Genomic DNA, 54,361 nt, shown 5'->3' on the forward strand with positions numbered 1-54,361 from the left:
CGTCTGCCCGATCGCCTTGAAGTTCGGGCTGACCAGCGAGGCATTCTCCGAATGCCCCGCGAACAGCAGTGCGCCGGGCTTGAGCAGCGGCTCGAACCGGTCGAGGATGCGCTTCTGCGTGGGCTTGTCGAAGTAGATCATCACGTTGCGGCAGAAGATCGCGTCCACCGGCTCCTTCACGGGCCACACCGGGTCGAGCAGGTTGAGGCGCTCGAACCTGATCATGGCCGCGAGCTCGGGCCGCACGCGCACCTTGCCGGCGTTGGCGCCCGTGCCCTTGTTGAAGAAGCGCCGCAGCCGCTCGGCCGGCAGGCCCTTGACCTGCTCCAGCGTGAAGACGCCGGCCGAGGCCTTGGCCAGCACCGCCGTGTCGATGTCGGTCGCAATCACGCGGGCCGTGGAGGCGCGCTCGCCCAGGGCCTCGACCAGCGTGATGGCGATCGAGTACGGCTCTTCGCCGGTGGAAGCCGCGGCGCACCACACGGTGACCGGCTGCTTGCTGCGCTTCGCATGCTCGGCCAGCACCGGGAAATGGTGCGCCTCGCGGAAGAAGGAGGTCAGGTTGGTGGTCAGCGAATTGATGAAGGCCTGCCACTCCTCGCCGTCGTGGCTGGATTCCAGCATGTCGAGGTAGCGCGAGAACTCCGGCATGCGCAGCTCGCGCAGACGGCGCGACAGGCGGCTGTAGACCATCTGGCGCTTCTGCTCGCCCAGGGCGATGCCCGCGCGCCGATGGATCAGCGTGCGGATCTTCGCGAAGTCGTGGTCGGTGAAATGGAATTCGGAGTTCACGGTCGCAGCCGATGGCTGGCTTTCAATGTACATGGCGCTCGCCTTTTCCAATGCCTCGATCAAGTGCGCAAAAGCCTTGCATCTCGGGTTGCCTCAGGCCGGATCGGCGGGGCCGAGATCCTGCGCCCAGGCGAGGGCCGACAGGTGCGCGGCGTTGACCTGGTCGGCGCTCATGAAAAGCGCCTCCGCCAGGCTCGCGGCGCGCACGCCGTCTTCCTCGCAGCTCTCGGCCAGCGCGAGGAATGGCCCGTAGGCACCCTCGCGCGCGAGGATGGCCTGGTGCACGGCCTCGCTGAGCTGCACCTGGCCCAGGACCTCCCGCATGGGGACGCCGAGCAGCCGGTCGATCAGCGAGAACATGCCGACCACGAAGAGGTTGTCGGCATCCGAGGCGGGCAGCATCCCCTTGCCCATCAGCTCGACGAAGCGCCCGCGCATGACGGCCTTCTTCATCATGAAGGGGGGACTGGCCTTGGCATTGCTCATGGCCAGCAGCACCGAGAGCCAGCGGAACAGCGGCGCATAGCCGAGCATCGTCACCGCGTGGCGCATCGAATGGATCTCGACGCCGGCGCCGATGGCCGGCGAGTTGATGTAGCGCAGCAAGCGGTAGGTCAGCGCCGCGTCGCGCTTGAGCACGGCCTCGATCTCGCGCACGTCCTGGTTGCGCTGGATCATCTGCATCAGCTGCACGATCAGCATCGACGCGGGCTGCAGTTCGCCCTGCCGGGGCGCATCGTCCTCGCCGGGCCGCAGCCGGGGCCCGTCGACGAACACCTCCAGATGCTGCGCGGCGGCGGCATCGAAGTCCCCCCATTCATTCATGCGGGTGACGATCAGCTGCAGCGGTGGCCGGCCCGGCTGGGCCTCGGCGCGCAGCCGCTCCACCAGCGCGCGGTCGCCCGCGCCCACGTCGAAGTGGGTCACGAGGCCGCGCAGCGCCTCGTCCTGCGGCAGCGCATCGGCGCCGCAGAGCATGAAGTGGAAGCCCTGCTCGCGCAAGAAGAGCACGATGGGCCGCAGCTCCTCGTTCATGAGCAGGTCCAGCCCCACGCACAGCACGACGTTCTCGGCCGGCAGGAGCTGCAGCTCGCCGGCCACGACCGACTCGGCCGTGACGTCGACGAACAGCAGGGTGCGCCCCAGCGCCCAACCGGCCTTGGGGTCGTTGAGATGCTTGCCGGCGCAGCTCATGAGCGCCTTGAACTGCGCGACGGCATCCGCCGCGTTGTCCGGCGAGGCCGGGCGCCACGCGAGCCGGTAGCCCATGACGCGCTTGCCCGCGTCGAGCAGCTGGGCGTAGGTCACGTAGCCGCCGGCGTCCGGTTCATTGGCGGCGGGCGCCTGGACGGGCGTGTCGCTGCCGCCGAATTCCCGGCGACGGAAGAAGTCGAAGCGCATGCGTGGGTCTCCCGTGCTCTCAGGCCGTGATGGCATCGATCCTGGAGGCGCCCGCCAGCGCGGCGGCGCCGATCGCCTGGGCCCGCTGGATGCGCGGCATGGCGCCGACGTCGATGATGAAGGCCACGCTGCCGTCGCCCAGGATGGTGGCGGCCGAGATGCCGGGCACCTTGCGGTAGTTGGTCTCGAGGTTCTTCACCACCACCTGGTGCTGGCCCAGCAGCTCGTCCACCAGCAGCGCGAAGCGCGCGTCGTCGGCCTGCACGATCACCAGGATGCCCTGCGTCGGCTGGGTCTGCGCGCCGGCCACGTCGAACACGCGGTGCAGCTCGATCAGCGGCAGGTATTCGCCGCGCACCTTGATCACGTGGCCGTCGGCGGTGATCGAGTGCAGGTGCTCCGCCAGCGGCTGCAGCGACTCGATGACGTAGCTCAGCGGCAGGATGTAGGCCTCGTCGCCGACCTTGACCGACATGCCGTTGAGGATGGCGAGCGTCAGCGGCAGCACGATGCGGGTGGTGGTGCCGCGGCCTTCGCGCGAGCTGATCTCGACGTGGCCGCCCATCTCCTGGATGTTGCGCTTGACCACGTCCATGCCGACGCCGCGCCCGGAGATGTCGGTGACCTGCTCGGCGGTGGAGAAGCCGGGCGCGAAGATCAGCTGCCACACCTCGTCGTCGGGCATGCTGTCGCTCACGGCCAGGCCCTGCTGGCGGGCCTTGGCGAGGATCTTGCCGCGGTGCAGGCCGGCGCCGTCGTCGCTGACCTCGATCACGATGTTGCCGCCGTGGTGCTGCGCCGACAGCAGCAGCTGGCCGGTCGCGTCCTTGCCCTTGGCCAGGCGCTGCTCGGGGGTCTCGATGCCATGGTCAAGGCTGTTGCGCACCAGATGCGTGAGCGGGTCCACGATGCGCTCGATCAGGCCCTTGTCGAGCTCCGTCTCCTTGCCGTAGGTGTCGAGGCGCACCTGCTTGCCCAGCTTGGCGCTGACGTCGCGGATCACGCGCGGGAAGCGGCTGAAGACGTAGTCCATCGGCATCATGCGGATGGACATCACCGACTCCTGCAGGTCGCGCGCATTGCGCTCCAGGTGGCCGAGGCCGCTCAGGAAGCGCTCGTAGGCCACGGGGTCGAGCATGGTGGCGGCCTGGGTCAGCATCGACTGCGTGATCACCAGTTCGCCCACCAGGTTGATGAGCTGGTCGACCTTCTCCACGTCGACGCGAATCGAGCTCGACTCCTTGGCGCTCGCCGCCGCCGGCGCGCCCGTGCCGGGCGCCGGCTTGGGGGCTGCGGCCTGCACGATCTCCGCGGCAGCAGCGGCCGGGGCTTCGGCGACTCGGGCCTCGGCGTCGGGCGCGGCCGCTTCGCGCGTGATCTGCGTGATCTCGATCTGCGATTCGTCGATGACGAAGCAGCACACGGCAACGATGTCGTCGGGGCTGCAGGTGGTCTCGAGCATCACGGTGAGCTGGTCGCCGGCGCGCGTGCGCGACAGCAGCGTGCCGAGGTTGCCGAGTTCGTCGGCGAGCAGGTCGCACTCGCTGTCCGACAGGCGCGAGAAGCGCACGCGCAGTGCACCTGCCGGCATGGGCTCGGCGGGCGCGGGCTTGGCCGCCACCGGGGCCGCTGCAGGCGCAGGCGTGTGCGCCTGCGCGCCTTCGGCGGCGCCGTTCTCCAGCGCCAGTTGTTGCAGCACGGCGCAGATGTGCGCCACCCTCTCAGGCTCCGGTTCTTTGCCCGCCTGGTAGGCCGTCAGTTGTTCTTGCAAGGCGTCCTTCGTTTCCAAAAAGGCATCGATCATCGGAGCGCTCAGGCTCAGCTGGCCATGGCGCGCACGGTCCAAAAGGGTCTCCAGCAGGTGCGTGGTGTCGGTCAGGGCGGTGAAGCCGAAGGTGGCCGCGCCGCCCTTGATCGAGTGCGCGGCGCGGAAGATGGCGTTGAGCTGCTCGGCATCGGGCGAGGCGACGTCGAGCTCGAGCAGCAGCTGCTCCATCTCGGCCAGCAGCTCGACCGCTTCGACGAAGAATGCTTGTGTGAATTGACTGAGGTCCATGAGTGCTCCGTTTTCCGGCTTCTTCGGGCCGGGTTAGTTCGCCGGCGGCGGGGCCTTGTAGGCCGTCACCTTGACGTTGTCGACCGGCAGCGGCGCGGGCCGCGGCAGGCGGCCGGCGCGGGTCGCTCCGCCGGCTGCGTCGCCGCTGTTCTCGCGCTCGATCTGCTGCTGCGTGCGCTGGTTGAGCACGATGATGCTGATGCGGCGGTTGATCGGGTTGCGCGGCTCGGCCTTGTCCAGGTGCATGCTGTCGGCGAGCCCGACCACGCGCAGCACCTTGGCCTCGGCCATGCCGCCCATCACCAGCTCGCGCCGCGAGGCGTTGGCCCGGTCGGCCGACAGTTCCCAGTTGCCGTAGGAGCGGTCGCCGTTGGTGTAGACGATGGCGTCGGTGTGGCCCGACAGCGTGATCTTGTTGGGCAGCTCGTCGAGCACCGGCCCGATCTCGCGCAGGATGCCGCGCACGTGCGGCAGCAGCCGGGCGCTGGCCAGGTCGAACATCGGGCGGTTCTCGTTGTCCACGATCTGCAGGCGCAGGCCTTCGGTCGTGATGTCGATCAGGATCTGCGGGCGGAACTGCTTGAAGACCGGGTTGCTCTCGATCAGGTCGTCCAGCCGCTTCTTCATGCTGGCCAGGCGGTCCGCGTCGGCCGCGTCCTCCACGTCGGCCTGGGCCAGGCGGACCTCGCCGTCGACGCGCGTCGTCGGGTCCATGCCGCCGCCGGGAATGACGCTGGTGCTGGTACTGCTCTTCTCGCCGCCGTTGATCGCGACTTTCAGCGGCATCCGAAAATGCTCCGCGATGCCTTCGCGCTGCCTGGGCGAGGCATTGGACAGCAGCCACATCACGAGGAAGAAGGCCATCATGGCCGTCATGAAGTCGGCGTAGGCGATCTTCCAGCCGCCGCCGTGGTGCCCGCCGCCGCCGTCACCGGCGACGCGCTTGACGACGATGCGTCCCTTGTCTGCGCTCATGTCCCTGCCCCCGCCGTCTCATCGAGACTTGACTTCGCGCACATGGCTGTCGAGCTCCGTGAAGGTGGGCCGCTCGGTGGAGAACAGCACCTTGCGGCCGAACTCCACCGCCAGTTGCGGCGCATAGCCGTTGAGGCTGGCCAGCAGCGTGACCTTGGCGCACTGGTACATCTTCATGCCCTCGGCCACCTTCTGCTCGATCAGCGAGGCCAGCGGCGACACGAAGCCGTAGGCCAGCAGCACGCCGAGGAAGGTGCCGACCATGGCATGCGCGATCAGCGCGCCCATCTCCGCAGGCGGCAGGTCGGCCGAGCCCAGCGCATGCACCACGCCCATCACCGCGGCCACGATGCCCAGCGCGGGCAGCGCGTCGGCAATGCGCGAGAGGCTGTGGCTGGGCACCTCGGCCTCGTGCTTGATGGTCTCGATCTCATGGTCCATCAGCGCCTCGATCTCGAAGGCGTCGGTATTGCCGCTGATCACCAGGCGCAGGTAGTCGCAGAGAAACTCCATCATGTGGGGGTCGCTCAGGATGTCGGGATAGCGCGCAAAGATCTCGCTCGAGGCCGGGGCCTCGACGTCGCCCTCCAGCTTCATCATCCCTTCCTTGCGCGCCTTGGCCAGCAGCTCGTAGAGCAGGGCCAGCAGGTCCATGTAGAGCTGCCGGTTGTGCTTGGAGGAACGCAGCAGCAGCGGCAGCTCCTTGATGGTGGCCTTGATGGTCTTGCCGTTGTTGCCGGCAATGAAGGCGCCGAGCGCGGCGCCGCCGATCATCAGCAGCTCCACCGGCTGGAACAGCACGCCGAAGTGGCCGCCCATCAAGGCATAGCCGCCGAAGACGGCCCCTACCACGACCAGATAGCCAACCAGAACCAGCACGCGCTTCCCCTTTGCCTGTCAGGGCATCGAACTCAGTGCCTGCCTTCAGGGCAGGGCCGTCTGCAGGCCCTGTTCGATGGGCGCTACCTCCGTGTTATCGGCAGGAGAGGCGGGTTTCTGAAGGGCTGTTTCGCTCGAGGCGCCGGCGGCCGCGCGTTTCGCGCCGCGGACCTTGCCGGCGCGCGAAGGCGGGCGGCACAGCACGCACACATAGCCGTTCTTGCTGTCGTGGGCGTGCGCGACGAAGCGGCCGCCGCAGCGGCAACAGGTGCTCAGCTGCAGCATGTCGCTGTCGAAAAAACGCACCATCGTGTAGGCACGTGTGAAATCCAGCACGATTTCGCCGCCTTGCGATTCGATTTGCTCGGAATAAAGGCGATAACTCTTGATCAAGGCCTGCAATCCGCTCTCGTCCGCGTGCGTCAACATGAATTGATACATGTTGTAAAACATCGACGAATGGATATTGGCCAGCCACGTCATGTACCAATCCGTGGAAAAAGGCAGCAATCCCTTGGGCGGCGAGACGCCTTTGAGTTCCTTGTAGAGGCGAATCAGGCGCTCGCGGCTCAGGTCCACCTCGGCTTCCAGGAACTGCAGCCGGGCACCGAGCTCGATCAGCTCGATGGCCAGCTGAACCTCGCGCACTTCGCGCAGCACGCTCTTCTGCGTCCGGCCCGCGCCGGACGCACTTGCCGAACTCCCTTCGCCTGCGGCCCCGTTGCGAACGCCTCCCTGCGACCGGGTGCCGCTCATGCGGCGGCGCCGGCTTCGCGCATCTGCAGCCGGCGGGCTGACATCAGGATCGACATGTGCGCTTGCTGGAGCGTCGTGTCCTTTTCTTCGCCGACGACGGCCGACATCGAAGGATGGTCGTCGATGCGGAAGCTGCACAGAAGGAAGTTGGAAGCCGCCAGCTTGAGGATCTGGGAGAGCGACATGCCGGCCAGCATGTCGGCCAATTCGCGGCTCACGCCGAGCTTCAGCATCGCGGCCGCCCGGTCGTGCTTGACGAGCTTCTGAGCCAGCAGCATGTAGGCAAGATTGATGTCGCCGATTTCTCTCGAAATGTCGCCGGTTGCCCCATTCATCGTCTTATCCATTTCCACTTGCGCTCCGTTTTATCAATGCGTCGAGTGTATGCAGGCCGCTTATGATTTGTAACCTTTGTCGATTTCTGTCCGTCGAAGTGAGGAATAAATTACGGAAAATGTACGACCCGTCCTACAGGGGAACACGGGGCTCCGCAGAGGTAAGAAGAACTCATGTATCTTCATAAAGACGGCGTCGTTCCTATTCCATAGAAAAAAGTATTAGCTTTTCGGTTTCGGGAATTGGCCGATCGCAGCTGGAGCAACAAAAGTATTAATTGGCGATCACCTCGAATTGCGCGTGACGATGGCCGCCTCGTCCTGCTCCAGCCCATGGATCCAGGCCATCACCTCCGCCACCGCGAGGTAGAGCTCGGGCGGGATCTGCCGGTCCAGATCGACCTGCATCAACAGACGCACCAGGTCGGGCGAGGCATGGACGTACAGCCCGTTCTCGCGCGCCTCGCGCATGATCGATTCCGCCGCCACGCCGTAGCCCTTGGCCACGACGATCGGGGCACGGTGCTGGTCCGGGTAGGACAGCGCCACCGCGCTCGGGCGGTCTTCGCCAGCCTGGATCAACGAGCTTCTCCGGCGTCCGCCGCTTCGCCGGCCCGCTCGCCGACCTGCAGGGCTTGCAGCCGGAGACCGGCCGCCTCGAAGCGCTCCTCGAGCGCTGCCCCCTTGGAACGCATGCGCCCCGCGGTGGCGGCTTCGCTCGCCACCAAATGCGCCCGGACCTCGGTGCCGGCGATCGACAGGCGAAGTTCCACCGCCCCCAGGCGCGGCAGTTCCAGAGACAAGGTGGTGCTCCAGCGCCGCGGCGCCTGCTCCTGCGCGGCATCGCCCTGGCGGGCGCCCTCCTCCTGGATCGACCAGTCCATCGGGGCCAGGGGCCAGGCCTGGCCGGTCCAACGGAACATCGCAGTGGCCAGCAGGTCGAGCTGCTGGTGCACCACGGTGGCGGTCTGCGGATGGATCAGTTCGCCTTCGGCCGGCGCCAGATGCGCCTGCGGCTCCTGCGCCATCCGCGCCAGCGTGCGCGCACCCGCGGCGAACCGGACCAGATGCGATTCGTAGAAGAGCCCGCTGCGATCCACCGCTTGCGCCAGCGCGCCGGCCAGCGCGGCGCCCACGGGCGGCTTCTGCGCCGCGGGCCACATCGGCAGCGTTGCGCGCACCGGCCCCGCGTCCGGCAGTTCCGCCAGCAGCGCGCCGATCACCCGCGCCGCCGCGGACAGCCGGGCCGCGCCGGGCGCCGCGGACGCCGCCTCGCCCTGTGCCGGGGCAGCGGGCACGCCCGCCGGCAGCTGCCGCTCGAGCGCGAGGTGGGAAGGCAGGCGGACATCGTTGGCGACCGGAGCGACCTGGACCACGGGCCCGGGGGCCGCGTCGGTCGCGACCTGCCCCTGCTGCAACGCGACCAGCTCCAGCCGCGGCGCGAGCTTCGCGGCAAGCAGTGCGTTGTCCGGGACGCCGAGCTTGTTCATGCCGGGGTCATGTCGCGCAATGGCGCCTCATGGGGGTCCGTAGGCCTTGTCGAGCTCGTTGCGCTTCTGCAGATCGGCCATGGTGGCCACCAGGTGCGCGAGCTGCGGCTTGACCAGATCGCTCACCACCTGCTGGTCGGCGCGGATGCGCTGCAGCAAGCGCTGCGCCTCCGCGGTCTGCAACGGGTCCAGCGACTCCAGCGGCGTGGCGATCCGCAAGCGATCGATCACCGCCGCGCATTGCGCCTCGAGTTCGGGAAGCCGGTCCCACTCCTTCCTGCGCGCCAGCGCCGCCATCAGCGACACGATCGAGGCGAGTTGGGCATAGCAATGGACGACTTCGCTCCTGGCTGCCATCATTTTTCTTTCGTTCTCTTCGTTCAGTGCCCGGCGCCGGCGCCATCGATCTCGCGCCAGGCCGACGCCACGTTCTCCAGCAGGGCTTCGGCCTCGTCGAGCGCGCGCGGGTCGTCGTGCAGGTTGGCCTGCAGCAGGCGGCGGATCACGTAGTCGTACAGCGAGGAAAGCCGGCCCACCAGCTCGGCGCCCTCGGGGCCGGCCGCCTTTGCGTCCAGGCCTGCCTTCAGCCCGTTGTCCACGATCGCGATCGCCTTGGAGATCGCCTTTCCCTTGGCCGCGATGTCGCCGCCCGCCATGTGGTGGCGGGCCATGCCGATGGCCGTGGCGGCGCCGTCGAACAGCATGCAGATGAGCTGGTGCGGCGAGGCGCTCATTGCCTGCGTTTCCACGCCGAGCCGCGCATAGGCGCCGGCGCCGGACCGATGGGTGTGGGGGGTGTACATGGCTTGCTCGCTGCTTGGGGCCTGGGCTTACTTGCTGCCGTTCGACATGCTGGCGAACTGCTGCGTGAGATAGCTGCTGGTGCTGTTCATCCGGCTGACCAGCAGGTCCAGCTGGGTGAACTGCGCGCGGTAATGCTCCACCTTGGCGTCCACGCGCGCCTGCATCGCGTCGTACTGCTCGTCGAGGTCTTTCAACGACTTGTTCATGCCGTCGGTGGCGACCTTGAGGGCGCCGCCGGTGCCGGTGACCTTGTCCACCAGCGCGCTCAACTGCCTGCCGTAGCCCGCCGTGCTGCCGCCGGCGCTCGAGAACAGGCCGGCCACGCCGTCCAGGTTGGTGGCCAGCGCGCTCTTGAGCTTGTCGGCATCGACGCTCATCGTGCCGTCCTTCTGGAAGCCCACGCCGATCTCCGACAGCGTCTCCATCGCGCCGCCGCTCTGCGGCGAGGTCAGCACCTGGCGGATGCCGACCTGGATGTTGCGCAGGGTCGAGTCGCCCATCAGGGCCGCGCCTGTCTTGCTGTCGGCGTTGAAGGCGGTCAAGTTCCCCGCGGTGGTCTGCAGCGCGTTGTAGGCCTTGACGAAATCGTTGACCGCGCTCTCGACGCTGCCTGTGTCGCGCGCCACGTTCAGGCTGCTGGTGCCGAGCTTCAGCACGTTCAGCGTCACGCCCTGGATCGATTCCTTCACCGTGTTGCTCGCGCTCGTGACCGCGATGCCGTTGACGGCGAGCTCGGCGTTCTGCGCCGGGATCGTCTGCTGAAGGTTCTGCGTGCCGGCCGGGTCCTGGGCCAGCAGGTTCGACAGTGCCGCGTCGCCGGCGACGGCGATGCGCATGCTCGAGATCTTGCCGGTCTCGGTCGAGGTCAGCACCAGGCGGTTGGGCGTGCCGCTGCCGTCGTTCACGATGCTGGCGGTGACGCCCGCCTTGGCCTGGTTGACCGCATCGCGGATGCCCTCGAGCGTGTTGTTGCCCGCATCGATGGTGATGGTCTTGGCCGTGCGGCTCGCATCCGGAGTGAAGCTCGCGCCGCTGTACTTGCCCGTGACGGCGTCGTAGGTGCCCCCCGCGATGGTCCCGAAATCGATGGTGAGGGTGCCGCTGCCGATCGCCGTCTTGGCGCTGGCCTGGCCGGCCGCCACCACCGACTGCGCCTGCGCGAGCTGGGTGACGTTGATGCTGTACGTGCCGGGCGCGGCCGTCGCGCCGGCGCTGGCCGAGAGCACGTCGGCAGCGCCGGCGGCGGCCTTCACGCCCTGGAAGAACGCGGGTTCGCCCAGCTTCTTGGCCGCCGTCTGCAGGGTGTTGAGCGCGCTCTGCAACTGGCCGTAGGCCGACAGCTTGCTCGTGTAGCTCACCTGGCGCTGCTGCAGTTGCACCAGCGGCTGGCTTTCCGCGGTCTGGAGGTTGGAAAGCAGGGTGCTCAGGTCCAGGTTGGAGCCGATGCCCAGGCTGCTGATCGATGCCATGAATGCGTGTTCCTTCTTGCTTCGCTGTCCGCTGCGGCCTGGACGAGTCCCAGGCCGCAGGGGACAGCGCAGGCGCTGCCGGGCTCGCACCCGGGAGGCCTGCGTTGCGTTCTCTTCGATCAGCGCAGCAGCGACAGCACGCCTTGCGTGGTCTGGTTGGCCTGCGCCAGCACCGAGGTACCGGCCTGCTGCAGGATCTGAGCGCGGGTCATGTTCGACACTTCGGTCGCGTAGTCGGCGTCTTCGATGCGCGAGCGCGAGGAAGACAGGTTGGTCACCGTGGTGCCGAGGTTCGAGATCGTGGAGTCGAAGCGGTTCTGCACCGCACCCAGCGAGCTGCGCAGGTCGTCGACCATCTTGAGCGCGGCGTCCAGCTTCTTCATGGGGTCGACCGTCGAGGCACCGGCGAACTCGGCGGTGGCGGTCACGCCACCGGCGCTGCTGAGCTCGATCGGCGCGCCGGCCGGCGTGCCTTGCGTGACGGTCGTGCTGTCGGCGTCGACCAGGGAGTCGTTGTTGACCGTGAAGTTCTTGCCCTGCACGGTGACATAGGCCTGGGCCGCGCCGGCAGCGTCGGCACCGACCTTGACCAGCTGCGCCGTCAGCGTGACGGGCGAGCCGGTCACGATGCCGTTGGCCGCATCGGCGAAGTCGACGTCGACGGTGTTGATGTCCACCGCGCCGCTGGCGGAGTCCACCGACGCCGCGTAGAAGTCGTCGCCGAACTTCACCACGTACTGGTCGGTGGCGGCGCCGGCGGCGTCCTTCACGTTGTGCAGCGACAGGTCGCCGGCGCCCACGGTCTTGCCGGTGGCGGTCGACAGGGCCGTTGCGGCGGCGCTCAGGTCGGTGGCGTTGGGAGCACCCGTGCCCGGATCGACGGTCAGCTCGGCGGCGCCGACGCTCAGGGCCTTCTTCGAGATCGAGAAGCCGCTCAGGTCCAGCGAGTTGGAATCGATCTTCTTGAGGTCGATGTCGATGGTCTCGCCGTCGTTCGCGCCGACTTGCACGGACAGCTTGTTGTTGCCGGAGAGCACCTTCACTCCGTTGAAGTCGGTCTGCGCGGAAACGCGGTCGATCTCGGAGAGACGCTGGTTGATTTCGTCCTGGATCGACTTCAGGTCGCTGGCCGAGTTGCTGCCGTTGGCGGCCTGCACCGACAGTTCGCGCACGCGCTGCAGGTTGTTGTTGACTTCCTTCAGCGCGCCTTCCGTCGTCTGCGCCAGCGAGATGCCGTCGTTGGCGTTGCGCTGGGCTTGCGTCAGGCCCTTGATGTTGGCCGTGAAGCGGTTGGCGATGGCCTGGCCGGCGGCGTCGTCCTTGGCGCTGTTGATGCGCAGGCCGGACGACAGTCGCTGGATGGCCGTGTTCAACGACGACTGGGACGCGTTGAGGTTGTTCTGCGTGAGCAGGGAGAGACTGTTGGTGTTGATGACTTGCGCCATTTCAAACTCCTGTAGACAAAGGTTGTGGAATCCGGCCCTCCGGCCGCAACGCTGGACCCGCTCCCACCGTGAGACTCAAGCCATCGTTGTTGAAGTTATCGGCGGGGCTTTTCAAAGCTTTAGGGGCCTGCACGAAAAAGATGCGCACCCCGCCCGTTCCACCACCCACAGGACCCGTCAGGCCGGCAGGCTCATCACTTCCTGGTAGGCGGCGACCAGCCGGTTGCGCACCTGCAGCCCGGTCTGGAAGGCCACGTTGGCCTTCTGCAGGTCGACCATCACATCGTTGAGCGCCACGCCGGGGCGCCCGAGCTCGAAGGCCTCGGCCTGGCCGTAGGCCTTGGTCTGCGCGGTGTTGATCCCTTCGAGCGAGCGCCGGAGCTCGGCGGCGAAGCCCCCCTGTGCCGCCGGCTCTGCGGCGGCGGGGCGCGGCGCGATGCCGGATTGGAGCGCGGTCGCCCGCATCTGCTGCAGGACGGATTCGATGGCGGAAACGGACATGAAGACCCTTTTCTTGATTTCTGGAAGATGCCGGCGTTGCCCGGCACTGCTGCAGGAGCGCCATGGCCCTCCCGCGTGTTTTCAGCCTAACAGCAGCCCCCTGAAAGAGAAGCGCCCAACTGACGGCAAAAACCCCGGCTGTTCGACCAATCGAATTCGCGGGCGCTGCCGAGAATCGATCGCGAAACAAAAAGGCTGCTCGCGACTTCAACGGCATGACTCCTCCTCGACGACTTCACCCGCTCCCCATGACCGCCGCCCGCCCGGACCGGCCGGCCGTGACCGGAGCGCACGCATGAGCCCCGCCCGGCCGTTTGAAGGGGCTCGCCCCGCAATGCGCAGCACGGAGGCTCTCCGATGAGCTCGGCAGCGCCATCCGCGGGCGCCATGCCGGCGGCGGCACCCCAGCCGCTCCTGGAACGGCTGCGCGCCCAGCCCAAGCTGCCGCTGATCGTGGGCGCCGCCGCGCTGGTCGCGGTCGCGGCGGCCTTCATGCTGTGGAGCCGCGCACCCGACTACAAGGTGCTCTACACCAACGTCTCGGACCGCGACGGCGGCGCGATCATCGCCTCGCTGGCGCAGATGAACGTGCCCTACAGGTTCGCCGAGGGCGGCAGCGCGATCCTGATCGCCGCCGACAAGGTGCCCGAAGTGCGCCTCAAGCTCGCGGCCCAGGGCCTGCCCAAGGGCGGCGGCGTGGGCTTCGAGCTGATGGACAACCAGAAGTTCGGCACCAGCCAGTTCGCCGAGCAGGTCAACTACCAGCGCGGCCTCGAGGGCGAGCTGGCCCGCTCGATCGAATCGATCGGCACGGTCGAGTCGGCCCGCGTGCACCTGGCGCTGCCCAAGCCTTCGCTCTTCGTGCGCGAGCAGAAGAAGCCTTCCGCCTCCGTGGTGCTGAGCCTGCACCGCGGCCGCGGCATCGACGAAGGCCAGGTCAGCGCCATCGTCCACATGATCTCCAGCAGCGTGCCGGAGCTGGACCCCAAGAGCGTGACGGTGGTCGACCAGCGCGGCAACCTGCTGTCGGCCGCCAACGCCGGCGCGCGCGGCCTGGACGTCAGCCAGCTCAAGTACGCGCAGGAGATCGAGCAGGGCTACATCCGCCGCATCGAGGCGATCCTGCAGCCCATCCTCGGCGCGAGCAATGTGCGCGCCCAGGTGGCGGCCGACATCGACTTCTCGGTGGTCGAGCGCACCGAGGAGAAGTTCGCGCCCAACCAGGACCCGCGCAACGCCGCGGTCCGCAGCGTGCAGTCCAGCGAGTCGAACCAGCTGGGCGCCACCCCGCCGGGCGGCGTGCCCGGCGCGCTGTCGAACCAGCCGCCGACGAATCCCAGCGCGCCGATCAACGCGCCGCGCCCGGCCAACGGCGCCAACGGCGCCATCGTGCCGGGCGCCGCCGCCACCACCACGGCCACCACCAGCACCGCACCGGCCGGCCCGAGCAACTCGCGCAAGGACACCACCACCAACTACGAGCTCGACCGCTCGATTCGCCATGTGCAACAGGGCGCCGGCGCCATCAAGCGCCTGTCGGTGGCGGTGGTGGTGAACAACCTGGCCGGCGCCGACGGCAAGGCCCGCGCGCTGGCGCCGGCCGAGGTCGAGCAGATCCGCAACCTGGTGAAGGAAGCCATGGGCTACAGCCAGGAGCGCGGCGACTCGCTCAACGTGCTCAACAGCGCCTTCGCCCGCGATGGCCGGGACGAGCCGCAGGCCGAGGTGCCGATCTGGAAGGACCGCGACAACATCGAGCTGGCCAAGCGGATCGGCCAGTACCTGCTGCTGGGCGTGCTGGCCCTGTTCGCCTGGTTCGCCGTGCTGCGGCCGCTGCTGCGCAAGCACCTGGCGCCGCCGCCTTCGGCGATGCCCGAAGCGGCACCGGCGGCTGCGGTCGTCGCCGATCCGGACGATGAGAAGAGCGCCGCGCAGCTGAGCGCACTGCAGCGCGAAGCCGAGCGCCGGCAGGCCGATCTCGACTACGTGCAGCAGACCGCCGAGCAGGATCCGCGGCTCGTGGCCACCTTGATCAAGCATTGGATGAACCCATGAGCGACACACGACGCGAGGCTCTCTTGCTTTCTTCCTTGCCGGCGACGCAAAGGAAAGTGACTCGCCTGCCGGGGCGACATCCCGGCTCCGGCCTGACACCCAGCGCAACGCTCTCCGCAAGAACGACCACGATGTGCCACCCGTCCCTCCCTCGAGCGAACCCCGCAGTGCAGCACAAGGAGCTTGGCGTATGAGCGAAGCCGGTACCCGCAAGGCCGCCATCCTCCTGATGTCCCTCGGCGAGGACCGCGCCGCCGCCACGCTGCACCACCTGCCCACCACCGAGGTGCAGGCCCTGGGCGCCGCGATGGCCAAGCTGAGCCAGGTGTCGAAGGAAGAGCTGGCTGCCGTGCTCTCGGAGTTCCGCCTGGAGACCGAGCAGCTCTCCGCCCTGCACCTGGGCTCGGGCAGCTACATCCGCGCGGTGCTGCGCAAGGCGCTGGGCGACGACCGCGCCAGCAACCTGCTGGAGGACATCCTGCAGCCCGACGAGCCGCATGGCGGCATCGAGCGCCTCAACGACCTGGAGGCCGGCGAGGTGGTGGAGCTGATCCGCGACGAGCATCCGCAGATCCTCGCCACGCTGCTGATCCACCTGGACCGCAAGAAGGCCTCCGAGGTGCTGGAGAAGCTGCCGGTGCGCCTGCGCCACGACGTGATCATGCGGGTGGCCACCTTCGGCGGCGTGCAGCCCGCGGCGCTGGCCGAGCTGACCGACGTGCTGACCGAGATGCTCTCGGGCGAGGGCCTCAAGCGCAGCCGCCTGGGCGGGGTGCGCACCGCGGCCGAGATCGTCAACCTCATGAGCACCGCGCAGGAGGAAGAGGCGATCGCCCATGTGCGCGAGCACGACGAGGGGCTGGCGCAACGCATCGTCGAGGAGATGTTCGTCTTCGAGAACCTGCTGGACCTGGAGGACCGCTTCATCCAGCGCCTGCTCAAGGACGTGGAGTCCGAATCGCTCATCGTCGCGCTCAAGGGCTCGACGCAGGAGCTGCGCGACAAGTTCCTCAAGAACATGTCGCAGCGCGCCGCCGAGACGCTGCGCGAGGACATCGAGCTGCGCGGCCCGGTGCGGGTGTCGCAGGTCGAAGCCGAGCAGAAGGCCATCCTGCAAGTGGTGCGCCGCCTTGCCGATGCGGGCGAAGTCGTGATCGCCGCGCCCGGCACGGACGACTTCGTCTGATCATGACCCTGCACAAGAACGCTGCTTTCGGTTCCGGCGCACGCCTGGCGACGGCCTATGCGCCCGCGCGCCCGCCTGCGGCGCCCAGGCCTGCCGCCAAGCCGGTGCTGTCGGCCTGGCAGCGCTGGGAAATGGGCACGCTGGAGCACGAGCATGCGCCGCGCGACAACGGGCCATCGCCGGTCGTTCCCCGCGTGGACCCCGAGGCGCTGGCTCGCGACAACGAGCTCTCCCGGCTGCGCCTCGAAGCGCGTGCCCAGGGCCGGGCCGAAGGGCAGCGTGAAGGCCTGGCCCAGGGCCGTGCGGACGGCCACGCGGAAGGCCTGGCCTCCGGCCTTGCCGCCGCCAGTGCGCATGCCGAGCAGCTGCTGGCGCTGGCCGCCAGCCTGCCGGCGGCGCTGCGCCGCGCGGAAAGCGAACTGGCCGACGCCATCCTCGCGCTGGCGCTCGACGTGGCGCGCCAGGTGGTGCACCGCACGCTGCGCGCCGAGCCCGAATGGGTGCTGCCGCTGGTGCAGGACCTGCTGCATGCCGAGCCCGCGCTGCAAGGCGAGCCGCGCCTGCTGCTGCATCCCGACGACGTCGCGCTGGTGAAGAACAGCCTGGGCAACGAGCTGCAGGTGGCCGGCTGGCAGGTGCGCGCCGACGACACGCTGGCGCGCGGCGGCTGCCGCGTGCAGTCCGCGAGCGGAGAGATGGATGCCAGCCTCGAAACCCGCTGGAAGAGCGTGACCGCGGCGCTCACCCGCGACATCGGCACCGCGGAGCTCTGATGCCGACCGCGACCGCCGCCAACCCGCACCTGCAGTCCTGGCTCGCCACCCTCACGCAGGCGCGCGTCGACGTCAACCGCACCGCGGCCACCGTCACCCACTCCGGCCGCCTCACGCGCGCCGTCGGCCTGGTGCTGGAAGCCGTCGGCCTGCAGCTGCCCGTGGGCAGCGACTGCCTGATCGAACTGCCGCCCGGCTATCCGCAGCGCCATGCCGAGGCCGAAGTGGTCGGCTTCGCCGGCGACCGCCTGTTCCTGATGCCGCAAACCGAGGTGGCCGGCCTCTTGCCCGGCGCGCGCGTGTTCTCGCGCCCCGGCACGGCCGACGGCGGCGGCGACACCCACACCAAGCGCCTGCCGGTGGGCGAAGGCATGCTGGGCCGCGTGGTCGATGCGGTCGGCCGGCCGCTCGACGGGCTGGGCCCGCTGGACATCGCCCGCAAGGTGCCGCTCAGCGCCCCGCCCATCAATCCGCTGACCCGCGCCCCCATCGACTCGGTGCTCGACACCGGCGTGCGCGCAATCAACGCGATGCTCACCGTGGGCCGCGGCCAGCGCATGGGCCTGTTCGCCGGCTCCGGCGTGGGCAAGAGCGTGCTGCTCGGCATGATGGCGCGCTACACCAGCGCCGAGGTGATCGTGGTCGGCCTGATCGGCGAGCGCGGCCGCGAGGTCAAGGACTTCATCGAGAACACGCTGGGCGAGGAAGGCCTGGCGCGGGCCGTGGTGGTCGCCGCCCCCGCCGACAACTCGCCGCTGCTGCGCCTGCAGGGCGCGGCCTATGCGACCTGCCTGGCCGAGTACTTCCGCGACCGCGGCAAGGACGTGCTGCTGATCATGGATTCGCTCACTCGCTACGCGATGGCGCAGCGCGAGATCGCGCTCGCAGTGGGCGAGCCGCCCGCCACCAAGGGCTATCCGCCGTCGGTCTTCGCCAAGCTGCCGGCGCTGGTCGAGCGCGCGGGCAACGGCGCGCGCGATGCGCAGGGCCGCGGCGGCTCGATCACCGCCTTCTACACCGTGCTCTCCGAAGGCGACGACCAGCAGGACCCGATCGCCGACTCGGCGCGCGCCATCCTCGACGGCCACGTGGTGCTCTCGCGCCAGCTCGCCGAGTCCGGCCACTACCCGGCCATCGACATCGAGGCCTCGATCAGCCGCGCGATGACGGCGCTGATCCCGCCGGCGCAGTTCGACACGGTGCGCCGCTTCAAGCAGATGCTGTCGCGCTACCAGCGCAACCGCGACCTGATCAGCGTCGGCGCCTACGCCGCCGGCCACGACCTGCAGCTCGACCAGGCCATCGCCCTCTACCCCAAGCTGGAAGCCTTTCTCCAGCAAGGGATGGAGGAGCGTACCGACTATGCGGCCTCGGTGGCGCGCATGGCCGGCGTCTTCGCGTAGCCGACCTCCAAGGAGTCACCATGCCCAGGAAGCTTCCCCTCGACACCCTGCAGGAGCTGGCCCGCACGCAGAAGGAGGAGGCGGCTCGCCGCCTGGGCCTGCTGCAGAGCGCACAGGTCAGTGCGCACCAGAAGCTGGACCTGCTGCTGCAGTACCGGCACGACTATGCGCAGCAGCTGCAAACGCTGATGGCGCACGGCCTGCCCGCCTCGCAGTGGCGCAACTTCAACAACTTCCTGAGCACGCTGGACGGCGCCATCGAGCAGCAGCGCGCCATCGCCAGGCAGGCCGGGCTGCGGCTGGACCGCGGCCGCGGCGACTGGCAGCACCAGGCGCGGCGGCTCAACTCCTTCGACACGCTGGCCGATCGCCTGCGCCGCCAGGAACTGGCCGCGCAGGCCAAGCGCGAGCAGCGCGACAGCGACGAGCGCGCGGCACGCAAGTTCATCGACCGCGCGGTCCAACCGAATTTCTGATCCTTCCCCCAGGAACCGCCATGCCCACCTTCATTCCTTCCGCAGCCCTCACCGCAAGTCCGGCGCAGCCGGCCGCCGCTTCCGGCTCGCGCGGTCGCGTGGGCGGCGACGAGGGCGCGCCCAGCTTCGGCGCGGTGCTGGAGCGCTCGCGCGCCGGCGCGCGCCACGCACGCGACGCACGTGACGGCGCGGATGCGGCCAGCGCCGAAGAAGCCGCGGCCTCGCCGCAGAGGCCGGGCCGCCACCTCGGCAGGAAAGACGAGCCGGGCTCCGAGCTGTTGAGCATCGCGCTGTTCGCGGCGCAGACCTTGGTCACGGCACCGGCCGCCGCCGCGACGCCCGCGGCCGGCGGCAGCGGAACGGGCGCGACGGCGCTGCCCGCGACCGACGTGGCCGTGCCGAAGGACGCATCGCTCGCCGCGACGCCTGCGGCCGCATCCGGCACCGGCATGACCGGCGCGGCCGATGGGCTCCCCGCCACGGACGAAGGTGCGGGCCAGGACGCCAAGGCACCGGCCGCCGGCCGGGCCGTGGACACGACCACGACCGCCGGCGCCTCTGCCGCATCCGCTGACGAGGGCTTGGTGCTGCCGGCGACGCTCGCGTCCGCCGCGAGTGCCGAGGCCACCGCGCAACCCGCCCCCGCCGCCGCGTCGGCGGCGCCGCCGGCCGGCCCGCGGCCATCCGCCAAGACGCCGGCCGCCGGCACCGCAACGGTTGCCGCCGCCACCGATGCGAAGGCCGCGCCTGCGAGCGCGCTCGCCGCCGACGATGCCGAGCCCGCCGAAGCGCCAGCCGCCCTCCCCGCAGCCGCGACCGACACCCAGGCCGCCTCCGCGAACGCGGCGTCCCCCACCGTCTTCGCAACGGCCTCCCCGATGCAGCCCGCACTCGACCGCGCGCAGCCCGTGGCCAGCCCTGCCCCCGCACCCACCCTCTCCCCGCCCGTGGGCAGCGCCGAATGGGGCCCTGCGCTGGGCCAACAGATGCTGCGCATGAGCGCCGGCGGCCAGCAGGTGGCCGAGCTCAACCTCAACCCGGCCGGCCTGGGCCCCCTCAAGATCACCCTCAGCGTCGGCGACAACCAGGCGCAGGCCATGTTCGTCTCCTCGCACGAGTCGGTGCGCAAGGCGGTCGAGGCGGCGCTGCCGCAGCTGCGCAGCACGCTGGCCGAGCAGGGCATCAGCCTGGGCCAGACCTCGGTCGGCGCCGAGTCGCGGCCCTGGGCCGGCGCGGGCGGCTTCGCCCAGCAGCAGGAGCAGCAGCGCCGGCCCGCGTCCGCGAACGGCGCGAGCCACCCGGGGGCCGCACGCGGCGAAGCGGCCATCGCATCTCTGCCTGCACGAGCAACGGCGCCGCGCAACACCGGCGTCGACACCTTCGCCTGAACGACGAAACGCCCGATCTGAGGCCTTTTCCCCCGCTTGATCGGGGCTTCGTTTCACCGCGCATCCACCAAAAATAAGACCCACCCAACGCTGCTTTTCATGGCCACCAGTACCTCCCTCCCCTCCGCAGCCGCGGCGCCGCGCTCCTCGAAGCTGATGATCGGCCTGCTGGTCGCGACCAGCCTGGCCGCGCTGGCCGGCGGCGGCTATGCATTGAGCCGCAGCAGCCTGTTCGCGCAGGAAGCGCCGGCCGCCGCGATGCCCAAGGCCACGCCCAAGCCGATCTTCGTGACCCTCGAGCCGCTCACGGTCAATGTGCAGTCCGAGGGCCGCAGCCGCTTCCTGCACATCGGCATGGCGCTCAAGGTGAACGACGAGCCGGCCAAGGCGCAGCTGGTCGAGTTCATGCCCGAGCTGCGCAGCCGCCTGCTGCTGCTGCTGTCGAACCGCCAGCCCGAGACGCTGCTGTCCACGCAGGACAAGGCCCGGCTCGCCGAGGAGATCCGCACCGAGCTCAACCGGCCGCTCTCCCCCGGCGCGCCGCCGCAGGCGATCGCCGGCGTTTCCTTCAACACCTTCGTGGTGCAGTGACCCGCCATGGCTTATGAGCAGGTGCTCTCGCAGGACGAGGTCGATGCGCTGCTGTCGGGCGTCACCGGCGGTGCCGTCGACCAGCGCCGCGCCCCCGAGCCCCGGGCCGAGGGCCTGCCCGTCTACGACCTCGGCGCGCCCGACCGCGTGGTGCGCGGGCGCATGCACACGCTGGAGGTCATCAACGACCGCTTTGCCCGCAACCTGCGCAGCGCCCTGCTGAACTTCATGCGCCGCAGCCCGGACATCTCGGTCGAGCCGATCCAGATCCAGCAGTACGGCGAGTTCGTGCGGCACCTGCCGGTGCCGACCAACATCAACATGCTGCACCTGAAGCCGCTGCGCGGCACGGCGCTGTTCGTGTTCGACCCCAAGCTGGTCTTCCTGGTGGTCGACAACCTGTTCGGCAGCGACGGGCGCTACCACGTGCGCGTCGAGGGCCGCGACTTCACGCGCACCGAGCAGCGCATCATCAAGCGCCTGCTCAACCTGAGCCTGCAGTGCTACGGCGAGGCCTGGCAGCCGGTGTTTCCGCTGGCCTTCGACTACATCCGCGCCGAGATGCACGGCAAGTTGGCCAACATCGTGGCGCCCAACGAGGTGGTGATCACCACCACGCTGCAGATCGAGTTCGGCCCGGTGGGCGGCTTCCTGCACGTGTGCATCCCCTACTCGATGATCGAGCCCATCCGCGACCAGCTGTCCAACCCGGTGCAGGACGAGATCGAGGTCGACAAGCGCTGGGTCACGCAGTTGTCGCAGCAGATGCAGAGCGCCGACGTCGCGCTCACCGCCGACTTCGTGACCATCGACACCACCCTCGGCGAGCTGATGCGCCTTTCGATCGGCGACGTGCTGCCGATCGAGCTGCCCGAAACCGTGCTCGCGCGCGTCGACGGCGTTCCCGTGATGGAGTGCGGCTACGGCGTCTCCAACGAACGCTATGCGCTGCGCGTGCAACAGATGATCTCCCACCAAGACAGCGATCCGAAGAGCGACCATGACTGACAACACTTCCTCCGGCGGCGACATGGACGACTGGGCCAGCGCCTTGGCCGAGCAGACCGCGGCTTCCGCGCCGGCCCTCCAGCCGGCGAGCGCACCGGCCCCGGCCGCGGCCGCGCCCGCCGGCGCCCAGGTCTTCCAGCCGCTGCACAACACCGCCGCCGGCACCGCCGGCTCGGTGGACATCGAGCGCATCCTCGACGTGCCGGTGCAGCTGATGGCCGAGATCGGCCGCACGCGCATCACCATCAAGAACCTGCTGCAGCTGTCCCAAGGCTCGGTGGTGGAACTCGACGGCCTGGCCGGCCAGCCGCTGGACGTGCTGATCAACGGCTACCTGATCGCGCAGGGCGAGGTGGTGGTGGTGAACGAGAAGTACGGCATTCGCCTGACCGACATCGTCACGCCCTCCGAGCGCATGCAGAAGCTCAGCCGTTCATGAAGCTGCCCCGGGAATTCGCGCGCGGCGCGGCCGTGCTGACAGCCTGCGCGGCGACGGTGTGCGCGCATGCAGCCCTGCCCACCGTGCCCGCGCCGGCCGCCGAAGCGGCGCCGGCCGTGGGCGCCTCGGGCCTCCTGCAGGCCGGGCTCGGCATGGTGCTGGTGCTGGGCCTGATCTTCCTGTGCGCCTGGCTGGCGCGGCGCTTCGGCCTGCCGCGCTTCGGCGGCAGTTCGCTCGTCAAGGTGGTGGGCAGCGCGATGGTGGGCCAGCGAGAGCGCGTGGTAGTGGTGGAAGTGGGCGAGACCTGGCTGGTGCTGGGCGTCACCGCGAGCCAGGTCAACGCGCTGCATTCGCTGCCGGCGCAGGCGCTGCCCGCGGCATCTCCGGCACCGGCTGCCGCACTCGGCAGCAGCGCCAGGGCCGTCGACCTGTTCGCACAGAAGCTGCGCGAATCGCTCGGCATCCAGACCAGGCCGGGCGCCTGATGCAAAGCGCCTTCCGCCGCCACCTGCGCCGCGCAGGCCTGCTGCTCGCCCTGGCCCTGCCGGCGCTCGCCTTCGCGCAGGGCCTGCCGGGCCTCACCAGCACGCCCGGGCCCGGCGGCAGCCAGACCTGGTCGCTCAGCGTGCAGACGCTGGTGCTGCTGACCTCGCTCAGCTTCCTGCCGGCGCTGCTGCTGTCGATGACCAGCTTCACCCGCATCCTCATCGTGCTGGGCCTGCTGCGCACGGCGCTGGGCACCCAGTCTTCGCCACCCAACCAGATCCTGGTGGGGCTGTCGCTCTTTCTCACCTTCTTCGTGATGGCGCCGGTCTTCGACAAGGTCTACGACGAGGCCTACAAGCCCCTGTCGGAAAACAAGATCAGCACCGAGCGCGCGCTCGAACGCGGCATCGCGCCCTTCAAGACCTTCATGCTCAAGCAGACGCGCGAGAACGACCTCGCGCTCTTCGCCAAGATGGCCAAGGTGCCGGCGATGGAAGGCCCGGAAGACGTGCCGCTGCGCATCCTGCTGCCCTCCTTCGTCATCAGCGAGCTGAAGACCGCCTTCCAGATCGGCTTCACCATCTTCATCCCCTTCATGATCATCGACCTGGTGGTGGCCAGCGTGCTGATGTCGATGGGGATGATGATGGTGCCGCCCGCCTCCATCGCCCTGCCCTTCAAGCTGATGCTCTTCGTCATGGCCGACGGCTGGCAGCTGCTGATCGGGGCGCTGGCCCAGAGCTTTTTCGTCTAGACAGACAGGAATCCTCGAATGACACCCGAATCGGTCATGTCCATCGGCAGCCAGGCCATCCACGTCTCGCTGCTGCTCGGCGCGCCGCTGCTGCTGGTGGCGCTGGTGGTGGGCCTGGTCATCAGCATCTTCCAGGCGGCGACGCAGATCAACGAGGCCACGCTGTCCTTCATCCCGAAGCTGCTGGCCGTGTTCGCGGTGCTGGTGATCGCCGGGCCGTGGATGCTGGGGCAGATGCTGGACTACATCCGGACCTTGTTCTCGAGCATTCCCCAGCTGGTCGCGTAGCCGATGGGCGCCAGCGTCCTTTCCGTCACCTCGGCGGAGCTGAACGCCTGGATGGTGGCCTTCCTCTGGCCCTTCGTGCGGATGCTGGCGCTGGTCGGCACGGCGCCGATCTTCGGCGAGCCCAACGTGCCGCGGCAGCTCAAGATCGCGATCGCGGCGGTGCTCGCCATCGCGCTGGCGCCCGCGCTGCCGGCGATGCCGCAGGTGCCGGTGGTCTCGATCGGCGGCGTGTGGATCATCGTGCAGCAGGTGCTGATCGGCGCGGCCATCGGCTTCACCATGCGCCTGCTCTTCGCCGCCGTGCTGGCCGCGGGCGAGTACGTGGGCCTGCAGATGGGCCTGTCCTTCGCCTCCTTCTTCGACCCGATGAGCGGCGGCGCGACCATGGTGGTGGCGCGGCTGCTGCACATGCTGGCGATGCTGATCTTTCTGGCGCTCGACGGCCACCTCCTGCTGGTGGCGGCGCTGGCCGAGAGCTTCCAGGCCCTGCCGATTGCCGATGCGCCGCTCGCGGCGCAAGGCTGGCTGCTGCTGGTGCGCGGCGGCGCGCAGATCTTCGCCACCGGACTCATGCTGGCGCTGCCGCTGGTCACCGCCCTGCTCACGCTGAACCTGGCGATGGGCATTCTCAATCGGGCTTCGCCGCAGTTCAGCATCTTCGCGGTGGGCTTTCCGCTGACGCTGCTGGCGGGGATCGGGATGCTGCAGTTGCTGATGCCGCAGATGGGGGCTTTTCTGGCGCCGCGCTTTGCGGCGGGGCTGGGGTCGGTGATGGAGCTGGTGCAGGCATTGCGGCCTTGACCCGCGCAGGCACGGCCGCGTCGCCACCGTGGGCAACGCGCATGGGCTGGACCGCAGGCCACGGCTCGTCCATCATGGGCCATCGCGCTTTCGCGCGCCGCCGGACCGTAGCGATGCCCGCCGCTGCCTTCTTCCGCCTTGCCGCCCCGCTTCTCCTGCCCGCGGTCCTGGCCGCCGTCCCGGCCCTGGCGGCCGACGAGCGCGCCGAGGAACGCGAGCGTCTCATGCAGGTCGTCGCCGCCCAGATGCGCGACAGCCGCGCCACCACCGGCCGGCCAAGCTTGTCGCCGCGCGTGACGGCCGCGCTGAACCAGGTCCCGCGCCACGCCTTCGTGCCGCCCGACCAGCAGCCCAGCGCCTACCAGAACCGCCCCCTGCCCATCGGCCACGGCCAGACCATCTCGCAGCCCTACATCGTGGCGCTGATGACCGAGCTGGCGCAGCCGCAGCCCGATCACAAGGTGCTCGAGGTCGGCACCGGCTCGGGCTACCAGGCCGCGGTGATGGCGCGCCTGGTGCGCACCGTCTACAGCATGGAGATCATCGAGCCGCTGGGCCTCGCTGCACGCGAGCGGCTGCAGACGCTGGGCTATCGCAATGTCGAGGTGCGCCTCGCCGACGGCTACCACGGCTGGGAGGAGCACGCGCCTTACGACGCCATCCTCGTCACCGCCGCGGCCAGCCACATCCCGCCGCCGCTGATCCGCCAGCTCAAGCCCGGCGGGCGCATGGTGATCCCGGTGGGCGCGGCCTTCCTTGTCCAGCAGCTGATGCTGGTCGAGAAGAACGCAGACGGCACGGTCTCGACGCGGCAGATCCTGCCGGTGGCCTTCGTGCCGCTGACGGGCAGCGGGCGCTAGGACGGCCCATGGGCTCGCATGGCGCTCCGGTCATCGCCGTGGCGCTGATCTCGGCCGCCGCCCTGGCCTACGAGATCCTGCTGATGCGGCTGTTCTCGATCAGCCTGTGGCACCACTTCGCCTACATGATCATCAGCCTCGCGCTGCTCGGCTACGGCGCGAGCGGCGCGCTGCTGACGCTGGTGCCGCGCGCCATCGAGCGGCACTTCGTTTTGCTCTTCTGCGCCGCGGCCGCAGCCTTCGGCCTCACGGCCGCGAGCTGCTTCCTGCTGGCGCAGCAGGTGCCCTTCAATCCCCTGGAGATCCTGTGGGATCCGCGGCAGCCCGGCTGGCTGCTGGTGCTCTATCTGCTGCTCCTGCTGCCCTTCCTCTGCGCGGGCGCCTGCGTGTGCCTGGCGCTGGCGCGCTTTCGCGGCATGCAGCCGCGCATCTACAGCTTCGACATCCTGGGTGCGGGCGTGGGCAGCCTGGGCGTGGTGGCTCTGCTGTTCGTGCTGTCGCCGCAGGCCGCGCTCAAGCTGATCGGGGCGCTGGGCTGGCTGGCCGCAGCCACGGCCTGGCTCGAATGCGGCGGCGGCAAGCGCTGGCCGGCGGCGCTGCTGCTGGCGGGGGCGGGCGCGTCGATGCTGATGCCGGCCGCCTGGCTGACACCCCTGATGTCGCCGTACAAGGAGCTCCCGCAGACGTTGCGCATTCCCGGGGCCCGCGTGGTGCTGGAACGCTCCAGCCCGCTGGGCCTGGTCAGCGTGGTCGAGAGTCCACGCATCCCGCTGCGCCACGCGCCGGGCCTGAGCCTCAACGCGAGGACCGAGCCGCCGCCGCAATGGGGCCTGTTCACCGATGGCGAGGGCCTGAACGCGCTGACCCGCTTCGACGGCAGGCGCGAGAGCCTCGCGCACCTCGACCAGATCAGCTCGGCGCTGCCCTACCACCTGCTGCAGCGGCCGCGGGTGCTGGTGCTGGGGGCCGGCGCGGGCACCGATGTGCTGCAGGCCCACTACCACGGCGCGAGCCGCATCGATGCGGTCGAGCTCAATCCGCAGGTGGTCGACCTGGTGCGCGGGCGCTTCGGCGAAGCGACCGGCGGGGTCTATTCGCGGATCGCGCACGTGCACGTGGCCGAGGCGCGCGCCTTTCTGGCCACCGGCGACACGCGCTACGACCTGATCCAGGTCGCGCTGCTCGATGGCTTCAGCGCCTCCTCGGCCGGCCTGCATGCGCTGTCGGAGAACTACCTCTACACGGTCGATGCGCTGCAGGAGGCGCTTCGCCGCCTGCAACCGGGCGGCCTGCTGGCGATCACGCGCTGGGTCACGCTGCCGCCGCGCGACACGCTCAAGCTCTTCGCGGCCGCCATCGCGGCGCTGGAGCGCTCCGGCGCCACCGATTCCGCGTCGCGGCTGGTGCTGATCCGCAGCTGGAAGACCGCGACGCTGCTGGTGAAGAACGGCAGCTTCGACGCCGCGGACATTGCAGCGATACGGGCCTTCTGCGGTGCGCGCTCCTTCGACCTCGGCTACTACCCGGGCATGCGGCCCGAGGAGGCGAACCGCTACAACGTGGTGGAGCGCCCCGACCTCTTCGACGGCGCGAGCGCGCTGCTGGGTCCGGGGCGCGACGCCTTCGTGCGCGACTACAAGTTCGACATCGCCCCGGCCACCGACGACAGGCCGCATTTCTTCCACTTCTTCAAGTGGCGCTCGCTGCCCGAGCTGCTGGCGTCGAGAGGCCGTGGCGGTCTGCCGCTGCTCGACTGGGGCTACCCGGTGCTGGCGGCCACGCTGGTGCAGGCGACGCTGGCGAGCCTGCTGCTGATCGGGCTGCCGATGGCCTGGGTGAACCGGCGGCGCTCGCATGCGCATGAGGCCCCACGCGGCGCACGCCGCGCACGCGGCCGCATGCTGGCGTACTTCCTGGCGGTCGGCTTTGGCTTCATGTTCATCGAAATCGCGTTCATCCAGAAGTTCGTGCTGTTCCTGGGCCATCCGCTCTATGCGGTCGCGGTGGTGCTGTTCGCCTTCCTGCTGTTCGCCGGCATCGGCAGCCGCGTGGCCGCGCGCCATCCGCCGGTGAAGGTGGTGGTTTGGGCCATCGCGGCATCCGCGGCGCTATGCCTGCTGCTGCTGCCGATCCTGCTGCGCCATGCGATCGGCTGGCCGGACGCGGCGAAGATCGCGCTGTCGGCGATGCTCATCGCGCCGCTGGCCTTCTTCATGGGCATGCCCTTTCCGCTCGGGCTGGCGCGGGTGGAGGCGGTCGATGCCCGGCTGATTCCGTGGGCCTGGGGCATCAACGGCTGCGCCTCGGTGATCGCGGCGGTGCTGGCGACGCTGCTGGCAATCCACCTGGGGTTCACCGCGGTGGTGATGGCCGCGCTGCTCCTGTACGGGCTTGCGGCGGCGGCGCGTCCTTGACAACATGGTCTTGCTCACGCCGAACCTGGCGATGGGCATTCTCAACCGGGCTTCGCCGCAGTTCAGCATCTTCGCGGTGGGCTTTCCGCTGACGCTGCTGGCGGGGATCGGGATGCTGCAGTTGCTGATGCCGCAGATGGGGGCTTTTCTGGCGCCGCGCTTTGCGAGCGCGCTGAGGTCGGTGATGGAGCTGATGCAGGCATTGCGGCCTTGATGCTGCCTACTCTCTTGACAATCGTTCCCACGCACTGTTCATTGCTGGCGAAACGCCCCTGAGGTTCGAAATATCGTCGGCTGACAAGCCGCCGATGTTGTCCACCATGTGTACTCCGACATCAGGTGGCAGGCCGAGATGCTGAGATACGAATGCCGCGGCCATCTCGCTGAGCAGAAAGTTTTCGTGGAAATAGCATTGCCAGCCCCCGGTCGATAGGGACAAGTGCTCCATCCGAATATCCCCACTCCGAGGCTTTGCTCTGGCCTGACGCCTGAATCTGGCTATCTCGTCCGCACTCGTCAGGAGCACTTCATGCGACCGAATCAGGATATTGCTCAATGCAGGACATTCCAGCAGCATGCGTTCGACCACTTCCACGAGAGACGGCCCCTGCGGTACGCCAGGCGTGTCGCAAGTGATGCTCAGGTGCTCCAGGCCGCCTGGCAGGGGAGCAAGCCCGAGAAGAGCCGCAGCCCCGCTGGACGTCGTCCACCCGAGCGAAAGGGATTGCGGCCGAAACCCATCGAGGAACATTGCAAGAAGCCGGGTCTCGTGTCTGTTCGGGTCGCTCTTGCTTCCATTGAGGGTCAAGGAACTCGCCTGGCTTGAGAAGTTCGGCCGTTTCTCGACGGACGTGATGTCTACGTCAATGCCGGGGGCGATGGTGAATGCGAAGTCGCGGATCCGCTCTAACTGAGCGATGTTTGTGAGGAGCTGCTTCGTCCCATCTTCATCGAGGTGTTCGACAACTTTCAGATCCAGGCTAACAGGCTGCAACTCCCACAGCGAGTACAAGAAAGAAGCGTCGTCGGCTAACAGCGTCGGCACTATGCAATGTTGAAGATGACAAGGGACCCCGCCGCGTTCGAGATGGCTGATCGCATATTCGTGGGGCATCTCTTCCCGCAATGTCATCACATAGTTCGGTGCCAGCGCGTGAACGGCCCGCAGCAGGTGACTTGACATGAGATAGAGGGCAAGGCGCGCGAGTGCATCGGCAAACTCGCTCTTGATGGGATCGCCGGTATCGGGGCATTTCTCCATGCTGAAGAATGCCGCCAATGCCGCGGGCGCAAGCCGCCGCGCCGCGGCCTCATCGGACAAGCCTGCGGCTCGCATTCGTGTCCTCTCCACGTAGGAATTCACTTCCCAGGAACTACTCTCTTGATCCAGGAGCGATTCGTCGGCCATGCCACGGAGCAGTTCCGCTTCCTCTTGCAGTTCCTGCGCTCCCGCCTCATACGCTTCAACCTTCGCCCGTTGGGACATGTCATGACCAAAAACTATTGCACGCGCTGCCGCCGACAAAGTCATGCAAGCCCGCGATGACGCCAACACCGGCCTTCCCTGCCAAAACTCCGGGGCCTTGGACCGGCCGCCTACCTGAACCTCGAGCGTTGCCAGATTGGGAAGTGCATCGACGGCCCTGATAAGGCGGGGGACCAGAAGACACTGGATCTCGGCTGACAGATTCAGCGAAAGTTCCGTGACCTTCAGAGGGTGTTTTTCCAAGAAATCGGTGAGCTTATCCATGTTGGTCGGATCGACCTCACCCTCGAGCCTCAACTTGAGTTCAAACCCGCGCTCGGCCACCCGCCCCGCTATCTCGTCCAGACGAGACACAACGACCGAGCCTTGGAATTCTTCGGCGTCAAGCTCTCCGAGCACGGCTTGCTCACCCGTGTCACAACACCACTGGGCTACGGCGGCTGGATCATCGGGCCATTGCCCATTGAAATAGTCGCGAACGGCCTGTGGCAGTTGTGTCTGGAGCGTGCTCCGGCTTGCAAGAAGAAGACTTTGGCGCCGCGACGCGTCGGAAGCACATCCCGAAGTTGGAATCCCGGAGGAGGAGGAGTTGTTGATACTCAGAGAATTCATGAAAGGGCCTCGTTGCGAGCGAATAAAGGAGTAAATCGGTGCTACTGACCGGGCGCGGGCAATGAGCACAAGGCTGAAGTCAGTAACGCTGTTGGCTTGCAAGTTCCAGCCAGGGCTTGCGGCCGCCGCGCGTCCTTGACAACATGCAAGTCTCCGAAGGACACGCAAGCATGGCTGCCCGTCTGCGAATCGCGCCGACCCGCCGCGAGTTCCTGTGCGCGCTCGCGGCGGGACTCCCGCCTCTCCTCGGTCCGGCCTGCGGCCATGCCCAGGCGCGGCCGCGCGGCCCGGCCACGCGCGCGATTCCTTCCACCGGCGAGCTGGTGCCGGCCATCGGCCTGGGCAGCTGGATCACCTTCAACGTCGGCAACGACCGCGCCGCGCGCGAGGGCTGCGCCGAGGTGATGCGCGCCTTCTTCGAGGCCGGTGGCCGCATGATCGATTCGTCGCCGATGTACGGCTCCTCGCAGTCGGTCATCGGCGAAGGGCTGGCGCGCATCAGCCGCACGGCGGGCGTGTTCGCGGCCGACAAGGTCTGGATCGGCGCCGGCGCACGCGGGCCCGGGCAGATCGAGGAGTCGCGCCGGCTGTGGCGGGTGCCGCGCTTCGACCTCTTGCAGGTGCACAACCTGCTCGCCTGGGAAGCGCACCTGCCCACGCTGTTCGCGATGAAGGCGGCCGGGCAGCTGCGCTACGTGGGCATCACCACCTCCGAAGGGCGCCGGCACCGCGAGATCGAATCGATCATGGCCAGCCAGCCGATCGACTTCGTGCAGGTCAGCTACAACCTCCTCGACCGCGAGGTGGAATCGCGCATCCTGCCGCTGGCGCGCGAGCGGCGCATCGCGGTGATCGCCAACCGGCCTTTCCGCGAAGGCGCGCTGCTGCGCGCGCTGCAGCGCCATCCGCTGCCGCCCTGGGCCGACGAGATCGGCTGCGACAGCTGGGCGCAGCTCGCGCTCAAGTTCATCGTGTCGCACCCGGCGCTCACCTGTGCGATCCCGGCCACCCGCAATGTGGCGCATGTGCAGCAGAACATGGGCGCCGGGCTCGGGCCCATGCCCGACGCGGCGATGCGCCAGCGCATGGCAGCGCACGTCGAGGCGCTGTGACCGATGTCGCAGTGGTGGAGCTACCGGCCTTCGGACTTCCTGCTGTTCTCCGAGCGCACTTGGCATCGGCTCTTCGAGCTCTACAACGCGGAGATCTGGCCGGCGCATTTTTTTGCGCTTGCGCTGGGGCTGGCCCTGGTGCTCGTTGCGCTGAGGGGAAGCGCCGGCCCGGCGGCGCGCGCCTGCTGCGCGATGCTCGCGGCCTGCTGGCTCTGGGTGGCCTGGGCATTTCATCTGGAACGCTATGCGGCCATCAATTGGGCGGCGAGCTGGTTCGCCGCCGCCTTCGCGATCGAAGGGCTGCTGCTGCTGGCGGCCGCCGGCACGAGGCTCGAACTGCGGGATCGGCGCGGCGGACGCGAAGCGCTGGGCCTCGGGTTGCTGCTCTTCGCCATCTTCGTGCAGCCGTGGCTCGGCCTGGCGCTGCTCGGGCGGCCCTGGCGCGAAGCCGGGCTCTTCGGGCTGGCGCCCGATCCGACGGCCGTCGGCACGCTCGGCCTCCTGCTGCTCCTGCGCCCGCTGCCGTCGGCGCGCCTGGCGCGGGTGCTCGCGATGCTGCTGTGGCCGGTGCCGCTGCTGTGGTGCCTGATCGCCGCGCTGACGCAATGGACGTTGCACGCCTCCCGAGGCTGAGGCCGCGCACCACCACCAGTACCACCACCCTCGGGCCGAAATCTGGTGTTTTGTGCCAGCCGGTCATTCCGTTGGCGAGCAAAAAGAAGAATGGCTCGCCGCCGCATTCCGCGCCGGCCTGCCCTGCTTTCGATGGGGCGGTCACGCAACTCGAACGAGGAATCCATCCATGTGCAATTGCCCACCTTCCCCCACGGCCGCGTCGAGGCGCCGGTTTCTTGGCGGCGCTGCGGCCCTCGCCGCCCTGACTTCCAGCGGCCGCGCGCTGGCCGCCGACACACCGCTTCCCGACAACCGCATCGGCGGCGACGCCGCACTCCAGCGTCTGGTGCAAGGCAACGCCCGCTACGTCTCGGGCCAGTCCACCCAACGCGATTTCTCGGTCGGCCGCGTGGCGCGCACGCGCGGACAGAAGCCCTTCGCCGCAATCCTCGGGTGCGCGGATTCCCGCGTCTCGCCGGAACTCGCCTTTGATCAGGGCCCCGGCGACCTGTTCGTGGTGCGCCTGGCAGGCAATTTCTTGAACGACGATGCGCTCGCGAGCCTGGAGTACGCCATCAAGGTCCTCGAGGTGCCGCTGATCATGGTGCTCGGCCACACCAGCTGCGGCGCCGTTTCCGCCAGCATCAAGGTGCTGCAGGAGAAGGCCAGGCTGCCCGGCAAACTGCCCAGCCTGGCCGAAGCGATCCGCCCCGCCGTCGAGGCCGCCGCACGCCGGCAGCCCGCGGACCTGCTGGCGGCCTCCACCGTGCAGAACGTGCGGTACGGCGTGGCCCGGCTCGCGACCTCGGCGCCCATCCTGGCCGAGATGACGCAGCGCGGCGCGCTCAAGGTGGTCGGGGGCGTGTACGACCTGGCCACCGGCAAGGTCGGCCTGGTGTAGGACGATCGGCACGCATCGAGCGCCCAACTCAAGGCGGTGCGTTGCCCAGCAGGAACTCCGTCGCCGCCTGCCACCAGCGCGCGTCGACCTGCCCTGGCCAGTCGTTGTGGCCGGCCGCCTCGATCGTCAGCAGCCGCTTGGGCGCAGGCAGCGCCTCGTGGAGCGCAACACCCAGGCGCGAGGGCACGACGCGGTCGCGGCCCGCCACGACCACCAGCACCGGCCGGCCGAAGGATGCGAGGTGGGCGGCGCTGTCGTAACGGTCGCGCAGCAGCCAGCTCACGGGCAGCCAGGGATAGTGGTAGCTGGCGACATGCACGAGGCGGTCCCAGGGCGTGATGAGCATCAGGCCGGCGACCTGCTCGCGCGCCTGCGCAGCCGCCGCAGCCGCCACGCCGGCGCCCAGCGATTCGCCGATGACGAGCAGCGGTGCCCCATGCGAGCGATGCGCCAGCGCGAGAGTCTGCCGCGCATCCTCGACCAGGCTGCGCTCGCCCACCTCGCCCCCGCGCGGGCCGTAGCCCGGGTACTCGGCCAGCAGCACGCGAAAGCCCAGGCGCGTGAGCGCCGTGGCGTAGTAGGCGCGGTGGCCGGCATGTCCGGCGTTGCCATGGAAGACGATGACCGTGCCGCGTGCGGTGCCCGCGGGCTCGGCCGCCAGGCCGCGAAAGTCCTGCGCCGATGGCCAGGCCCGCAGTCCGCCGGTGGCGACCTCGGCAACGGTGGCCGGCGCGGGAAAGTAGAGCAGTCGGTCCTGAAACATGGTGATGCCGCCCAGTCCGATCGCACAGGCCAGGGCGAGCTTGAGCATCGATGCGAGGACGGCGTTCATGGGTTGCGGTGCGGGCCATTGTGGGCCGGCGGTGATTCGGACGAGCTGAATTTGCGCATCGACCGAGCGGCTGTGCTGTCATCGCGTTCACACGGCCAGGCGACGGTCGGGGGCCACAACGAAACGTCGCCAATTGTCGCGAGATCTCCCGCAACGCTTCGGATCTTTCTAGCATCCACGCCGCGCGAGGATGCGGGCACCGGCCTCGCCCGAGCGATATCCCCATCCACTTCAAGCCCCAGAGACATAGTGACTTCCTTCCACGAGAGCCCGCCTTCGCCGGATGGCGACCGTCCGGCCTGGGCATTGATCACAGGCGGCTCAGGGCGCGGCGGCGCAGCCATCGCCCGTGCCCTGCATGCCCGCGGCTTGTCCGTTGTCATCCACCACACGCCCCATTCGCTTGAAAAGGCGAAGGCCTTGCAAGCAGAACTCGAGCTCTTGCGACCCAACACGACCGAATGCTGGGCCGCCGATTTCGCTGCCGATACCTTCTTCGTACCGGCCTGGCTCCCGTTGAAGGGCGTGACGGTTCTGGTGTGCAACGCCTCGGCGTACCACGCCAGCGACGTCGGCGACATCGATCGCACGCACCTCGATATCGCCATCCACATCAACGCCCACGCTGCCATCCTCGCCGCGCTGCGGCCGAGGCCCGGCCAGGCTCAAGCGCTCCGCTCGGTCGTCGCCATCACCGATATCGCGGTTGATCGTGCACCCAAGGGGCACGTGTCGTACACAACGGCAAAGGGTGCGCTGCAATCGATGATCCTCGCGCTCGCAAACGACTGGGCGCCGCATGTGCGCTTCAACGTCGTCCAGCCCGGCACCTTGCCTTATCCGGAGAGTTGGGCCGATGCAGAGCGAGCAAAGAAGATCAACGAGTCCATACCGCTCGGCCGCATTGGCACCTTCGAGGAACTCGCCGGTGCCGTCGTGTACTTGGCTATCGATGCCACCTACGTGACCGGCCAGGTGCTGGCCGTCGACGGCGGGCGAAGTCGGCAGCTCGACTGACCGGCCGCTGCATGGGCCATTCGTGCAGCAACACTGCAAGCAGGTGCTTTGGAAGGGAGAGAATATGTTTGGAAGAAGGCAGCTTCTGACGGTCGCGGCACTCGGTGCCTCGGGATTCGCTCACTCCGAGGAGGATCGACGCGCTTTCCTGACCGTCCGCGGCAACATCCGCAAGTTCACTGACGAGAAAGCCAAGGTCTACCGCTTCAGCGAAGAAGAATTCATGTCGCTCCCACAAAGTTCGATCACCACCGCGACCACATGGACCAAGCGATCAAGGTTCGACGGCCCCCTGCTGGCGAACGTGCTCAAGCACATCGGTGCAAGCGGGTCACGCCTTGATGTGCAGGCACTGGATGGCTACAGCGCCAGTATTCCCGTCTCGGACCTGGAGGCCTTCAGTCCCATCTTGGCGCACAGCCGCGACGGCAAGCGCATGAGCGCGCGCGATCATGGTCCGCTGTTCGTGATGTACCCGCGTGACAAGTACCCGAACAAGCTCAACACACCACCGGCGCAGGCCAAGTTCATCTGGCAGGTAAGGCGCATCACCGTTGTCGATTAGAAAAGCATGGTCCCCGCGCCTTCGCGCGCGCAACGTCATCACCGCCGTGCTGGCTGTGATTGCAATCTCCTTCGTTGCAGTCAGCACGTGGATCTCACGGCTCGACGAGCAGATCATGCAAAAGGCTGGGCCCAATGAAGGCTACTACTGGACCGTCGCGCAATATGAGCTGGCGTATCTGCGCATGCGAGAAACAGCCGAAGTCCTGGCACTGGGAGGCGACATTGACGATGACGAGTTGTCCAGGCGCAGCGCAGTCCTGATGTCCAAGGCGCTGATCCTCACCGGCGAATCGGAGCTCACCGCCTTCTTCGAGAGCATTCCAGGTTTCGCGATCGGTAGGCAGGCGATCGTCGCCTTCCATCGTCGGGTGAATCCCATGCTCGATTCACCCACGGTCCTGCGTGCACATGCACCGACACTGGTGAAGGAATTTGCTCCCATCGAGGAGACCATCCTCACGCTCTCGAATGCCGTCAGGGTAGAAGAGCTGGAGGCCCGCAGCGCAGCGCTGGAAAGCCTGCTGACGCGGCGCCGACTTCTCTGGATCACGGTCTGGATCGCCTTCGGCCTGATGCTGCTCTGGGTGCTGAGCGTCAGCCTGTCATGGGCGCGCTACCAGCGCGAAGCCAGGGCGCGCGAGCGTGCCCTGCAATCGGAGCGCCAAGCCGTGCAGGCCAAGACCCGGTTCCTTGGCATGGTGAGCCACGAATTGAGATCCCCGCTCCAGAGCATCGTCTCGGCACTCGACGTGCTGGAAAGCCGACAGTCATTGCCTGACCAAGCAGAAATTACGCGGCGCATCCGTCGATCGGCAGACGAGCTCGCGGTGCAGCTCCGGGACCTTTTGACCCTGGCACGCGGCCCCACCGGCCGGATCGAGCTGCGGCCCGAAGTGTTCGAGGCCACCGAACTGGCGCGGGAGATGGCAGAGGATGCGGCATCGGCCGCCGAGGCCAAGGGCTTGAGGCTGACGGTGGAGACCCCGCCGGAGCCGATCTTCGTCGTCGCCGACGGCGCCAGGATCGGCCAGTTGCTTCACAACCTGATCGACAACTCCGTCAAGTACACGGATCGCGGGGGCGTGGCCGTCAGCCTGCAGGCTTTCGACGCATCAGCCGCCCTGCTGCGCCTGCGCATCGCGGACACAGGACCCGGACTGCCTGCTGCCGCTGCCGGCACAGTGACACAGGGGCTCGAGCCGGTGCCGCATCAACCGGGCAGGGGGCGCGGCATCGGGTTGGCGGTGGTGCGAGCGCTGCTCCTGCAACTCGGCGGCTCCATCGAAGTGTCATGGAGCCCGGGCGGCGGCACCACGGTCGATCTCGCCATTCCAGCGGTGGCGGCGGAGGAGCGTACGCCCGCCGAAGGCAGCGGAACACGGCGACTCCTGGTGGTCAGCGATCGGCGCGAACTGCTTGAGAAGATCACAGGCATAGGCGCAGAACTGGACTTGAGCTGCGACACGGCCAGATCAGCGGCGGTCGCATTGAACCTTCTGGCGGCCCATGCCTACGGCACGGTCGTGATCGATGTGGACATGCCCGGCAACATCAGTGCCGATGTGGCCGCGCAGGTCAGGACGGCTGGCTTGAACCGCAGCGCGCGTCTGGTCGCGATGGCGGCAGGCCGCGGGCCCGCCGAGGGCACTTTCGATGCAGTGCTGAAAAAGCCAATTCGCAGAGAGCAGGCCGCAGCGGTCATTGGGTGACCCCTGCTCGTATTCATGCAGTTGCAAAGGAACCAGCCAGCGCAGCCGAAATGATGGACAGCCGCGCCGGCTTCTCGAAGAACTTGAGCCCGTACTTTGCCATCGCGGTCGCAATGTCGGATTCATCGGCCACGCCGGTTTCCACTTGGCCCGTCAGGACCACGATCGGGCAATGCGCGTCGCGCGACCGGATCGACCCCACCAGATCCCGCACCGTGTCCTTGACGCCATTCGTCTCGATGATCCAGTCCAACACGTAGCCGTCGAAGGGATGATCTCTGGCCGCTGCCGTGATGGAGGCAAGGTCGACAAATGGCGTGGGGTCGTACCCCGCAGACTTCAGATAGCCGGCGATCGTCTCGGCAATATCGGCGTGATCGTCGAGTACGGCGATGCGCCTGCTGACGGCGGACGAAGGCTCGACCACCAGCCGTACGATGTCATAGGCCTGCGTGGCCAGATTGTGTGCGGCAGGCACTACATGCCATTCGGAATCGACAAGCACTGCGACCAGGGCGCCTGGACGCGGCTTGTGAACCGCAGGCCCCCGAGCAAACCGGCATGGAACGATGGTCGTGCCGATCCTGATTGTGGCGCCGAGCATCTCACCCAACTGTCCGAGCGAGACCATGCCGGCCAACGACTCGCCGTAGTGCTCGGCGAGGGTGCGCAGTTCCTCGAGCGTCCATGTCGCATCGGTGGTGAGGCGACGATGCCCCTGCGAATACGAAAGCGCGAGGACGTCCGTGACGACGGCCGCATGTTTGCGCTTGGGAACACCATGCCGATCGAGGAGTGCCCGGACGCACTGGGCGGCCAGGGATTCTGAGCCTGGGCCCGTCGGAGGGATTGAGTCAGACATGGCAATTCTTGCGCTTACGTTGTGCCATGGGCCAATTTACCCTCGTGAATCGACTCAAAGTTCGCATAAGATGCGATTTTTCGCGCTATTTGCAATTTCGGTAACAAAAGGAGAGGTCATGAAGCCGACAAGAGGGTCAGAGTATCGCCATGCCGCAGTCTTCTCCCCCTGCTTGGCTCCGAAGTTGTTCGTGCGTGACGAGCAAGGTCGCTGTCTCGTGGCGACACCCGACCAGATCCTGCATGCCGCGCGCCAGGCCGTCGACCGAAAGGTCCAGCGCGGCGCCTCGTTCGAGTCGGCGCAGGCAATCCACGATTACTTGCGCGCCAAGCTTGCGGGATTCGAATACGAGGTATTTGCGGCGCTGTTCCTGGATACTCAGAACCGTCTGATCGAGTACGTGGAGATGTTCCGCGGCACTATCAATCAGGCTACCGTCTACCCACGCGAAGTGGTCAAGGAGGCGCTGCGGCTCAACACCGCCGCGGTGATCTTTTCACACAACCATCCCGACGGGAATCCCGAGCCGAGCCGCGCGGACGAGGCCTTGACTTACACCTTGATGGGTGCGCTGGCAACCGTCGATGTGCGCGTGCTGGACCACGTCATCGTCGCTGGCTCGCTGACGTGCTCGCTCGCCGAGCATGGGCTGCTATGAACATCGGGCGAATGCCGAGCCGCCATGCCCGACGGCAACGGTTCGAGAACTGCCGGCTGCCGGCTGCCGGGTCTTGCGAGCATCAGCGATCGCTCCAGTGCGATGCCGCTGCGTCATGGAATCTCCGGCCCGTGATCGCGCGCCTGCGAGTCCGACACCGCCTCGGCGCCCGTCCACCTGTTGGCACGCCACCAGGCGAGCAGCCGCTCGAGGTCGCCGCCGAAGACGCGGTGCTTGAGTTCCTCGCCGACCATCGAGCAATGCGCGGCACTCGCGAGGTCGAGCAGGGTGTTTGTCGCGACGCGGTCGCATTCGAGGTAGGTGCGCTGCAGCGCCTCGACGCTGGCCGAGGCCAGGTGCCGCCGGTCCGGGGCCTGTGCCTGCGCAGGCGACGGCACAGGCGAAGCGGCCAGCAGGACGAGCGCCGCCGCCACGGCGCCGAGCAAGTGTTGCGATGTCATGTTCTTTCTCCCTTCGGATGCGCGCGAGCGTTGCGCGCGATACGAGTCTAGGAGTTCGAGGGCGCGTGCGAATCCCCTCTACAGGGGAGCCCACGCCTCAGTTGAAGAAGAGCAGTCGCGTGAGCAGGGTATGCCCCGCCTCCGCGGCCATCAACCACACCAGCACCAGCAGCGCCAGCGGCGGCAGCAGGATGGCGTACACCAGGGCCATTCGCTCCCAGGCCATGTGCATGAAGACCGCGACGATCAGGCCCGCCTTCATGATCATGAAGGTCAGGATCAGCCCCCAGCGAAGCATGCCCTGGAGATGCAGGTAGTCCACCAGGTAGGAAAGCATGCTGAGCACGAAGAGCAAGCCCCAGATCTTCAGATAGAGGCTGATCGGATGCTGCTGGCCGGTGCCGGAACTCATGGTCTTGTCTCCTCACCAGAGATAGAACAGCGCGAAGATGAACACCCACACCAGGTCCACGAAGTGCCAGTAGAGCCCGGCGATCTCGACGATCTGGTAGTTGCCCGTTCGCTCGTAGTCGCCGCGTATCAGCTTGAAGGCGACGGTCAGCAGGTACACCACCCCGCAGGACACGTGCAGGCCATGAAAGCCGGTGATCATGAAGAAGGCCGAGCCGAACTGCGCCGCCCCCATCGGGTTGCCCCAGGGCCGCACGCCCTCCTCGATGATCAGCTTGGACCATTCGAAGGCCTGCATGCCGACGAAGATCTCGCCGCAAATGGCGGTCACCAGGATCAGCGCGGCAGCGTTGGCGCGGTCGCCGCGGTAGGCGAAGTTCACCGCCATCGCCATCGTCCCGCTGCTGCTGATGAGAACGAAGGTCATGATGGCGATCAGCAGCAGCGGCACGTCGGCGCCCGCCACCTGGAGCGCGAACACCTCGCTGGGGTTGGGCCAGGGCACGGTGGTGGAGACCCGCACCGTCATGTAGCCGACGAGGAAGCAGCTGAAGATGAAGGTGTCGCTCAGCAGGAAGATCCACATCATCGCCTTGCCCCACGAGACGTGGAAGGCTTCGCGGTCGGACGACCAGTCGGCGATCAGCCCGCGCCAGCCGGCGACGGGGCTGGCGGGCGCCAGGATGGGTGGCGCAATGGGGGGAACGGCGGCGGTGTTCATGCTCGGGGCTCCTCGATCAAGCGGTGCCGCAGATGAAGCGCGCCACCTCCGGCGTCAGCCAGCCCAGCATGGCGAAGAGCACCACCCACACCGCCAGCAGGAAGTGCCAGTAGCGCGCGCACAGCCCGATGCGCCAGCCGAGCCCGACCAGGTCCGCGGCAGGGTGCCAGGCGGCGCGCGCCGTCCAGGCCCAGGCGGCAAGGCCGCCCGCCACATGCAGCCCGTGCACCGCCGTCAGCAGGTAGAAGAAGCTGCCGCCCGGATTGCCCGCCGGCATGACCTGCGCCGCCAGCAGCGCCGACCAAGCCCACAGCTGCACCAGCAGGAAGGCCAGCGCGCACAGGCCGCCGGCCAGCAGCAGCTTTCGCGTGCGGCGCATCGCCACGCCGCGCGCCGCCCTTGCCGAGGCCTGCAACGCCGCACTGCCGCCCGCCAGCAGCGCCGTGCTGAGCCCCAGCTGCCAGGGCAGCGCGATCGCCACTGCGTCATCGCCGCTCATGCGCATCACGTAGGCGGTGACGAAGAGCGCGAACAGCACCGTGGCCACGCCCATGAACACCCACAGGCCGATGCTGGCCGACAGCGCCGCGGCATGCGGATCCGGACGCCGGCCGCCATAGCCGGGGCGGAGCGCGGCACTGGTGTTCATGTCGATGTCCCCCTGGCCCCGCCCGTGCCGGCCTCTTCCTCGGCCTCCGTCGCGCCGGCCTCGGGCGGCGCGTTCTGCGGGATGTAGTCCTCGCGCGCGCCGGGCACGCCGTAGGCATAGGCGCCCCGGTAGACCACCGGCAGCGCCGGCCCCCAGTTGCCGTGCACCGGCGGCGTCTGCGGCGTCTGCCATTCGAGCGAGGCGGCACGCCACGGATTGCCGTCCGCCACCCGCCCGTGCCGCAGGCTCCACACCAGGTTGAAGATGAACAGCACCTGCGCCACTCCGACCGCCAGCGCCACCACCGTGATGAAGGCGTTGAGGCTGTAGGCCGAGGGCGGGATGAACTGGTAGAGATCGAAGTTGTAGTAGCGCCGCGGCATGCCCAGCACGCCGAGGTAGTGCATGGGGAAGTAGATCAGGTAGGTGCCGATGAAGGTGACCCAGAAATGCAGCTGCCCCAGCCAGTCGTCCAGCATGCGGCCCGTTACCTTCGGGTACCAGTGGTAGATGCCGCCGAAGACCACCAGCAGCGGCGCCACGCCCATCACCATGTGGAAGTGCGCCACCACGAAGTAGGTGCCCGACAGCGGGATGTCCACGCTCACGTTGCCGAGGAAGAGCCCCGTCAGCCCGCCGATCGCGAAGGTGCAGATGAAGGCCAGCGAGAACAGCATCGGCACCGACAGGTGGATGTCGCCGCGCCACAGCGTGAGCAGCCAGTTGTAGACCTTGATGGCGGTGGGCACCGCGATGATCAGCGTGGTGGTCGCGAAGAAGAAGGCGAAGTACGGATTCATGCCCGCCACGAACATGTGGTGCGCCCACACCACCAGGCTCAGCCCGCCGATCGCGACGATGGCCCAGACCATCATGCGGTAGCCGAAGATGCGCTTGCGCGCGTGCACGCTGATCAGGTCCGACACCAGGCCGAAGGCCGGCAATGCCACGATGTAGACCTCGGGATGGCCGAAGAACCAGAACAGGTGCTGGAACAGCAGCGGACTGCCGCCCTTGTACTGCGTCGCCTGGCCGCCCAGCGACAGCAGCGCCGGCATGAAGAAGCTGGTGCCCACGGCGCGGTCCAGCAGCAGCATCACGCCGCTGACGAAGAGCGCCGGAAAGCCCAGCAGCGCCAGGATGGTGGCCACGAAGATGCCCCACACCGACAGCGGCATGCGCAGGAGCGTCATGCCCTCGCAGCGCGCCTGCAGCACGGTGGTCACGTAGTTGAGACCGCCCATGGTGGTGGCGACGATGAAGATCAGCAGCGACACCAGCATCAGCACGATGCCGGCGTCGCTCCCCGGGGTGCCGGGGAGGATGGACTGCGGCGGGTAGAGCGTCCAGCCCGCCCCTGTGGGCCCGCCGGTGACGAAGAAGCTCGCCATCAGCACCAGCACCGACAGCAGGTAGACCCAGAAGCTCAGCATGTTGAGGTAGGGGAACACCATGTCGCGCGCCCCCACCATCAGCGGGATCAGGTAGTTGCCGAAGCCGCCGAGGAAGAGCGCGGTGAGCAGGTAGATCACCATGATCATCCCGTGCATGGTGACGAACTGGTAATAGCGCTCGGGGGTGATGAACTCGAAGGCGCCGGGATAGCCCAGCTGCAGCCGCATCAGGTTGGACAGCACCACGCCGATCACGCCGACGGTGATGGCGGTGCACGCGTACTGCACGGCGATCACCTTGTGGTCCTGGCTCCAGACATAGCGGGTCCAGAAGCTCTTCGCTTCGTGGTGCGGTGCGGGGACGACGATGCTGGACATGGGGTTCCTTCACTCCTCGTAGATCGCTGCGCTCGCTGGAGCGCCTTCGCCTTCGGCTGCGCTGCCATTCGCTTCGGCAGCGGCCCGGCGGCTCACCGGAGCACCTTCGCCTTCGGCTGCGGTGCCATTCGCCTTGGGAGCGGCCCGGCGGCTCATCGCTGCGCCTTCTGGTCGCCTGCGGCCGGAGGCGGGGTGGGGCCGAGGCTCTTGATATAGGCCACCAGGGCCGCCACCTCCTCATCGGTCAAGGGGATCTTCGGCATCACGGGGGCGAAGCCCTTGACGCCGCGCGCCTGCGGGTCGCGGATGAAGGCGCCCAGGTAGGCGTCGTCCACCAGCGCGGTGGAGCCGTCGCGCATGTTCTCGGTCTTGCCGAAGAGGCTTTTCCAGGTCGGGCCCACGCGCGTGCTGCCGTCGATGGAGTGGCAGGCCACGCAGCCCTTGCCGTTGGCCAGCGCGCGGCCCTGGGCCACCTGCCCGCCCTCGCCGGTCGGCGGCCGCTGCGTCACCGCGAAGGTCTCCTTGTCCTTCAGCCAAACCTGGTAGTTGGCCGCATCCTCCACCACCACCACGGCACGCATGTTCGGGTGCCCCACGCCGCACAGCTGCGAGCACATCGCCTCGAAGCGCCCGACCTGGGTAGGCGTGAACCAGAAGGTGCTGATCTGCCCCGGCACCATGTTCATGCGGGCGCGGAAAGGCGGCACGAAGAAGTCGTGCAGCACGTCGTGCGAGCGCAGGATCACGTGCACCGGCTTGTTCAGCGGCAGGTGGACCTCCTGCTCGGCGATGAGGATGTCGTCCTGGCCCGCCGGGTCGGCCGGGTCGAGGCCGAAGGGATTGGTCGGGCTGACATGGCGCGTCTCGCTCAGGCCCAGCTTGCCGTCGGCGCCGGGCAGGCGGAAGCGCCACTGCCACTGCTGGCCGAGCACCTCCAGCAAGGTCGCGTCCTGCGGCGGCTTCACGTAGCTGGCATAGACCACCAGGCCGGGCGCGAGCAGCGCCATGATGCCGACGGTGGTGATGCCGATCAGCCAGCGCTCCAGCGCCTTGCTCTCGGGCTCATGCACGGCGCGTGGGCTGCCGGGGCGGTGGCGGTAGCGCAGCAGCGTGTAGACGACGAACAGGTTGATGCCGACGAAGAAGATGCCCGTGATCACGATGGTGATGGTCAGGGTGTCGTCCATGGCCTTCCAGTTGGACGCCAGCGGCGTGATCCACCAGGGATTCATCAGGTGGAACAGCACCGACCCCGCGACGATGAGCGCCAGCACCCAAGCCATGATCATGCGCGGGCCCTTTCGTCCATGCGCCGCACGGGCGCGTTTCAGGGAAAGACCGGGACCTGCCGCTCCTCGCCAGCGAAGCGGGCTTCGGGATGGGCGCTCTCGAGCAGCGCCTCGATGTCCGCCACGCGCTCGCGCGGCAGGTCGACCATCAGCAGCACCTGGCCCGAGGCGATCGCGCTCTGGAAGCGCGCGAGCCGAGGGCTGGGAATGGAGATGCCGATCATGCTGGAGGACCAGGCGCCGAACAGGCCGCCCAGCACCGCCAGCGCCGCCGCCATTTCCCATTGGGGTCCGTCGCCCACGATGGGGAACAACAGCGCGGCGGCCAGGCCGGCGACCACGCCCACGACGCTGCCGATCAACAGGCCGCTTTCTGCGGCATGCACGAGGTCGGAGGTCTGCCAGACGTTGGCCGCATGGAGCCCGCGCATGTCTGCGCCCTCGGGTCCTGCGAAGTGAATGTGCGCGGCATCGACCCGCGCCTGCACCAGGTCATGCATCACCCGCCGGGCGCTCGCCAGGTCGGGCATCAGCCAGTAAATGCGTCTTTTCATGGCGCCCTCCTTTGCCGTCTTGAGGACGTAACAAGGAAACCACGCAACCCTTATATGTCAGGGCGAAAGGGTTATCAAGAGTACTTGGCCACCCTCGAGCGGACAGCGGCCCGAATGCTGCGATGCGGCGTCCACCATGCGGTCCTTCGGCGCGTCATGTGCAATCGGCGCGCCGTCCGATTGCCGGCACTTCGCGCCGGACGGCGAGGCTTATTTCTTCGGCGTGTCCAGCTTCACCTTGGCCGGGTCGAGCACACCGATGTCCGTCCAGGCGTTGGTGTCGAAGTGGAGTTCTGCGACAGCACAGGTCGGCATTTCCGTGATCTCGGGCGCAAGCCGATGTGCAAGACCGGCGAACTCGGGGTTGTGGCCGAAGACCATCACGCAATCGAGCTTGCCGTCGAGCCCGCGGATGATGGCGAGAAGGCGCTCCGGACTGCTCTCGTAGATGCTGTCCTCGATCGCGATGTCCTCGCGCGGGTAGCCGATCGCATCCGCCACGAGTTGCGCCGTCGCCAGGGCACGCAGCGCCGGGCTCGACACGAGCAGATCGGGCTTGACCCCGCTCCTGCCGAGGCGCCGGCCCATCATGGGCGCGTCATGAAGGCCGCGGTCGTTCAACGGCCGATTCCTGTCGGGGAGGGACGGATCGTCCCGGCTCGACTTGGCATGCCGGATCAGGAACAAGGTTTTCATACAGGCCCATCTTTCCGCTATGCGTTCCGGGGAGCACGCAGGGTGAGACGCGGACCGGCCGCCGCGCGTAGGAAGTTGCCGCGATCGCCCACCAGAGGCCATGGCCATGGCAATCACGCAGAGAACACCGCATTGCCCTCCAGTTCAGGCCGGCGTATCGTATCTGCCAGGAAGGAGCCGCCAATGCCTCCAAGAAAAGTCCTCGCGTCCAACGAAGCGCGCAGCATGCACCCGATGCCACCGAGCGCATTGGGCTACCCCGACGCATTGGCACCGCCCTCGGAAGCCGAGCTGTGCGAGCGCGCAGTCCAGGCCATCTGGCACAGCCTGGATGAGCACGACCTGGTGGACGAGCAAGTCCGGCGCGATCTGGCAGCGGTCCTCGAGCCGCTGGTCGCCATGGGCTTGTCGGAGCGTGCGCAGCGGCTGATCAAGACCCTGCGCATGCCGGACCCCATCGATGCCTCCAACCTGTATTGGCTCACGCGCAGGCTCCTGACCTTCGTGCCCGAACTGCAAGCCGCGGCGAACGCGTTCAGCCGGCAGGACGGCCGTCCGCCCCCGCCCTTCGCCTGAGGTCGACGCGGTGGTCGCGCAGGCGCGAACGTGTACGCGCCTGTACGCAGGCCCTCGGCAGATACACGGGCGTACAAAGCCGCCGGCAGAGCGCATACATTTGCGGCTGCACCCCTGCCCCGGCCAAGCCGCGCTGCCATGACCCCGAAGACCACCGATCACATCCTCATCGTCGACGACGACCGCGAGATCCGCGAACTGCTGACCACTTATCTGGTCAAGAACGGCCTGCGCGTGGCCGCGGTGCCCACGGGCCGCCACATGCGGGCGGCACTCGAGGAATCGGGGCCCTTCGACCTGATCATTCTCGACCTGATGCTGCCCGGAGAAGACGGCCTGTCGCTGTGCCGCGACCTGCGCTCCGGCAAGTACAAGGCCATCCCCATCCTGATGCTGACCGCGCGCAACGAGGAAGCCGATCGCATCCTCGGCCTGGAGATGGGGGCCGACGACTACCTGGCCAAGCCTTTCGCCGCACGCGAACTGCTCGCCCGCCTGCGCTCCGTGCTGCGACGCACCCGGATGCTGCCGCCGAACATGCGATCGACCGAAGGCGCCACCAAGCTGGCTTTCGGCGAATGGCGGCTCGACACCACCGCGCGCCACCTCATCGACGCGAGCGGCGTGATGGTGGCCCTGAGCGGTGCGGAGTACCGGCTCCTGCGGGTGTTCCTCGATCATCCGCAAAAGGTGCTGAGCCGTGACCAGCTGCTGAGCCTCACGCAGGGACGGGAAGCGGAGCTCTTCGAGCGTTCGATCGACCTGCTCGTCAGCAGGCTGCGCGACCGCCTGCGCGACGATGCGCGCGAGCCCCGCTACATCAAGACGGTGCGCAGCGAGGGCTACGTTTTCTCATCGACGGTCGAGGCGCAAGACTGAGGCCGCGCGCGCAGCAAGAGGTGCTCACCACTTGCCGGCGCCCATCCCGCCATCCACCGGCAGCACGATGCCGGTCGTGAACCCGGCGCCGCTCAGGTAGAGCACGGCGTCGACGATCTCCTGCGTCGTGCCGATGCGGCCGGCCGGCTGCAGCGTGTCGAGGAAGCCGTGCATGTCTTTCGTGTAGAGCGGCGTGTCGACGATGCCGGGCGCCACCGCGGTCACCTGGATGTTGTGCGGCGCCAGCTCCAGCGCGAGTGCCCTGGTGGCGCGGTCGATGCCGCCCTTGATCAGGACGGGCAGCAGCGCCGGCACGCTCTGGTTGGGCGCCGAGGCAATGCTCGCGGTGATGCTGATGATGCGGCCCGCCTTGCGCTCGATCATGTGGCGGGCGGCGGCCTGCGACGGGTAGACGAAGCCCTTGAGGTTGGTGTTGACCAGCGCCTCCAGTTCGTCGGGCGTGTATTCGACGAAGGGCTTGGCATTGAAGATGCCGGCGTTGTTGATGAGCACATCGACGCGGCCGAAGCGCTCGACGGCGCGCTGGACCAGCGCCGTGCCGACGGCCGGATCGGCGACATCGCCGGCGACGCCCAGGAAGTTGTCCGGCGAACCGAGCGACACGGCCGCCTCCTGCAGGCGCCCGGCCGTTCGGGCGTTGCCGACGACGTTGTCGCCGCGCTGCAGGAAGGCGCCGGCGAGCGCCAGGCCGATGCCGCTGGAAGCGCCGGTGATGACGATGGTCTTGGCTTGGGTCTTCATGGTGAATTCCTTTCGGGGTGGTGGGCTGGAAGCAGGGACTTGTATTGCTGTCCCCTTGGGGCGTACTCTATTGACTACTTGCGAGTTAATAAATGCAGCTGACGCCACTTCAGTTCTTACACGATGTAATGCACGATGAATCGCCGATTCGATGACCTGATGCTGGGAAGCCTGGAGCTGTTCTGCCTGGCGGCCGAGCACGGCGGGTTCACCGCCGCTGCCAACTTTGCGGGCCTGACGCCCGCCGCCGTGAGCAGGACGGTGGCCCGCCTCGAAGAGCGCCTCGGGGTGCGGCTCTTCGTCCGCACGACCCGGCAGATCCGACTGAGCGAGGCGGGTCAGGCCTACTACGCGCAATGCCGCCAGGCGCTGCACCAGTTGATCGAGGCCGAGCGCGAGGTCAGCGGCCGGCAGGTCACGCCGAGCGGTCTGCTGCGCATCAGCACCCCCACCACGTACGGGCACTATCGCCTGCTCCCGCTGCTGCCCGAGTTCAGGGCGCGTTATCCCGGCATCCGCGTGGAGGTCCACGTCAGCAACCGCAACATCGATTTCGCCGCCGAGGGCTACGACCTCGCGGTGCGCGTTCGCGAGCCCGCCGATTCGACGCTGATCGCGCGCCATCTCGAAGATGCCGAGCTGGTGCTGGTGGCGACTCCCGATTACCTGCGCCGGCGCGGAGCGCCCAAGACGCTGGAAGACTTGTCCGCCCACGACTGCATCCAGTTCGAGCTGCCCAGCAGCGGCCGCACCATTCCCTGGCTGTTTCGCCGGGACGGGCAGGACATCGAGCTGCCCACCTCCGGCGGCTACTCCAGTTCCGACGACGTTCTTGCCGGCGTGACGCTGGCCCTCCACGGCGCCGGGATCTTCCAGGCCTATCGATTCGTCGTCGAAGAAGCACTGCGCCAGGGGCGGCTGATCGAAGTGCTCCAGCCCTTCGGCGGCCGCGTCCGCCCCTTCAACCTGCTCTATCCCCAACTGCGCTTCGTGCCGCTGCGCGTGCGCACCTTCGTGGACTTCCTGATGGGCCACCGTGCCATCGGAAAGTCCGTCCCAGCCGGACCGCCGGCCTGAGGCAGCCAGTCGCTGCTGCACGTCGATGGCGGCCGGTGCGCCGCCACTCACCCATCCCACGCAAAGGAGCCATCATGCCCATCGTCACCATTCAGGTCACCCGCGAAGGCACGAAGCCCGGGGCCGACTCGGTCACCGCCGAAGAGAAGGCCGCACTCATCAAGGGCGCCAGCGAGTTGCTGCGCGACGTGCTGAACAAGCCCCTCGAAAGCACCTTCGTCATCATCGAAGAGATAGCCACCGACAACTGGGGATGGGGCGGCCTGCCCGCGCTGGAGTTCCGGCGACAGCGAAGCTTGTGAAACGTAGTGTGTCGACTTTCCGCATCGATACAGAGGCGTACCCCTTTCGCGCCGATCGGGGGCGGCAGGGTCGAAGATCCGGACATTCGTTCACCAACCCTCCTTCCCAGGAGACCGACCATCATGAACATCCGTACCTCCGCTTCCCTCTTCGCCGTCGCCCTCGCGGCCTCGTTCGCCGCCCTCACCTTCGCCAGCCCTCCGCAAGGCGGCGACATCCCGGTGGCCGGGCAGCAGCCGGCGCCCGAGTTCCGGGACATCGAGAAGTGGCTCAACTCCCAGCCGCTGAAGCTGCAAGAGCTGCGCGGCAAGGTGGTGCTCGTCGACTTCTGGACCTACACCTGCATCAACTGCCTGAACCACCTTCCCTACGTGAAGGACTGGCATGCCAAGTACAAGGACAGCGGCCTGGTGGTGGTCGGCGTGCACACGCCCGAATTCGCCTACGAGAAGTCCACGAAAAACGTCCAGGACGCGATCAGGAAACTGGGCATCCAGCACGCGGTCGCGCAGGACAACAACTACGCCACCTGGAAGGCCTTCGGCAACCAGTACTGGCCTGCCGTCTACCTGATCGACAAGCAGGGCCGCATCGTCTACTCGCACTTCGGCGAGGGCCGCTACGCAGCGACCGAGAAGAAGATCCAGGACCTTCTGGCGCAACCGGCGCCCACCGGCTCCTGAGTTCGCCATGAAGAAGCTCTGGCTCGCCCTGCTGTTCTTCGCGGGCGGCCTCGCCCACGAAGTCCGCCACCCGGTGAACTGCCATCTCATCGCATCGCGCCGCGCCGGCAAGCCGGAGGACCGCCCATGAAACCCCGCTCCTTGTACATGCGCGTCACGCTCATCATCGTGGTGGGCCTCGCGATCGCGCAGTTGCTGACCTTCGCGGCCATCCGCTACGAGCGCGGCATGGCGCTTCGGCACCTGATGATGACCGGCATCGAACGCGACATCGCGAGTTCGATCGCCATCCTGGACCGCCTGCCCGCTGCCGAGCGCGAAGGCTGGCTGGCGCGGCTGGAACGGCGCAACTACCGCTTCATGCTGGGCGACGGCGTCTCGGGCTCGCCGCCCGAGTCGGGCATCTCGCAGGAATTCGCCGACGCCATCGTCAACGCGCTGCACCCCTTCGAAGTCGTGAAGGTGGTGCAGGCCGCCGCCGACGACCTCCGTATCCAGCTGAGGCTGACGGACGGCAGCCCGGTGATCGTCTATGCGCGCCGCGTGGGCATGCCGGTGTCCAAGTGGGTCTTGTGGGTGCTCGTGCTGCAGCTCGCGGTGCTCGCGCTCTGCGCCTGGTTCGCGGTGCGCCTCGTCACGCGGCCGCTGGCTCGCCTCGCCAAGGCCGCGGACGAGCTCGGCCCCGACCTGAAGGGCCGGGAGCTCGAGGAAGAAGGCCCCTCCGAAGTGGCGCACGCGGCACGCGCTTTCAACGCGATGCAGCGGCGGATCGCGGGCTACATGGCCGAGCGCGTGGAGATCCTGGCTGCGATTTCGCACGATCTCCAGACGCCCATCACCCGGATGCGGCTGCGCACCGAGATGATGGACAACGAGAAGGACCAGCTGAAGTTCCGGCAAGACCTCGACGCCATGCACGCGCTGGTCAAGGAAGGCGTCACCTATGCGAAGACGCTGCACGGCGCCACGGAGCCGCCCTGCCGCGTCGACGCCGACGCGCTGCTCGAAAGCATGGTTGCCGACTACGGGGACGCGGGGCAGCAGGTGCACCTGGAGGGCCGCATCGGCGGCCCCATCGTGACGCGGCCGAACGCGCTGCGCCGGATCATCGTCAACCTGGTCGACAACGCGCTGAAGTTCGGCAGCGAAGTGCGCATGCGGGTGCGCGTCGACGCAGGCCGGCTGGTCGTCGCGATCGTCGACAACGGTCCGGGCATCCCCCCCGATCAGCTCGAAGCCGTTCTCAAGCCCTTCTACCGCGTCGAAAGCTCCCGCAACCGAAGCACGGGCGGCACGGGCCTCGGCCTGGCCATCGCGCACCAGCTCGCCACGGCGATGGGCGCCGAGCTGAGCCTGCACAACCGCGACGAAGGCGGCCTGGAAGCCCGAATCGCCATGACCCTCCAACAGGATCTCGCATCATGATCATCGTCGCGATCGCCTACCTGGGCGGCGTCCTCACCATCCTGAGCCCCTGCATCCTGCCGGTGCTCCCCTTCGTGTTCGCGCGCGCCGACCGCCCGTTCCGCTCGCATGGCCTGCCGATGCTGCTGGGCATGGCCTTCGCCTTTGCCGGCATCGCCACGCTCGCGGCCGTGGGCGGCGGCTGGGTGGTGGCGCTCAACGAGTGGGGGCGCTACGCGGCGATGGCAATGCTCGCCTTGTTCGGCCTCACGCTGCTCTTGCCGGCATGGGCCGATCGGCTGAGCAGGCCCTTCGTCGCGCTCGGCATGCGCCTGTCGCAACCGGGGGCCGCGCCCCCGTCCGCGCGCCCTTCCTTTCTGTCCCCGCTGATGCTGGGTATCGGCACCGGCCTGCTGTGGGCGCCCTGCGCCGGACCGATCCTGGGGCTGATCCTGACGACCGCCGCGCTCAACGGCGCCAGTGCCGGCACCTCCTTGCTGCTGCTGGCCTATGCCGCGGGCGCGTGCACCTCGCTGGCGGCCGCGCTGCTGTTCGGCGGCCGCGTGTTCTCGGCCTTGAAGGGGTCGCTGCGAACCGGCGAATGGATCCGGCGGGCCGCCGGTGCGGCCGTGCTGGCCGGCGTCGGCGCCATCGCACTGGGCCTGGACACTGGCCTGCTCAGCCAGCTTTCGTCTGCCGGCACGACGCAGCTGGAGACGACACTGCTGGAGAAGATCGGACACAAGAGCCCCTCATCCCCGCTCTCGCGGTCGGACACGGCCGCCGAAGCACCCGTCATGCTGGCGACTGCGGCGGGCCGCGAAACGGTCGCGGCGCGCCCGCTGGGAACGCAGGGCACCTTCCCTTCGCTGGCCGGCGCGACCGAATGGATCAACACCGAAGCACTGACGCCCGAGAGCCTGCGAGGCAAGGTCGTGCTCGTCGACTTCTGGACCTACTCGTGCATCAACTGCCTGCGCACGCTGCCCTACCTGCGCGCCTGGGCCGACAAGTACAGGGATGCGGGCCTGGTGATCCTCGGGGTTCATGCGCCCGAGTTCGCCTTCGAGAAGCGCCTGTCCAATGTTCGCAAGGCGACCCGGGACCTGGGCATCGCGTTCCCGGTCGCGGTCGACAACGACTTCGCCATCTGGCGCGGATTCGGCAACCGGGCCTGGCCGGCGTTCTATTTCATCGATGCGCAGGGACGCATCCGTCACCACCAGTTCGGCGAGAACCAGTACGAGGAGGCGGAACAGGTCATCCAGCAGCTGCTCGCGGAGGCGGGGCAGCGCCGGATTCCTTCGGGGCTCGTCGCGCCGCGAGGCGAAGGCGTGCAGGCCGCGGCGCCCGCGACGGGCGCATTGTCCGAAGAGACCTACCTGGGCTACGAGCGCGCCCATCACTTTGCCTCGCCGGGCGGCGTGGCGCGCGATCGGGCGAACGACTACCGAGGTCCCGCTTCCCTGCGCACGAACCAGTGGGCACTGGCCGGCGACTGGACGGTCGAACGCGAGCGGGCAGTGCTGAACCGCGTCGCCGGACGCATCGCCTACCGCTTTCATGCGCGCGACCTGCATCTGGTGCTCGGGCCCTCGGCCGACGGCAAGCCCGTGCGATTCAGGGTGCTGCTCGATGGCAAGGCGCCCCTCGCGGACCATGGCTTCGACGTGGACGCGCAGGGCAACGGGGTCATCGACGGGCAGCGGCTCTACCAGCTCGTTCGGCAGTCGGCGGGCGGGAAGGATCGGCTGTTCGAGATCGAGTTCCTGGACCCCGGGGTGCAGGCCTACGCATTCACCTTCGGCTGAGCGCGCCCGAACCGGCATCCCGTCGACGCGCTGGTTGCCGCGGTCCCAAGGAATGGTTACAAACTAATGTATTAATTCGCCTTTGGACACTTCCTCGGGACTATGATTTTCCATCTCGGAAAGGTGCCGGTTCGCTGGAGCCGGAGTGGAGGTTCCGAATGTACGACTGCAGCCAGTATGCGACACCCCCCAGCACGGGCACGCACCATTTGTGGGTCGACGATCCGGCGTCCTTCTCGACGCACCGGATCACCCCTCTGCATCACAACTTCCATGAGCATCCCCTGTTCCAGATTCCCGAACTGGTGAAGCTGGGCAAGGAACTCGCGCCCTTGGAGCAGTGCCGCTTCATGCGGCCGGGCCTGACCCCTTCGTCGGTGATTGCCCACGACAGCCGCCATCCGGACGGGCGCAGCATCGACGAGTTCTTCGCGCGGCTGGAAGAGCCGGGTTCCTCCGTCGCGCTCTACAACATCGAGGTCATCCCGCGCTACCAGGCGCTGCTGCATGCGGTGGTCGGCATCATGCAGGACAGCGTGGAGCGCGAGCAGCCCGAGGTGTTCCTGGTGAACGGCTTCGTCTTCATTTCGTCCCCGCCTTCGGTGACGCCCTTCCACATCGACCGCGAGAACAACTTCTGGCTGCAGCTGCACGGCCACAAGATCATGAACGTCTGGGACCATCGGGACCGGCGCATCGTGCCGGCGGAGGCCGTCGAGGACTTCATCGTCACGCATTCGCTGCGCAAGGTCCGCTACCGCGAGGAGTTTCGCGCCCAAAGCCACGAGTTCCATGCGCGTCCGGGCGATGGCGTGTACTTTCCGAGCACCTCGCCGCACATGACGCGCTCCGACCCGGACTGGACGGCCCCCGGCGATCGCGTCTCGATCTCGATCGGCGTGACGTTCTACACCTCGTTCACGCGCAAGGTCGCGCGCGTGCACCAGGTCAACCGGGTCATGCGGCGATGCGGCTTGTCCCCGCGCTACCCCGGCGAATCGCCGGGAGCCGATGCGTTCAAGGCCTCCCTGGGCGGACTGGTCGGGTCGGCTCGCGCGAAGCTCCTCGGACTCGACCCCTTGGCGCGGCGCTTCAAGCTGGCGACTGCGCCGCCGCCCGGGTCCTATTGATGCAGGCAGGCGCCATCGGAAGGCCGCGGCCGGGCTGGCGAGCGGCTGCGTGGGCCGGGCGCTCCCTGCACCGGTCGGTGCGATTTTTCAGGTCATCGCGAATGGGAAATGGATGACGCTCCGGTGGATTGGCGCCTCCTAGGCTTTGCACGCCACATGCGACGGCCCAGGGCCAGGAGCCTTTGCGGCAGGTCGGACCGAAGAACAAGAAGTCGGTCGCTCGTCTGCCTTGTTTGTGCCGCGTCACCCCATCGAACCGCGGCCGGCCACGCGGGCGGCGATGAGTCATGGGCCCCCTCATACAACACCGAAGAAGGAGTCCGACATGCAATCATCGATCTGGAAGCGCTATGGCTATGGCTGGGTGACTTTGGGATTCTTCCTGCTTTCGCTCATCGGGCATTGGCTGTTCGGCTGGTTCGCCTATGTGGATGAACAACGGCAGCTCGGCGCATCGGTCGAGGTTTCGGGCTACCTGGTGCAGATGTCGCGCGATACGCTGGAGAACTGGCAGTCGGAGTTCCTTCAGCTGCTGTGGCAGATCGGTGGACTGGCCTTCCTGCTGTACGTCGGGTCACCGCAGTCGAAAGAGGGGGATGACCGGATCGAGGCCAAGCTCGACGCGATCCTGGCCGCCGTCGACCCGAAGAACGCCGACAAGCTCCTGGATGAAATCGACCGGGAGTACGCCGGCCGCCACACGGATCCGCGCTGGGTGCGCATGGCCAAGGCCGGGGGCTCCGGCCAGGGATGAGACGAGGCGTCAGGCGGCCACGAAGCTGAGCCGGGCCTCGTGCGCCATCGCATCGCGAACGATCGGCCGCGCATCGTCGTCCACGAAATCGAAGAGCGCGTCGGGAATCTCGTCCTCTTCGAGCGAGAAGAGGATCTCGATGGCTTCCTGCTGAGCTTCCGAGAACGTACCGGCCTGGATCAGCTGGTTGAACCTCGCAGCGGTCTCCTTGGGTGCCAGCTGGCGCAGCTCGA

At 67.9% G+C, this 54,361-nt stretch carries 59 protein-coding genes and 1 pseudogene (2 of these 60 only partly in view); 33 read left to right on the forward strand and 27 right to left on the reverse strand.

The annotated features are described in order from the left end of the window. From AC3A6Y_RS27135 to fliE, 14 genes are all read right to left on the reverse strand, one after another. Positions 1-825: the 5' portion of a CheR family methyltransferase gene (locus AC3A6Y_RS27135; RefSeq protein ID WP_487871346.1), read on the reverse strand. Its footprint begins 33 nt before the window's first position; 825 of the gene's 858 nt are visible here — the first part of the coding sequence; it begins with the start codon at positions 823-825; the stop codon falls past the left edge of the window. Between the two features lie 60 nt (positions 826-885). Next, positions 886-2,193, reverse strand: a complete 1,308-nt coding sequence (locus AC3A6Y_RS27140; RefSeq protein WP_487871347.1) for an EAL and HDOD domain-containing protein — start codon at positions 2,191-2,193, stop codon at positions 886-888. A gap of 19 nt (positions 2,194-2,212) precedes the next feature. After that, positions 2,213-4,249, reverse strand: coding sequence for a chemotaxis protein CheA (gene cheA / locus AC3A6Y_RS27145; protein ID WP_487871348.1), 2,037 nt, complete (start codon positions 4,247-4,249; stop codon positions 2,213-2,215). A 33-nt stretch (positions 4,250-4,282) separates the two neighbouring features. Then, on the reverse strand, positions 4,283-5,224 hold the full coding sequence (motB, locus tag AC3A6Y_RS27150; RefSeq protein WP_487871349.1) for a flagellar motor protein MotB: 942 nt from the start codon (positions 5,222-5,224) through the stop codon (positions 4,283-4,285). 18 nt (positions 5,225-5,242) lie between these two features. Next, entirely contained in the window at positions 5,243-6,103 is an 861-nt protein-coding gene (gene motA, locus AC3A6Y_RS27155) for a flagellar motor stator protein MotA (RefSeq protein ID WP_487871350.1), read from the reverse strand. 45 nt (positions 6,104-6,148) lie between these two features. Next, complete coding sequence (flhC, locus tag AC3A6Y_RS27160) at positions 6,149-6,859, reverse strand: flagellar transcriptional regulator FlhC (protein WP_487871351.1); 711 nt, start codon at positions 6,857-6,859, stop codon at positions 6,149-6,151. Continuing rightward, a complete protein-coding gene (flhD, locus tag AC3A6Y_RS27165) occupies positions 6,856-7,194 on the reverse strand; it encodes a flagellar transcriptional regulator FlhD (RefSeq protein WP_487871352.1) in 339 nt (112 codons plus the stop codon). Before flhD ends, flhC begins: the two co-directional genes overlap by 4 nt. Positions 7,195-7,479: 285 nt before the next feature. Continuing rightward, on the reverse strand, positions 7,480-7,776 hold the full coding sequence (locus tag AC3A6Y_RS27170) for an EscU/YscU/HrcU family type III secretion system export apparatus switch protein (protein ID WP_487871353.1): 297 nt from the start codon (positions 7,774-7,776) through the stop codon (positions 7,480-7,482). Continuing rightward, positions 7,773-8,684, reverse strand: a complete 912-nt coding sequence (gene fliK / locus AC3A6Y_RS27175; protein WP_487871354.1) for a flagellar hook-length control protein FliK — start codon at positions 8,682-8,684, stop codon at positions 7,773-7,775. Before fliK ends, AC3A6Y_RS27170 begins: the two co-directional genes overlap by 4 nt. A 27-nt stretch (positions 8,685-8,711) precedes the next feature. Further along, on the reverse strand, positions 8,712-9,041 hold the full coding sequence (locus tag AC3A6Y_RS27180; protein WP_487871355.1) for a flagellar protein FliT: 330 nt from the start codon (positions 9,039-9,041) through the stop codon (positions 8,712-8,714). Positions 9,042-9,064: 23 nt separating this feature from the next. Continuing rightward, positions 9,065-9,487 (reverse strand): flagellar export chaperone FliS, encoded by a 423-nt coding sequence (gene fliS / locus AC3A6Y_RS27185; protein WP_487871356.1) that lies wholly within the window; start codon positions 9,485-9,487, stop codon positions 9,065-9,067. A gap of 27 nt (positions 9,488-9,514) precedes the next feature. Continuing rightward, on the reverse strand, positions 9,515-10,957 hold the full coding sequence (gene fliD, locus AC3A6Y_RS27190) for a flagellar filament capping protein FliD (protein WP_487871357.1): 1,443 nt from the start codon (positions 10,955-10,957) through the stop codon (positions 9,515-9,517). Positions 10,958-11,076: 119 nt separating this feature from the next. Next, positions 11,077-12,402, reverse strand: coding sequence for a FliC/FljB family flagellin (locus AC3A6Y_RS27195; protein WP_487871358.1), 1,326 nt, complete (start codon positions 12,400-12,402; stop codon positions 11,077-11,079). Positions 12,403-12,579: 177 nt separating this feature from the next. Then, positions 12,580-12,903: a flagellar hook-basal body complex protein FliE gene (fliE, locus tag AC3A6Y_RS27200; RefSeq protein ID WP_487871359.1), complete on the reverse strand. Its 324-nt coding sequence runs from the start codon at positions 12,901-12,903 to the stop codon at positions 12,580-12,582. A 357-nt stretch (positions 12,904-13,260) separates the two neighbouring features. Between fliE and fliF the strand changes: the two genes are divergently transcribed. The 16 genes and pseudogenes from fliF to AC3A6Y_RS27280 all read left to right on the forward strand — a co-directional run. Beyond that, positions 13,261-14,958: a flagellar basal-body MS-ring/collar protein FliF gene (fliF, locus tag AC3A6Y_RS27205; RefSeq protein ID WP_487871360.1), complete on the forward strand. Its 1,698-nt coding sequence runs from the start codon at positions 13,261-13,263 to the stop codon at positions 14,956-14,958. A gap of 190 nt (positions 14,959-15,148) precedes the next feature. Beyond that, the gene (fliG, locus tag AC3A6Y_RS27210; protein WP_487871361.1) at positions 15,149-16,144 is read left to right on the forward strand and encodes a flagellar motor switch protein FliG; all 996 of its coding nucleotides are present in this window, start codon (positions 15,149-15,151) and stop codon (positions 16,142-16,144) included. 2 nt (positions 16,145-16,146) lie between these two features. Next, positions 16,147-16,917: a flagellar assembly protein FliH gene (fliH, locus tag AC3A6Y_RS27215; protein WP_487871362.1), complete on the forward strand. Its 771-nt coding sequence runs from the start codon at positions 16,147-16,149 to the stop codon at positions 16,915-16,917. Then, positions 16,917-18,320 carry a flagellar protein export ATPase FliI gene (gene fliI / locus AC3A6Y_RS27220; protein WP_487871363.1) on the forward strand — a complete coding sequence of 468 codons (1,404 nt, stop codon included), beginning with the start codon at positions 16,917-16,919 and terminating at the stop codon, positions 18,318-18,320. Before fliH ends, fliI begins: the two co-directional genes overlap by 1 nt. 20 nt (positions 18,321-18,340) lie before the next feature. Further along, a complete protein-coding gene (gene fliJ / locus AC3A6Y_RS27225; RefSeq protein WP_487871364.1) occupies positions 18,341-18,796 on the forward strand; it encodes a flagellar export protein FliJ in 456 nt (151 codons plus the stop codon). Positions 18,797-18,816: 20 nt separating this feature from the next. Continuing rightward, the gene (locus AC3A6Y_RS27230; protein WP_487871365.1) at positions 18,817-20,184 is read left to right on the forward strand and encodes a flagellar hook-length control protein FliK; all 1,368 of its coding nucleotides are present in this window, start codon (positions 18,817-18,819) and stop codon (positions 20,182-20,184) included. 99 nt (positions 20,185-20,283) lie between these two features. Beyond that, complete coding sequence (gene fliL, locus AC3A6Y_RS27235) at positions 20,284-20,775, forward strand: flagellar basal body-associated protein FliL (RefSeq protein ID WP_487871366.1); 492 nt, start codon at positions 20,284-20,286, stop codon at positions 20,773-20,775. Between the two features lie 6 nt (positions 20,776-20,781). After that, positions 20,782-21,783 carry a flagellar motor switch protein FliM gene (fliM, locus tag AC3A6Y_RS27240; protein WP_487871367.1) on the forward strand — a complete coding sequence of 334 codons (1,002 nt, stop codon included), beginning with the start codon at positions 20,782-20,784 and terminating at the stop codon, positions 21,781-21,783. Further along, the gene (gene fliN, locus AC3A6Y_RS27245; RefSeq protein WP_487871368.1) at positions 21,776-22,222 is read left to right on the forward strand and encodes a flagellar motor switch protein FliN; all 447 of its coding nucleotides are present in this window, start codon (positions 21,776-21,778) and stop codon (positions 22,220-22,222) included. The genes fliM and fliN overlap by 8 nt, the downstream gene beginning before the upstream one ends. Then, on the forward strand, positions 22,219-22,707 hold the full coding sequence (gene fliO / locus AC3A6Y_RS27250) for a flagellar biosynthetic protein FliO (protein ID WP_487871369.1): 489 nt from the start codon (positions 22,219-22,221) through the stop codon (positions 22,705-22,707). Before fliN ends, fliO begins: the two co-directional genes overlap by 4 nt. Further along, positions 22,707-23,462: a flagellar type III secretion system pore protein FliP gene (fliP, locus tag AC3A6Y_RS27255; RefSeq protein ID WP_487871370.1), complete on the forward strand. Its 756-nt coding sequence runs from the start codon at positions 22,707-22,709 to the stop codon at positions 23,460-23,462. The genes fliO and fliP overlap by 1 nt, the downstream gene beginning before the upstream one ends. A gap of 18 nt (positions 23,463-23,480) precedes the next feature. Continuing rightward, entirely contained in the window at positions 23,481-23,750 is a 270-nt protein-coding gene (gene fliQ / locus AC3A6Y_RS27260; protein WP_106559857.1) for a flagellar biosynthesis protein FliQ, read from the forward strand. Between the two features lie 3 nt (positions 23,751-23,753). Continuing rightward, positions 23,754-24,551, forward strand: a complete 798-nt coding sequence (gene fliR / locus AC3A6Y_RS27265; RefSeq protein ID WP_487871371.1) for a flagellar biosynthetic protein FliR — start codon at positions 23,754-23,756, stop codon at positions 24,549-24,551. A gap of 113 nt (positions 24,552-24,664) precedes the next feature. Further along, a complete protein-coding gene (locus AC3A6Y_RS27270) occupies positions 24,665-25,411 on the forward strand; it encodes a protein-L-isoaspartate(D-aspartate) O-methyltransferase (RefSeq protein WP_487871372.1) in 747 nt (248 codons plus the stop codon). An 8-nt stretch (positions 25,412-25,419) separates the two neighbouring features. Continuing rightward, a complete protein-coding gene (locus AC3A6Y_RS27275) occupies positions 25,420-27,825 on the forward strand; it encodes an SAM-dependent methyltransferase (protein ID WP_487871373.1) in 2,406 nt (801 codons plus the stop codon). Positions 27,826-27,835: 10 nt separating this feature from the next. After that, positions 27,836-28,039 (forward strand): annotated as a pseudogene (locus tag AC3A6Y_RS27280) (flagellar biosynthetic protein FliR); the annotation flags it as partial. Positions 28,040-28,045: 6 nt separating this feature from the next. On the opposite strand, the gene AC3A6Y_RS27285 reads toward AC3A6Y_RS27280, so the two are convergent. Further along, positions 28,046-29,923, reverse strand: coding sequence for a hypothetical protein (locus AC3A6Y_RS27285; protein ID WP_487871374.1), 1,878 nt, complete (start codon positions 29,921-29,923; stop codon positions 28,046-28,048). A 170-nt stretch (positions 29,924-30,093) separates the two neighbouring features. Here AC3A6Y_RS27285 and AC3A6Y_RS27290 point away from each other — a divergent pair, with 170 nt between their 5' ends. The 3 genes from AC3A6Y_RS27290 (at position 30,094) to AC3A6Y_RS27300 (ending at position 32,551) form a co-directional block, all read left to right on the forward strand. Beyond that, a complete protein-coding gene (locus AC3A6Y_RS27290; RefSeq protein WP_487871375.1) occupies positions 30,094-31,035 on the forward strand; it encodes an aldo/keto reductase in 942 nt (313 codons plus the stop codon). Between the two features lie 3 nt (positions 31,036-31,038). Next, on the forward strand, positions 31,039-31,668 hold the full coding sequence (locus AC3A6Y_RS27295) for a DUF6064 family protein (protein ID WP_487871376.1): 630 nt from the start codon (positions 31,039-31,041) through the stop codon (positions 31,666-31,668). 169 nt (positions 31,669-31,837) lie between these two features. After that, positions 31,838-32,551, forward strand: coding sequence for a carbonic anhydrase (locus AC3A6Y_RS27300; protein ID WP_487871377.1), 714 nt, complete (start codon positions 31,838-31,840; stop codon positions 32,549-32,551). A 28-nt stretch (positions 32,552-32,579) separates the two neighbouring features. On the opposite strand, the gene AC3A6Y_RS27305 is transcribed toward AC3A6Y_RS27300, so the two are convergent. After that, positions 32,580-33,383 (reverse strand): alpha/beta hydrolase, encoded by an 804-nt coding sequence (locus AC3A6Y_RS27305; protein ID WP_487871378.1) that lies wholly within the window; start codon positions 33,381-33,383, stop codon positions 32,580-32,582. 249 nt (positions 33,384-33,632) lie between these two features. On the opposite strand from AC3A6Y_RS27305, the gene AC3A6Y_RS27310 reads away from it, so the two are divergent. Genes AC3A6Y_RS27310 through AC3A6Y_RS27320 form a run of 3 tightly spaced genes read left to right on the forward strand, consistent with a single transcriptional unit; the run spans position 33,633 to position 36,676 of the window. Further along, complete coding sequence (locus tag AC3A6Y_RS27310) at positions 33,633-34,400, forward strand: SDR family oxidoreductase (RefSeq protein WP_487871379.1); 768 nt, start codon at positions 33,633-33,635, stop codon at positions 34,398-34,400. 22 nt (positions 34,401-34,422) lie between these two features. Next, complete coding sequence (locus tag AC3A6Y_RS27315; protein ID WP_487871380.1) at positions 34,423-34,965, forward strand: putative pterin-binding protein; 543 nt, start codon at positions 34,423-34,425, stop codon at positions 34,963-34,965. Beyond that, complete coding sequence (locus AC3A6Y_RS27320) at positions 34,955-36,676, forward strand: sensor histidine kinase (RefSeq protein WP_487871381.1); 1,722 nt, start codon at positions 34,955-34,957, stop codon at positions 36,674-36,676. The genes AC3A6Y_RS27315 and AC3A6Y_RS27320 overlap by 11 nt, the downstream gene beginning before the upstream one ends. 13 nt (positions 36,677-36,689) lie before the next feature. On the opposite strand, the gene AC3A6Y_RS27325 is transcribed toward AC3A6Y_RS27320, so the two are convergent. Further along, entirely contained in the window at positions 36,690-37,538 is an 849-nt protein-coding gene (locus AC3A6Y_RS27325) for a helix-turn-helix domain-containing protein (RefSeq protein WP_487871382.1), read from the reverse strand. Positions 37,539-37,656: 118 nt separating this feature from the next. Between AC3A6Y_RS27325 and AC3A6Y_RS27330 the strand changes: the two genes are divergently transcribed. Then, positions 37,657-38,196, forward strand: a complete 540-nt coding sequence (locus AC3A6Y_RS27330; protein ID WP_487871383.1) for a JAB domain-containing protein — start codon at positions 37,657-37,659, stop codon at positions 38,194-38,196. 113 nt (positions 38,197-38,309) lie between these two features. Here the strand turns inward: AC3A6Y_RS27330 and AC3A6Y_RS27335 are convergent, their stop codons facing one another. The 8 genes from AC3A6Y_RS27335 to AC3A6Y_RS27370 all read right to left on the reverse strand — a co-directional run bounded on the left by AC3A6Y_RS27335 (position 38,310) and on the right by AC3A6Y_RS27370 (position 44,749). After that, entirely contained in the window at positions 38,310-38,657 is a 348-nt protein-coding gene (locus AC3A6Y_RS27335; protein WP_487871384.1) for a hypothetical protein, read from the reverse strand. A 97-nt stretch (positions 38,658-38,754) separates the two neighbouring features. Beyond that, positions 38,755-39,069: a cytochrome C oxidase subunit IV family protein gene (locus tag AC3A6Y_RS27340; RefSeq protein ID WP_487871385.1), complete on the reverse strand. Its 315-nt coding sequence runs from the start codon at positions 39,067-39,069 to the stop codon at positions 38,755-38,757. 12 nt (positions 39,070-39,081) lie between these two features. Next, positions 39,082-39,789 (reverse strand): heme-copper oxidase subunit III family protein, encoded by a 708-nt coding sequence (locus AC3A6Y_RS27345; protein WP_487871386.1) that lies wholly within the window; start codon positions 39,787-39,789, stop codon positions 39,082-39,084. Between the two features lie 16 nt (positions 39,790-39,805). Continuing rightward, positions 39,806-40,438, reverse strand: a complete 633-nt coding sequence (locus tag AC3A6Y_RS27350) for a cytochrome c oxidase subunit 3 family protein (protein WP_487871387.1) — start codon at positions 40,436-40,438, stop codon at positions 39,806-39,808. Next, positions 40,435-42,210, reverse strand: a complete 1,776-nt coding sequence (locus tag AC3A6Y_RS27355; RefSeq protein ID WP_487871388.1) for a cytochrome c oxidase subunit I — start codon at positions 42,208-42,210, stop codon at positions 40,435-40,437. The genes AC3A6Y_RS27350 and AC3A6Y_RS27355 overlap by 4 nt, the downstream gene beginning before the upstream one ends. Before the next feature lie 152 nt (positions 42,211-42,362). Continuing rightward, positions 42,363-43,499, reverse strand: coding sequence for a c-type cytochrome (locus AC3A6Y_RS27360; RefSeq protein WP_487871389.1), 1,137 nt, complete (start codon positions 43,497-43,499; stop codon positions 42,363-42,365). A gap of 38 nt (positions 43,500-43,537) precedes the next feature. After that, entirely contained in the window at positions 43,538-44,053 is a 516-nt protein-coding gene (locus AC3A6Y_RS27365) for a DUF1269 domain-containing protein (RefSeq protein ID WP_487871390.1), read from the reverse strand. Between the two features lie 210 nt (positions 44,054-44,263). Then, positions 44,264-44,749 (reverse strand): SixA phosphatase family protein, encoded by a 486-nt coding sequence (locus AC3A6Y_RS27370; RefSeq protein WP_487871391.1) that lies wholly within the window; start codon positions 44,747-44,749, stop codon positions 44,264-44,266. Between the two features lie 183 nt (positions 44,750-44,932). On the opposite strand from AC3A6Y_RS27370, the gene AC3A6Y_RS27375 reads away from it, so the two are divergent. Both AC3A6Y_RS27375 and AC3A6Y_RS27380 read left to right on the forward strand, forming a co-directional pair. Beyond that, positions 44,933-45,325 carry a hypothetical protein gene (locus AC3A6Y_RS27375; protein ID WP_487871392.1) on the forward strand — a complete coding sequence of 131 codons (393 nt, stop codon included), beginning with the start codon at positions 44,933-44,935 and terminating at the stop codon, positions 45,323-45,325. A gap of 138 nt (positions 45,326-45,463) precedes the next feature. Continuing rightward, positions 45,464-46,204, forward strand: coding sequence for a response regulator (locus AC3A6Y_RS27380; RefSeq protein ID WP_487871393.1), 741 nt, complete (start codon positions 45,464-45,466; stop codon positions 46,202-46,204). 24 nt (positions 46,205-46,228) lie between these two features. Here AC3A6Y_RS27380 and AC3A6Y_RS27385 read toward each other — a convergent pair whose 3' ends face one another. Then, on the reverse strand, positions 46,229-46,966 hold the full coding sequence (locus AC3A6Y_RS27385) for an SDR family NAD(P)-dependent oxidoreductase (RefSeq protein ID WP_487871394.1): 738 nt from the start codon (positions 46,964-46,966) through the stop codon (positions 46,229-46,231). 135 nt (positions 46,967-47,101) lie between these two features. On the opposite strand from AC3A6Y_RS27385, the gene AC3A6Y_RS27390 reads away from it, so the two are divergent. The 8 genes from AC3A6Y_RS27390 to AC3A6Y_RS27425 all read left to right on the forward strand — a co-directional run bounded on the left by AC3A6Y_RS27390 (position 47,102) and on the right by AC3A6Y_RS27425 (position 54,128). Beyond that, complete coding sequence (locus AC3A6Y_RS27390; protein ID WP_487871395.1) at positions 47,102-48,043, forward strand: LysR family transcriptional regulator; 942 nt, start codon at positions 47,102-47,104, stop codon at positions 48,041-48,043. A 74-nt stretch (positions 48,044-48,117) separates the two neighbouring features. Next, positions 48,118-48,345, forward strand: a complete 228-nt coding sequence (locus AC3A6Y_RS27395) for a tautomerase family protein (protein WP_487871396.1) — start codon at positions 48,118-48,120, stop codon at positions 48,343-48,345. Positions 48,346-48,468: 123 nt separating this feature from the next. Next, on the forward strand, positions 48,469-49,029 hold the full coding sequence (locus tag AC3A6Y_RS27400) for a thioredoxin family protein (RefSeq protein WP_487871397.1): 561 nt from the start codon (positions 48,469-48,471) through the stop codon (positions 49,027-49,029). 7 nt (positions 49,030-49,036) lie between these two features. Then, the gene (locus AC3A6Y_RS27405) at positions 49,037-49,159 is read left to right on the forward strand and encodes a hypothetical protein (protein WP_487871398.1); all 123 of its coding nucleotides are present in this window, start codon (positions 49,037-49,039) and stop codon (positions 49,157-49,159) included. Beyond that, positions 49,156-50,454, forward strand: a complete 1,299-nt coding sequence (locus tag AC3A6Y_RS27410) for an ATP-binding protein (protein ID WP_487871399.1) — start codon at positions 49,156-49,158, stop codon at positions 50,452-50,454. The genes AC3A6Y_RS27405 and AC3A6Y_RS27410 overlap by 4 nt, the downstream gene beginning before the upstream one ends. Next, positions 50,451-52,244: a cytochrome c biogenesis protein DipZ gene (locus AC3A6Y_RS27415; RefSeq protein WP_487871400.1), complete on the forward strand. Its 1,794-nt coding sequence runs from the start codon at positions 50,451-50,453 to the stop codon at positions 52,242-52,244. The genes AC3A6Y_RS27410 and AC3A6Y_RS27415 overlap by 4 nt, the downstream gene beginning before the upstream one ends. 158 nt (positions 52,245-52,402) lie before the next feature. Continuing rightward, positions 52,403-53,374: a JmjC domain-containing protein gene (locus tag AC3A6Y_RS27420; RefSeq protein WP_487871401.1), complete on the forward strand. Its 972-nt coding sequence runs from the start codon at positions 52,403-52,405 to the stop codon at positions 53,372-53,374. 325 nt (positions 53,375-53,699) lie between these two features. Beyond that, positions 53,700-54,128, forward strand: a complete 429-nt coding sequence (locus AC3A6Y_RS27425) for a DUF6766 family protein (RefSeq protein WP_487871402.1) — start codon at positions 53,700-53,702, stop codon at positions 54,126-54,128. Positions 54,129-54,137: 9 nt separating this feature from the next. Here AC3A6Y_RS27425 and AC3A6Y_RS27430 read toward each other — a convergent pair whose 3' ends face one another. Then, a protein-coding gene (locus AC3A6Y_RS27430) for a hypothetical protein (RefSeq protein ID WP_487871403.1) crosses the window boundary here: on the reverse strand, positions 54,138-54,361 show its 3' portion. 64 nt of this gene lie beyond the right edge of the window; only the last 224 of its 288 coding nucleotides appear in the window; its start codon lies off the right edge, out of view; the stop codon is at positions 54,138-54,140.

It is taken from the genome of Variovorax sp. Soil_C_17, assembly GCF_057657265.1.

Coding starts and splice junctions, on each gene's coding strand:
- AC3A6Y_RS27140 (WP_487871347.1), bottom strand. CDS start 2,193: ATGCGCTTCGACTTCTTCCGTCGCCGGGAATTCGGCGGCAGCGACACG.
- cheA (WP_487871348.1), bottom strand. CDS start 4,249: ATGGACCTCAGTCAATTCACACAAGCATTCTTCGTCGAAGCGGTCGAG.
- motB (WP_487871349.1), bottom strand. CDS start 5,224: ATGAGCGCAGACAAGGGACGCATCGTCGTCAAGCGCGTCGCCGGTGAC.
- flhC (WP_487871351.1), bottom strand. CDS start 6,859: ATGAGCGGCACCCGGTCGCAGGGAGGCGTTCGCAACGGGGCCGCAGGC.
- flhD (WP_487871352.1), bottom strand. CDS start 7,194: ATGAATGGGGCAACCGGCGACATTTCGAGAGAAATCGGCGACATCAAT.
- fliK (WP_487871354.1), bottom strand. CDS start 8,684: ATGAACAAGCTCGGCGTCCCGGACAACGCACTGCTTGCCGCGAAGCTC.
- AC3A6Y_RS27180 (WP_487871355.1), bottom strand. CDS start 9,041: ATGGCAGCCAGGAGCGAAGTCGTCCATTGCTATGCCCAACTCGCCTCG.
- fliS (WP_487871356.1), bottom strand. CDS start 9,487: ATGTACACCCCCCACACCCATCGGTCCGGCGCCGGCGCCTATGCGCGG.
- fliD (WP_487871357.1), bottom strand. CDS start 10,957: ATGGCATCGATCAGCAGCCTGGGCATCGGCTCCAACCTGGACCTGAGC.
- AC3A6Y_RS27195 (WP_487871358.1), bottom strand. CDS start 12,402: ATGGCGCAAGTCATCAACACCAACAGTCTCTCCCTGCTCACGCAGAAC.
- fliE (WP_487871359.1), bottom strand. CDS start 12,903: ATGTCCGTTTCCGCCATCGAATCCGTCCTGCAGCAGATGCGGGCGACC.
- fliF (WP_487871360.1), top strand. CDS start 13,261: ATGAGCTCGGCAGCGCCATCCGCGGGCGCCATGCCGGCGGCGGCACCC.
- fliG (WP_487871361.1), top strand. CDS start 15,149: ATGAGCGAAGCCGGTACCCGCAAGGCCGCCATCCTCCTGATGTCCCTC.
- fliH (WP_487871362.1), top strand. CDS start 16,147: ATGACCCTGCACAAGAACGCTGCTTTCGGTTCCGGCGCACGCCTGGCG.
- fliI (WP_487871363.1), top strand. CDS start 16,917: ATGCCGACCGCGACCGCCGCCAACCCGCACCTGCAGTCCTGGCTCGCC.
- fliJ (WP_487871364.1), top strand. CDS start 18,341: ATGCCCAGGAAGCTTCCCCTCGACACCCTGCAGGAGCTGGCCCGCACG.
- AC3A6Y_RS27230 (WP_487871365.1), top strand. CDS start 18,817: ATGCCCACCTTCATTCCTTCCGCAGCCCTCACCGCAAGTCCGGCGCAG.
- fliL (WP_487871366.1), top strand. CDS start 20,284: ATGGCCACCAGTACCTCCCTCCCCTCCGCAGCCGCGGCGCCGCGCTCC.
- fliM (WP_487871367.1), top strand. CDS start 20,782: ATGGCTTATGAGCAGGTGCTCTCGCAGGACGAGGTCGATGCGCTGCTG.
- fliN (WP_487871368.1), top strand. CDS start 21,776: ATGACTGACAACACTTCCTCCGGCGGCGACATGGACGACTGGGCCAGC.
- fliO (WP_487871369.1), top strand. CDS start 22,219: ATGAAGCTGCCCCGGGAATTCGCGCGCGGCGCGGCCGTGCTGACAGCC.
- fliP (WP_487871370.1), top strand. CDS start 22,707: ATGCAAAGCGCCTTCCGCCGCCACCTGCGCCGCGCAGGCCTGCTGCTC.
- fliQ (WP_106559857.1), top strand. CDS start 23,481: ATGACACCCGAATCGGTCATGTCCATCGGCAGCCAGGCCATCCACGTC.
- fliR (WP_487871371.1), top strand. CDS start 23,754: ATGGGCGCCAGCGTCCTTTCCGTCACCTCGGCGGAGCTGAACGCCTGG.
- AC3A6Y_RS27270 (WP_487871372.1), top strand. CDS start 24,665: ATGCCCGCCGCTGCCTTCTTCCGCCTTGCCGCCCCGCTTCTCCTGCCC.
- AC3A6Y_RS27275 (WP_487871373.1), top strand. CDS start 25,420: ATGGGCTCGCATGGCGCTCCGGTCATCGCCGTGGCGCTGATCTCGGCC.
- AC3A6Y_RS27285 (WP_487871374.1), bottom strand. CDS start 29,923: ATGAATTCTCTGAGTATCAACAACTCCTCCTCCTCCGGGATTCCAACT.
- AC3A6Y_RS27290 (WP_487871375.1), top strand. CDS start 30,094: ATGGCTGCCCGTCTGCGAATCGCGCCGACCCGCCGCGAGTTCCTGTGC.
- AC3A6Y_RS27295 (WP_487871376.1), top strand. CDS start 31,039: ATGTCGCAGTGGTGGAGCTACCGGCCTTCGGACTTCCTGCTGTTCTCC.
- AC3A6Y_RS27300 (WP_487871377.1), top strand. CDS start 31,838: ATGTGCAATTGCCCACCTTCCCCCACGGCCGCGTCGAGGCGCCGGTTT.
- AC3A6Y_RS27305 (WP_487871378.1), bottom strand. CDS start 33,383: ATGAACGCCGTCCTCGCATCGATGCTCAAGCTCGCCCTGGCCTGTGCG.
- AC3A6Y_RS27325 (WP_487871382.1), bottom strand. CDS start 37,538: ATGTCTGACTCAATCCCTCCGACGGGCCCAGGCTCAGAATCCCTGGCC.
- AC3A6Y_RS27330 (WP_487871383.1), top strand. CDS start 37,657: ATGAAGCCGACAAGAGGGTCAGAGTATCGCCATGCCGCAGTCTTCTCC.
- AC3A6Y_RS27335 (WP_487871384.1), bottom strand. CDS start 38,657: ATGACATCGCAACACTTGCTCGGCGCCGTGGCGGCGGCGCTCGTCCTG.
- AC3A6Y_RS27340 (WP_487871385.1), bottom strand. CDS start 39,069: ATGAGTTCCGGCACCGGCCAGCAGCATCCGATCAGCCTCTATCTGAAG.
- AC3A6Y_RS27345 (WP_487871386.1), bottom strand. CDS start 39,789: ATGAACACCGCCGCCGTTCCCCCCATTGCGCCACCCATCCTGGCGCCC.
- AC3A6Y_RS27350 (WP_487871387.1), bottom strand. CDS start 40,438: ATGAACACCAGTGCCGCGCTCCGCCCCGGCTATGGCGGCCGGCGTCCG.
- AC3A6Y_RS27355 (WP_487871388.1), bottom strand. CDS start 42,210: ATGTCCAGCATCGTCGTCCCCGCACCGCACCACGAAGCGAAGAGCTTC.
- AC3A6Y_RS27360 (WP_487871389.1), bottom strand. CDS start 43,499: ATGATCATGGCTTGGGTGCTGGCGCTCATCGTCGCGGGGTCGGTGCTG.
- AC3A6Y_RS27365 (WP_487871390.1), bottom strand. CDS start 44,053: ATGAAAAGACGCATTTACTGGCTGATGCCCGACCTGGCGAGCGCCCGG.
- AC3A6Y_RS27370 (WP_487871391.1), bottom strand. CDS start 44,749: ATGAAAACCTTGTTCCTGATCCGGCATGCCAAGTCGAGCCGGGACGAT.
- AC3A6Y_RS27375 (WP_487871392.1), top strand. CDS start 44,933: ATGCCTCCAAGAAAAGTCCTCGCGTCCAACGAAGCGCGCAGCATGCAC.
- AC3A6Y_RS27380 (WP_487871393.1), top strand. CDS start 45,464: ATGACCCCGAAGACCACCGATCACATCCTCATCGTCGACGACGACCGC.
- AC3A6Y_RS27385 (WP_487871394.1), bottom strand. CDS start 46,966: ATGAAGACCCAAGCCAAGACCATCGTCATCACCGGCGCTTCCAGCGGC.
- AC3A6Y_RS27390 (WP_487871395.1), top strand. CDS start 47,102: ATGAATCGCCGATTCGATGACCTGATGCTGGGAAGCCTGGAGCTGTTC.
- AC3A6Y_RS27395 (WP_487871396.1), top strand. CDS start 48,118: ATGCCCATCGTCACCATTCAGGTCACCCGCGAAGGCACGAAGCCCGGG.
- AC3A6Y_RS27400 (WP_487871397.1), top strand. CDS start 48,469: ATGAACATCCGTACCTCCGCTTCCCTCTTCGCCGTCGCCCTCGCGGCC.
- AC3A6Y_RS27405 (WP_487871398.1), top strand. CDS start 49,037: ATGAAGAAGCTCTGGCTCGCCCTGCTGTTCTTCGCGGGCGGCCTCGCC.
- AC3A6Y_RS27410 (WP_487871399.1), top strand. CDS start 49,156: ATGAAACCCCGCTCCTTGTACATGCGCGTCACGCTCATCATCGTGGTG.
- AC3A6Y_RS27415 (WP_487871400.1), top strand. CDS start 50,451: ATGATCATCGTCGCGATCGCCTACCTGGGCGGCGTCCTCACCATCCTG.
- AC3A6Y_RS27420 (WP_487871401.1), top strand. CDS start 52,403: ATGTACGACTGCAGCCAGTATGCGACACCCCCCAGCACGGGCACGCAC.
- AC3A6Y_RS27425 (WP_487871402.1), top strand. CDS start 53,700: ATGCAATCATCGATCTGGAAGCGCTATGGCTATGGCTGGGTGACTTTG.